The following is a 55710-nucleotide window of genomic DNA, read 5'->3' as shown; positions in this document are numbered from 1 at the left end:
GCGGCCCTTCCTGCTGAAGGGCGACAGCGGCACGTATACCTGCGATGCCCTGATCATCGCGACCGGCGCATCGGCCAAGTATCTGGGCATCCCGTCGGAGGAGGAATACAAGGGGCGCGGTGTGTCCGCCTGCGCCACCTGCGACGGCTTTTTCTACCGCAACAAGCCCGTCGCCGTCATCGGCGGCGGCAACACCGCCGTCGAGGAGGCGCTCTATCTGTCCAATATCGCCTCCCGGGTCGATGTCATCCATCGGCGCGACAGATTCCGTGCCGAGAAGATCATGTCGAACAAGCTGCAGGGCAAGGCGGATCAGGGCAACGTCGTCATCCACTGGAACTCGGTGCTGGATGAGGTGCTGGGGGACGACGGTGGCGTGACGGGCGTGCGCGTCAAGGGCGTGGAAGACGGCAAGACGCGCGATCTCGACGTGCACGGCGTCTTCATCGCCATCGGGCATCAGCCGAATACCGGCCTGTTCGAGGGCCAGCTGGAAATGCGCAACGGCTACATCATCGTCAACAGCGGTGTCACCGGCAACGCCACCGCGACCAGCGTTCCGGGCGTGTTCGCCGCCGGCGACGTGGCGGATTCGGTCTATCGCCAGGCGGTCACGTCGGCCGGCACCGGCTGCATGGCCGCGCTGGACGCCGAACGCTATCTGGACCATCTGGAGGCGCACTAGTCCGCCCGCGGCGCGGGGAGGAGGCGGTTCGTGATTTCACCCCAGGAACGGAGACGCTTTCCGCGCATGACGACCGCGTGCGGCGCGAATTACCGTCGCGCCGACGGGCAGGACGTCCGCCCCGCCGTGATCCGGAACATCAGCGCGGGCGGCATGCTGCTGATCACGGACAACGCACTGGAAGTCGGTATCACGCTGGAACTGCGGGTCGAGCCGGGCCAGCTTTCGATCCCCGTCATGAACGCCAGGGTCGAGGTGGTGCGCAGCGTTCCTGTCCCCGGGCGGGAGCCTCCGGTCGGCGATGCCCCGATCCACGGCCACGAGTCCGGCGTGCGCGTGTTGTCAGTGAATTAAGCGGCGCGGCCGTAAGAGACCTTCCGCGCACGCGGTCTGTCGCCGATGTCCCTGCGCATACTGCCATCGATAACCCGGGTCGACGCCGCGCAATGGAACGCACTGGCCGGCCCCGACATGCCGTTTCTGCGCCATGAATTTCTTGCCGCCCTCGAACGCCATGGCGCGGTCGGCGGCGAAAGCGGCTGGCATCCCCGGTATCTCGTCCGGGAAGAATCCGGCGCATTGACCGGGGCCCTGCCGATGTTTCTGAAGGACCACTCCTTCGGTGAATTCGTCTTCGATTGGGCCTGGGCCGCCGCCTATGAACGCATGGGCCGGCCGTATTATCCCAAGCTGGTGATCGCCGTCCCCTACACCCCGGTGACCGGGCCGCGAATCCTGAGCCGGGACGCGGCGGGGGCGGACATCCTCACCGAGGCGGCGTTGAGGCACGCCGCTGATACCGGCGTTTCCTCGCTGCACTTCCTGTTTTCCGTCACGGAGGAGCGAGCGACACTCGAGCACCACGGGTTGCTCGCGCGCACCGGCTGTCAGTTCCATTGGTACAACCGGGGCTACTCGGATTTCGAGGACTTCCTCGCGCGCTTTTCCGCCCACCACCGGAAGAACGTGCGCGCCGAGCGCAGGCAGGTCCGGGAGCAGGGGTTGGAGGTCGAGTTCGTGCGAGGGGATGCAGCCGATCCGGCATTGTGGGATCGCTTTCACCGTTTTTATCTCGATACCTTCGAGAAAAAGGGGAATTACGCCCCCCTGAGCCGGGGATTCTTTCGCGAGATCGGCGCGGAACTGGGCGACAGTACCCTGCTGATCCTGGCGCGCGATGCCGGTGAGGTCGTTGCGGGGGCGCTGTTCTTTCAAGGCGGCGATACCCTGTATGGACGCCACTGGGGCAGCGTCGGAGGCTATCGCCACCTGCACTTCGAGCTGTGCTACTACGCGGCGATCGAGTATTGCATCGCGCACGGCCTGCGCCGGTTCGAGGCCGGTGCGCAGGGCGAATACAAGATCAGGCGCGGCTTCGAGCCGACGCCGACCCATTCCCTGCACTGGATCGCCGAACCCGAATTCCGGGCGGCGATCGCCGACTTTCTTGCGCGCGAGGGACTGGCGATGGAGAATTACCTGCACGAGATGCGGGGGCAGCTCCCGTTCAAGTACCCCGGATGACGACGATGCGGTTTCCCGTACTGCTGGACCCCTACGCCAGAACGAACCGTTTCCCGCCGGTGACGCGCGCGCTGACGGAGCCGAACGGACTGCTCGCGATCGGCGGCTGTCTCGATCCCGACTGGCTGATCGAGGCCTACCGGAACGGGATCTTTCCCTGGTTCAGCCCCGGACAGCCGATCCTGTGGTGGTCGCCGGACCCGCGCATGGTGCTGTTCCCCGAGCGACTGAAGGTTTCCCGCAGCCTGGAAAAACTGATCCGGCAAGGCGTCTACACGGTAACCCTCGACCAGGACTTCGGCGGCGTGATCCGCGCCTGCTCGGAACCGCGCGGCCCGGACGGCGGGACCTGGATCACGGAGGATATGATCGAGGCCTACACGCGCCTGCACGAACTCGGTCACGCGCATTCAATCGAGGCCTGGTTCGACGGTATACTCGTGGGCGGTCTTTACGGCGTGGCGCTCGGGCGGGTGTTCTTCGGCGAATCGATGTTTTACCGGCGCCGGGATGCGTCCAAGGTTGCGTTCGTTCAATTGGTGCGTCAGTTGCGGCGCTGGGGTTTCGGCCTGATCGATTGCCAGATGAGCACCGAGCACTTGAGACGCTTCGGTGCGGCCGAGATCCCGCGCGCGGCGTTCATGGGCCTGCTGGGCGAAGGGACGCGGGCGGCCCCGTGGATTTCCTGGTGCTTCGATCCGGACGGGTCACCGTCCTCCGTTCCCGCCTGACCATGGCCGCACCGGAGGGCATGGGCAAGACCGTCGCGTTTTTCCTGACCGCAGCACATGAATGTGGATACCTGCCGGACCGGGATACGGTCAACGTGGTGGTCGATCCCGGGCTTGCGGTCGGGACCGCACTGTACAGCCGGCTTGCGCCGCTGGGTTTCAGGCGCAGCGGGGGCCGGGTCTATCGCCCCGCCTGTCCCTCCTGTCAGGCATGCGTCCCCCTCCGCCTTCCGGTCGCCGAATTCCGACCCCAGCGTGCCCAGCGCAGGACCTGGGAACGCAATCGCGACCTGCTGGTGAGAGAGCGGCCACCCGGATTCGACGCGGAACATTACGCGCTCTATTGCCGCTATATTGCGGGCAGACATCCCGGCGGCGGGATGGAGGGAACGTCGCCCGATGCGTATCTGGAGTTCATCGCGGGGCAGGGGATCGAGACCCGGCTGGTCGAGTTCCTGGAGGCCGGACGCTGCGTCGCGGTGGCCGTGACGGATGTACTGACGGACGCCCTGTCCGCGGTCTACACCTTCTTCGATACCGCGCAGGATCGCCGCAGCCTCGGGGTGTACGCAGTGCTGTGGCAGATCGAGGCGGCGCGTAGCCTGGGAAAAAAATGGCTGTACCTGGGCTACTGGATCGAAGAATGTCGCAAAATGAGTTATAAAATCGCCTACCGTCCCCATGAGCGGCTGCTCGACGGCCATTGGCGGCGCTTCGATGGCCAGGGGCAGTGAAATCGGCATTGTCCCGCGTCGGGCACTTGACAGGGGCTGAATAAAGGTTACCTTATCCGCCGTTCCGATCCGCTTTGTTGCGGCGGAAAAACCACAACCCTGTTAGGAGTGTATGGCAAAAGAAGAGCACATCGAAATGGAAGGCACGGTGGTCGAGACCCTGCCGAATACCATGTTCCGGGTCCAGTTGGACAACGGTCATGTGGTGACCGCCCATATCTCGGGCAAGATGCGCAAGCACTATATCCGCATACTGACCGGCGACAAGGTCACGGTACAGCTGACGCCCTACGATCTGACCAAGGGGCGGATCTCGTTCCGCGCCAAGTAAATCTCAGCCTTCCACCGTTTCTTCGACGCTTTCGATCTCGAACGCCAGCTTGTCCTGGGTCACGCTGATGTGCACGCGGCCGCCTTTTGACAGGCGTCCGAACAGCAGTTCCTCCGCCAGCGGACGCTTGATCGATTCCTGAATCGTGCGCGCCATCGGGCGCGCGCCCATCTTCGGATCGAAGCCGTGGACCGCGAGCCATTCGCGCACGCTGTCGTCGATGTGGAGCGTGACCTTCTTCTCTTCCAGCTGGTGCTCGAGTTCGATCAGGAACTTGTCCACCACGTGGCTGATGGTCTGCGGCGACAGCGGCTTGAACTGGATGATGCCGTCGAGGCGGTTGCGGAACTCCGGCGTGAAGCCGCGCTTGATGATCTCCATCGCATCGGTCGAGTGATCCTGCTGGGTGAACCCGATCGAGGCGCGGCTGGTCTGCTCCGCGCCGGCGTTGGTGGTCATGACGACGATCACATTGCGGAAGTCCGCTTTCCTGCCGTTGTTGTCGGTCAGCGTGCCGTGGTCCATCACCTGCAGCAGCAGGTTGAACACGTCCGGATGGGCCTTTTCGATCTCGTCGAGCAGCAGGACCGCGTGCGGATGCTTGTTGACGCCCTCGGTGAGCAGACCACCCTGGTCGAAGCCAACGTAGCCGGGCGGGGCGCCGATCAGGCGCGACACCGTATGGCGCTCCATGTATTCCGACATGTCGAAGCGGATCAGCTCGATGCCGAGGATCTTGGCCAGCTGGCGCGTCACCTCGGTCTTGCCGACGCCGGTCGGGCCGGCGAACAGGAATGAGCCGATCGGTTTCTCGGCGTTGCCGAGACCCGAGCGCGCCATTTTGATGGCGTTGGCAAGGGACTCGATCGCCTCGTCCTGGCCGAAGACGACCATCTTGAGGTCGCGGTCGAGCGTGCGCAGCTTGTCCTTGTCCGAGTTCGACACCGTCTTGGCCGGAATGCGCGCGATCTTGGCCACGATGGCCTCGATTTCCCGCGTGCCGATCGTCTTCTTGCGCTTGGAGGGCGGCAGCAGGCGCTGGTAGGCGCCGGCCTCGTCGATGACATCGATGGCCTTGTCCGGCAGGTGGCGGTCGTTGATGTAGCGGGCGGAGAGCTCGCAGGCGATGCGCAGCGCTTCGCGCGAGTACTTGACCTTATGATGCTGCTCGAAGCGCGCCTTCAGTCCCTGCAGGATCCGGAAGGTCTCGTCCACGGTCGGTTCGGTGACGTCGATCTTCTGGAAGCGGCGCGCCAGCGCGCGATCCTTTTCGAAGATGGTGCGGTATTCCTGATAGGTGGTCGAGCCGATGCAGCGCAGCTCGCCCGAGGACAGCATCGGTTTGATCAGGTTGGAGGCGTCCATTACGCCGCCCGAGGTCGAGCCCGCGCCGATGATGGTGTGGATCTCGTCGATGAACAGGATGGCGCCGGGTTCCTTGCGCAGCTGGGTGAGGATGCCCTTCAGGCGCTTTTCGAAATCGCCGCGGTATTTGGTGCCGGCGAGCAGGGCGCCCATGTCGAGCGAATACACCGTGCTCTGTGCCAGGACGTCCGGCACGTCACCGTCGATGATCTTCTTGGCCAGCCCTTCCGCGATGGCGGTCTTGCCGACACCGGCCTCGCCGACCAGCAGCGGATTGTTCTTGCGGCGGCGGCACAGCACCTGGATCATGCGCTGCAGTTCCTGATCGCGCCCGATCAGAGGGTCGATCATGCCCATGCGGGCGCGCTGGTTGAGGTTGGTCGCGTAGTTTTCGAGCGGGCTGCGCGCGGGCGCTTCCGCCTCCGTCTCGCCTTCGCTCGAAAGCATGCCCTCGCTTTCTTCCTCGCCCTCCACCTTGGTGATGCCGTGGGAGATGTAATTGACGATGTCGAGGCGCGTGATGTTCTGCGTGTTCAGGCAATACACCGCCTGCGAATCCTGTTCGCCGAAGATCGCCACCAGCAGATTCGCCGCGCCGACCTCGCGCTTGCCGGATGACTGTACGTGGAAGACCGCGCGCTGCAGCACGCGCTGGAAGCCCAGCGTCGGTTGCGTGTCGCGGCCGTCATCCTGGAGAATCGGGGTGGTTTCCTCGAGAAAGACGGTGAGATCGTGCTTCAGGCTGTCGAGATCGGCCCCGCAGGAGCGCAGGATGGCCGCCGCCGCAGTATTGTCCAGCAGGGCGAGCAGCAGGTGCTCGACAGTGATGAATTCGTGATTCTTGTCGCGGGCCTCTTGAAAGGCGACGTTCAGCGTATATTCGACGTCCTTGCTCAGCATCGTCACCACCTAATCGTATTTGGTTGGCTCGGGTTAGATCTTTTCCATCGTGCACTTGAGCGGGTGTTGATGTTCCCGCGAAAACTGGTTGACCATCGCCACCTTGGTCTCCGCGATGTCGCGATTGAAGATCCCGCACACACCCATGCCGCGGGTATGAACATGCAGCATGATCTGCGTCGCCTTCTCGTGATCCATGGCGAAGAATTTCTGCAGCACATGGATGACGAAATCCATCGGGGTGTAGTCGTCATTCAGCAAAATGACCTTGTACAAGGGCGGGCGCTTCAGCCTGGGTTTGGCTTCCTGAATGGCCAGGCCGTCGTTGGTGGTATGGCGCTGTTTGGTCTGTTTCATGACACCCGATTATATCCCAGTCAGTGATAAAATTCTTTGTTCGCCAAAGGGTAACATGCCGCCGTGGCTCGAATTCAAACTGCCTCGCCGGTTCCCGCCGGGTCATTCCGCCTCTACCGCAGTATAGCGTCAACATTTGGAGAAATGTTTAGTCGCCGCCAGTGAATCTGCAAAACGCTTGCCAGGTTTGTGTGTCCGGCGATTCTCTCGCGTCCCTGTAGGTAAGAAGATTGGGGCTGCACGCTGCGGTTAAAGAGCGGCGCGAGGAAATATCATGGCGTGAATCGGCCGGATTTCCGGCACGCACCCTGGGCGCACTTTCCGTCGGGCAGCCCAATGACGGATCAGCCAGGCAGGGCGGCGAACGCCAGGCTGCCGGCGGGGCTTGACTCGCCGTGCAAACTTGCGCAAAGTGGGCTGCGATAGAGGGAGTATTGTCTATCATCCAAACGATAACATGGCATCGAGAGGGATGAGTATGTTCGGGGGTGATGGCGCAGTTCCCCGCGTTCCTTCCTTGAGCAAAACATTCATTGTCCCTATGCGGTGTGGATAGTGGGGATCCTGCCGTGTCAGAGCGTTTCCATATCCTGCAGTCCCGATTTCTTCTGGTGCCGTTCAACACGACATAGCAGTCGGTGTTTTACTGCTTATAACTTGAAGAGGTGGCGGGTAAATGACCACAGGTATCGTGAAATGGTTCAATAACGCAAAGGGGTTTGGATTTGTTTCGCCCGATGGTGGCGGCGATGATGTATTCGCCCATTTCTCGGCCATCGAGATGGACGGTTATAAGAGCCTCAAGCAGGGCCAGAAGGTCGAGTTCGATATCTCGCAGGGACCGAAGGGGCTGTTCGCCGAGAGGATCCGCCCGAGCGCGGAGGCTTGAGCCGGGCGGATAGGTACCCGGCCGGCGAGGGCCGGATACCCGATGCGCGCCTTACATGCGTTCGATGACCGCGCGGCCGAAACCGGAGCAGCTGACCAGGGTCGCCCCCGTCATCAGACGCTCGAGATCATACGTCACCCGTTGGGCCGAGATCGCCCCCATGATGCCCTGGATGACCAGGTCGGCGGCCTCGGTCCATCCCAGATGGCGCAGGAGCATTTCCCCGGACAGGATCAGCGATCCGGGATTGACCTTGTCCTGGCCCGCATACTTCGGCGCCGTGCCGTGGGTGGCCTCGAACAGGGCGACGGAATCCGACAGGTTCGCGCCCGGCGCCATTCCTATCCCGCCCACCTGGGCGGCGAGCGCGTCCGAGATGTAGTCGCCGTTGAGGTTCAGCGTCGCGATGACGCTGTAGTCCTCGGGGCGCAGCAGGATCTGTTGCAGGAAGGCGTCGGCGATGACGTCTTTGATCACGATCGGCTTTCCGGTGACGGGGTTGTTGAAGCGGCACCAGGGGCCGCCATCGATTACCGTCGCGCCGAATTCCCGCCGGGCGAGTTCATAGCCCCAGTTCTTGAACGCCCCCTCGGTGTATTTCATGATGTTGCCCTTGTGCACCAGGGTCACCGAATCCCGATCATTGTCGATCGCGTAACGGATCGCCTTGCGCACGAGACGGTCGGTGCCTTCCTTGGAGACGGGTTTGATCCCGATGCCGGAACTGTCCGGGAAACGGATCTTTTTCACGCCCATCTCCTGCTGGAGAAACCGGATCACCTTGCGCACCTCCGGCGTGCCGGCTTCCCACTCGATGCCGGCGTAGATGTCCTCGGCGTTTTCGCGGAAGATCACCATGTCGGTCTTTTCCGGATGTTTGAGCGGACTCGGGGTGCCGGTGAAGTAGCGCACCGGGCGCAGGCAGACGTAGAGGTCGAGTTCCTGGCGCAGGGCGACGTTGAGCGAACGGATGCCGCCGCCCACGGGCGTGGTCAGGGGACCCTTGATCGCGACGAGAAACTCGCGGATGGCTTCCAGGGTTTCGCCGGCCAGCCAGGTATCGTTGCCATAGAGGCGGGCGCATTTCTCGCCGGCGTAGATCTCCATCCACGATATCGCGCGCCGGCCGCCATAGGCCTTGTCCACCGCGGCATCGACCACCACGCGCATCACGGGAGTGATATCCACTCCGATCCCGTCGCCTTCGATGTACGGAATGATGGGACGGTCCGGGACGTTGAGCGAAAGATCCTGGTTGAGGGTGATTCTGCTGCCGGTGGCGGGAATTCGGACGTGCTGATAGGCCATTTATATCTCACTCATACGGTTGGCGAAGAAATGCTATCCTAAATACTACCAGCAACGGACGCGAAAACTGAAGCGGCAACGGTCGCGGCATGTCGATGGGACAGGACACGAGATGGAAACCCCGCGTCACCGTCGCGGCCGTCGTCGAGCGCGAAGGTCGCTTCCTGATGGTCGAGGAAGAGGCGAGAGGCGGCAGTGTTTACAACCAGCCGGCCGGGCATCTGGAGCAGGGCGAGAGCCTGATCGATGCCGTTGTGCGGGAGACGCGGGAAGAGACCGGATGGACCATCCGGCCCAGCGCCGTGGTGGGTCTCCATCAGTGGGCCTCGCCTGGCGGGGCCGAGTTTCTCCGGGTCGCCTTTGCCGGCGAGGTGGTGGTGCATGACCCGGATCTGACGCCGGATGTTGGTATCCGTGCGGTGTTGTGGCTGACCCGGGACGAAATCGCCGCGCAGGGCGCTAAGCTGCGCAGTCCGATGGTGCTGCGCTGCGTCGACGACTATCTCGCCGGCAAGCGTTACCCGCTGGACCTGCTGGTCTATCTCGGCCGTGCCTGAAACCCCGTGCGGGCGGATTGTCGAATCTGTGTGAGCTTGTTCGTTCAACTGTTTGGAAATCTGAGAAGTCTTACATGAAGAATCTGGCGAGTTCCAGGATCGTGGTCGGGATGTCCGGAGGGGTCGATTCCTCCGTGGCGGCCCTGCTGTTGCAGCAGCAGCTTGGCCATGGGGCGGTCAGCGGCCTGTTTATGAAGAACTGGGAGGAGAACGAGCCGAACGGGGAGTGCCCGGCGGAGCGTGATGTACGCGATGCCTTGGCGGTGTGCGACCGGCTCGGCATCGAGCTGGACGCCGTCAATTTCGCCGCCGCCTACCGGGAACGCGTATTCGGGTATTTTCTGGCGGAATACCGCGCGGGGCGCACGCCGAATCCGGATATCCTGTGCAACAGTGAGATCAAGTTTCGGGTCTTCCTGGACCATGCCCTGGCCTCAGGGGCGGATCGGATCGCTACCGGTCACTATGCCCGTGTCGAAGAACGGGATGGCGTTTATCGTCTCCTCAAAGGGTGTGATCCGGGCAAGGATCAGAGTTATTTCCTGCATGCGCTGACCCAGCAGCAGCTCTCCCGGGCGCTGTTTCCGCTCGGCGGATTGCGCAAGAGCGAGGTGCGTCGCCTTGCGCGGGAGGCGGGGTTTGCCAATCACGCGAAGAAGGACAGTACCGGCATCTGCTTCATTGGCGAGCGCAAATTCAGCGAGTTCCTCGGGCAATATCTGCCTGCGCGGCCGGGAGAGATCCACAGCCTGGAGGGCGAGTTGCTGGGTTCGCATGAGGGACTGATGTTTTATACCCTCGGTCAGCGCAAGGGCCTTGGTATCGGCGGCCGTCTCGAGGGGAGCGGCGAGGCCTGGTACGTGGTGTCCAAGGACGTGTCGAACAACATCCTGGTGGTGACGCAGGGGCATGATCACCCCGCGCTGTTCAGCGGCGCCCTGAGCACGGACGGATTTCACTGGATCGCGGGTCATCCGCCGGCGCGGTTGCCATACCGCTGCAGGGCCAAGACCCGCTATCGCCAGGAGGATCAGCCCTGTGTCGTCGAGCAGCGGGAGGGAGGCTGCCGCGTGATATTCGATCGGCCGCAACGGGCGGTAACACCGGGGCAGTTCGTGGTGCTCTATGACGGAGATGTCTGCCTGGGAGGTGGAGTGATCGCCGCGACCGAAGACGGACGACTGGCGCAGCCGGGCATGGCCCGGGCGAGCGGGTTTGCCTGAGCTGCTGTAACTGGCCGCCTGGACCGGATTTCATATATGGCACATTCCCTGAAAGATGCAACACTGGCCCTGGCGGGTGTGTTCCAGGCCGCCTATCTGGTGCGGGAGATCGCGCACAACGGGATGGTGGAACCGACGGCGTTCGAAATCTCTCTCCGGAGCATATTCGAGCTGGATCCCCCGGATACCGAATCCGTCTACGGCGGGAGGGGTGGCCTGCATACCGGGCTGCGGCTGGTGGCCGCGCATCTGGGCGGTCCGAGCGACAAGCGCGATTTCGAAATCACGAAGTACGTCGTATCGGTGCTCCATCTCGAACGCAAGCTCGCGCGCAATACCGCAATGCTGCAGCGACTGCGTGACGGTATTGAGCGCGTACGGATCCAGGTCGGATATTTTTCCTCCTATACCCATGATAATGTCATCGCCGGCATCGCCGATCTGTATGTGAACACCATCAGCACGCTGACCCCGCGCGTCATCGTCAGCGGAAATCACGGACACCTGAACAGCCCCGGCAATGCCAATAAAGTGCGCGCCCTGTTGCTGGCGGCCATCCGCTCCGCGGTATTGTGGCGCCAGAGCGGCGGCAGCCGCGTGCAGCTCCTGTTCCGGCGCCGCCAACTGGCGCACGAGGCGAGCCAGCTCATCGTATAGACCGCGCCGATTCACTCTCATAGCCAAGAAGCGAGCATCCATGGAACTCAACCCGCTAACCGCAATCTCCCCGATCGACGGCCGTTATGGCGAGAAGGTCAACGATCTGCGCCAGGTTTTCAGCGAATACGGTCTGATCCGCTACCGCGTGTTGGTGGAGATCCGCTGGCTGCAGGCGCTGGCCAAGCGGTCCGACATCAGCGAGATCACGTCCTTCAGTGACAAGGCCAACCGGCTGCTGGAAGAGTGCATCGGCCGCTTTACCCTGGACGATGCGCAACGCGTGAAGAACATCGAACGCACCACCAACCACGATGTCAAGGCGGTGGAGTATTTCCTCAAGGAGAAGGTGGCCGGAAATCCGGAGCTGGGCAAGGTGCGCGAGTTCTTTCACTTCGCCTGCACATCGGAGGACATCAACAACCTGGCCTACGCCCTGATGCTGCGCGAGGCGCGTACCACGGTGGTCCTGCCGCTCATGGACGAGGTCGTCGATAATGTGGTGGCGCTCGCCCATCGCTATGCGGGGTGCGCGATGCTGTCGCGCACCCACGGCCAGCCGGCGACGCCGACCACGCTGGGCAAGGAGATGGCGAATTTCGCGGCACGGCTGAAGCGCCAGCGCGAGCACCTGATCAGCGTGCCCCTGCTCGGCAAGATGAACGGCGCGACCGGCAACTACAACACGCACCTGGTGGCCTATCCCGAAGTGGACTGGCCTAAGGTCGCGCGCGACTTCATCGTCCAGGAACTCGAACTGGACTGGAACCCCTACACCACCCAGATCGAGCCGCACGATTACATGGCCGAGTATTTCGACGCCATCGCCCGCTTCAACACCGTGCTGATCGGATTTTGCCGCGACGTCTGGGGCTATATCTCCCTCGGATATTTCAAGCAGAAGGCTGTCGCCGGCGAGGTGGGCTCCTCCACCATGCCGCACAAGGTGAATCCGATCGATTTCGAGAACGCGGAGGGAAATCTGGGCGTCGCCAATGCGATCTTCGGCCACCTGACGGAGAAACTTCCGGTGTCGCGCTGGCAGCGCGACCTGACCGATTCAACGGTGCTGCGCAATCTCGGGGTCGGCGTCGCGCACACGGTGATCGCGTTCCAGTCCTGCCTGAAGGGCATGGGCAAGCTCTCCGTCGATGAGGCGCGCATTTCGGAGGATCTGGCCGATGCCTGGGAACTGCTTGCCGAACCGATTCAGACCGTGATGCGCCGGTACGGCATCCAGGATTCCTATGAAAAACTCAAGGAGCTGACCCGCGGTCGGCAGGTCGATCGCGCCACCATGCGGACCTTCATCCAATCCCTGGAGATCCCCGCGGACGCGAAAACCCGCCTGCTCGAGCTGACCCCCGAGCGCTACATCGGCTTCGCCGAAAAACAGGCGAAGAGTATCTGATCGACCTGGCGTGTGCTTGCGAGGGAATAATCTGTGAAGCCGTTCACGGTCGCACAGCCGCCGGTGTGGATAATGGGCAGTGCTGGGTCGAGAGGTTGGCGATGCGGCTTTCTTTTCTCCTCCTCCGATGTCATGCCACCGGATGACCCAAGCACCCGGGCCCGCGTCCTCCCTCCCCATGCGGCCCGGGTTTTTTTTTGGCGTTTGACCGCACCGGAGTCGCGGGGTAAATCCTCTGCCGCGCGCGCATGGCGGTTCACGGCATACGCCGCCCGGTGCTTCGGGACCGTGGCATGAAGTCGCAGCGGCTGAGATTCAGGAATTCCCACGGGATTGACCTGGCGGCGCGGCTTGATCTGCCCGTGGCCGGCGCGCCCGCGGCCTACGCCCTGTTCAGCCACTGCTTCACCTGCAACAAGGATTACAAATTGATCCGCCAGGTCTCGCGCGCCATGACGGAGCGCGGGATCGCGGTGCTGTGTCTGGATTTCACCGGACTGGGGGAGAGTGGCGGCAGATTCGAGGACAGCAATTTCAGCACCGGTATCGCCGATGTGATCGCCGCCTCCGGGTTTCTCGCTGAGTCCCGGCAGCCGCCCGCCCTGCTGGTCGGGCATTCACTGGGTGGCACGGTGATGCTGGCGGCGGCCGCGGAACTGCCGGCCGTGCGCGCGGTGGCGACCATCAATGCCCCATTCGAGCCGGTCCACATATTCCACCATTTCCGGGCGATCGAGGAGCGAATCGAGAGGGAAGGCGCGGCCGAGGCCGTGATCGGTGGCAAGGCCTATTGGATCACCCGTCAACTGCTGCACGATCTGCGCGGGCGTCGGATGGAGGCCACGATCCATGACCTCGACGCCGCGCTGCTCGTTTTGCACGCGCCGCTCGACGAGACGGTGGGTATCGAAAACGCCGGGCGAATCTTCGCGGCGGCGCGTCACTCCAAGAGCTTTGTGGCCCTGGATCGCGCCGATCATCTGCTCTCGCGGGAGGGAGATGCGCGCTACGCCGGCCAGGTGATCGTAACATGGGCGTCGCGCTATCTCGAGCCCAGCATCGAGCCGGAGGGCATATGAAGGTTTTTCAGGGTCGCATCGTGGACGTCGAGGTCGGTAGCGCCGAACTGCCGGACGGTGGCAGGCTGGAGCTGGAGATCGTGCGCCACCCCGGCGGCGCGGCGGTGGTGGCCTTGGACGAGCGGATGCGGGTATGTCTGCTGCGCCAGTACCGTCCGGTGGCGGAAGCGTGGCTGTGGGAACTGCCGGCGGGCAAGATCGATGCCGGTGAGCCCCCGTTCGAGACCGCGCGACGCGAACTGGCGGAGGAAGCCGGGCTGGCCGCAACGCAGTGGTTGGAACTCGGCAGCATCATCAGCTCGCCGGGGGTGTTCACCGAACGCGTGTATCTGTATCTGGCGCGCGGGCTCTCGCCGGTGCCGGCGGCGCCGGAACCCGGTGAGCTGCTGGAACCGCACTGGGTTCCGATGCCCGACGCGCTGGCGCGGGCCCGCACGGGGGATATCGAGGACGCCAAGACACTTATCGGGCTGTTCCGCGCGGCCGCATTGCTCGACATTCGTTGAATCAGCGCGCCGCCGGGTCCCCGTGTCCCGCGGTGCGCTGATCTATCCGCAATGTTCTCCGGATCGACGCGTGGGCGGCCTCGCGCAAGGCCTGCGCGGTCTGGCGCTTGTCCGGGGTTTCCCCGCTGAATTCGCCGGGATGCAACGCAGGTTCGACGGTGATGAAGACCTCGCCCGGGCGCGGCCAGCGCTCCCCGTCCTTCAATATGGCGCGGCTGCCGTCGATCGCAATCGGTACGACAGGGATATCCTGATCCGCGGCGGTATTGAACGCCCCCATGCGGAACGGCAGCAGTCCGGGTTCGCGTCGAATGGTTCCCTCTGGAAAGAAGAACAGCGAGCGACCCCGGCGCGAGAGTTCCGTGAGCGCGCGCAGGTCGCGGGCCGCGTTGCGGGCGTTCCGGCGCTCGATGAACTCGGTTCCGATGCGGCGCAGGAACAGATGGACGGCTGGGTTGGTGCGCAGCTCGGCCTTGGCAACGAAGCTGAATCGATACGGCAGGGCGAGTATCAGCAGGGGCGTATCGAGATAGCTGGCATGGTTGGCGATCAGGATACAGCGCTGGTCCGGCGGCAGGAGATGCTGCAGCCCGCGCACGCGCACGCGTATGCCGGTGATCCTTGCCATGACGCCGATCGCGCGCCGTATCAGACGCCAGCGCAGATCGACGGTGGGTAATATCAGGGCTGCGATCCAGACGAGCAGGGCGGTGCCCCAGAACACCGCGTGGGCGTAGATCCCATAGAGCCGGTTTTCCGGCGGGCGTCGGTCTTCACCGGGTTCCTGTCTGGAGCTGGGCTCCGGTATTGTCATGTGCCGGTTACCTGCGCGTCTCTGATCCGCCGGCAGCCCCGGCGCGGGTATTATAGAGGCCGGATCATCAGTCGACGAGGTATCGGGATGGGAAAACCGAGAGTGGTGGTGGAATACTGCTGCCGTTGCGGCTTCATGCTGCGGGCCGCCTGGGTCGCGCAGGAACTGTTGAAGACCTTCGAGGACGAGATCGTCGAGGTGGCCCTGAGGCCCGACAGCGGCGGGATATTCGCCATCCGGCTCGACGAAACCTTGCTGTTCTCCAACAAGGTGGAAGGCCGTTTCCCGGAGATGCGGGAGCTGCGGGAGCGGCTCGCGGCGGCGCTCGGCAGCGACAAGCGCTTCGGCCACCGGACGCCCGAGGACGAGGCCTAGCCGTCCTTCCCGGCACAGGGGCGGGTGTGAACTACTCACGGGCGCGCGATCTGGGCTATGATGGGCGCCTGATGTGGCTGGCGCGGGATGGGCGGGATGGCAAACGGTTTTGAAGCGGCCGCGGCCGAGTTGGTGCGGGTCGGGCGAATGGCCGCGGAGCGGGGCTGGGTGCCCGCCACGAGCGGAAATTTTTCCCTGCGCCTGGGCAATGACGAGGCGGCGATCACCGTGTCCGGCGCGCACAAGGGTGAGTTGAGCGCGGACCGCATCATGCGTGTCGACCTGCAGGGGCGGCCGCGGGAAGACAAGCGCCCGTCGGCGGAGACACTGCTCCATGTGCAGCTTTATCGGCGCGATCCGGACGTGCGCGCCGTGTTTCATACCCATTCGGTGGGTGGCACCGTGCTGTCGCGGCTGGCGGGTGAGGAACTGGTTCTCGCCGGCTTCGAAGTGATGAAGGCCTTTGCCGGCGTCGACACCCACGAGACGACGCTGCGGATTCCGGTCTTCGCCAACGATCAGGACATGACGCGCCTGGCAACGCGGGTCGCGGCCTTTCTGGACGGCGACAATCCGGTGCCGGGATATCTTATTGCCGGGCACGGGCTGTACACCTGGGGACGCTCGACGGCCGAGGCCTTGCGTCACCTCGAGGCCTTTGAATTCCTGTTTCAATGCGATCTGGAGATGAGGAGGATACCCCCCCGATGAGCATGCTGAGGATCTACGACGAACAGGCGCGCGAGCTCGAGCGGCATTGCCGCCATGAGGACATCGCATCCCGCCTGCAGGAGATCGGCGTGGCGTTCGAGCGCTGGGAAGCCAGCCGACCCCTGGCCGCGTCGGCGACACAGGAGGAGGTGCTCGCCGCCTACCGGACGCAGGTCGACCGGCTCAACACCGAGTACGGCTTCACCACGGTGGACGTGGTCAGCCTGCGCCCCGACCACCCGGATCGCGCGGCGATGCGCGGCAAGTTCCTCAATGAGCACACCCATGACGACTTCGAGGTGCGCTTCTTCGTCGAGGGCAAGGGGATCTTCTACCTGCATGCCTCTGACAAAGTGCATGCGATCCTGTGCGAGCGGGGCGATCTGATCAGCGTGCCCGATGGCACGCGCCACTGGTTCGACATGGGCACGGCGCCGGATTTCAAGTGCATCCGCTTCTTCACGAGGCCGGAGGGCTGGGTGGGAAATTTCACCGGCAGTGACATCGCGCAGCGTTTCCCGACCTTCGACAATCTGGTGCGCGCCGCCGCATGATCCGTGCGGTGCTGACAGACATCGAGGGCACGACCACGTCGCTCTCCTTCGTCAAGGATGTGCTGTTCCCTTACGCGCGGCGCCATATCGACCGTTATGTGCGCGAGCACGCGGGCGAGCCACAGGTCGCGGCCTTGCTCGACGAGGCGCGGCGCGAGATGGGCGTGCCCGATGCCGCCCTCGATGCGGTGATCGCGCAGCTCATCGACTGGATCGACCGCGACCGCAAGGTCACGCCGCTGAAGGCCCTGCAGGGCCTGATCTGGGAGGCGGGATATGCGGCCGGGGATTTCACCGGTCATGTCTACAAGGACGCCGCCGCTGCGCTGCGTGACTGGCAGCGCAGCGGCGTGAGGCTCTATGTCTATTCCTCCGGCTCGGTGCATGCGCAGAAACTGCTGTTCGCGCATACCGAATATGGAGACCTGACACCGCTGTTCAGCGGGTATTTCGACACCCGTGTCGGGCACAAGGCCGAGAGCGCATCCTATCGCCACATCGCCGCTCAGGTCGGCGCGGCGCCGGAGACTATCCTGTTCCTGTCCGACATCGTCGCCGAGCTCGATGCCGCCCGGGAGGCGGGCATGCGGACCTGCCAGCTGGTGCGGGCGGGGGAGATCGATCCGGCGCCGGCGCACCGGCAGGTGCGGGATTTCGCACAAATATCGCTTTAAGCACGGGATCGGGACAAAAGCGGGGAGCTTGGCAGATGGTTTCATTAGCGCTGATTGTGCATATGCTGGCGGCGGTGGTCTGGGTCGGGGGGATGTTTTTCGCCTGGATGATCCTGCGGCCGATCGCGGCAGACCAACTGGAGCCGCCGCAGCGGCTCAAATTGTGGAGCGGAGTCTTCGCGCGCTTCTTTCCCTGGGTCTGGGTCGCCATCATCGCGCTGCCGGTGACTGGGCTGTTTCTGGCTTACCGGCTTTTCGGCGGCCTCGGCGGCAGCCCGCTGTTCGTGCATCTGATGCTGGCGCTGGGGACGGCGATGGTGCTGATCTATCTTCATGTCTTTTTCGCGCCGTATCGGCGCCTGCGCGCGGCGGTCACGGCGCAGGACTGGGCCGCCGGTGGCAAGGCCCTGGGTGCCATCCGGAAGCTTGTCGGCTTCAATCTGCTGCTCGGTATCCTGCTGCTGGCGGGTGTGGCCGGCGGACGTTTCCTGGCCTGATGTCGGGGAAAGGCGTAATAGGTCATGGGTAATGGGTGATTAAAAACCGTTTCTTGTCCCATCGCCCATTACGTATTTCCCGTCACCGATCGACCCAGCGAGGTAATGCCTCATGTCCGCCACGGCCACCGTCCATGTCGTCCTGCTGACCTTCGATCTGATGATCCCGTTCTCGCACTCGCTCAAGGACAAGCGACGGGTGATCAAGAGCCTGAAGGATCGTGTGCGCGCCCGTTTCAACGCGGCCGTCGCCGAGATCGGTTATCTGGAGGAGTGGCAGCGTTCGCGGATCGGCGTGGCACTGCTCGGCAACGATGCCAAGCATCTCGAGCAGGGGGTCAGCGCGATCGGCCGTCTGATCGAGCACATTACGGATATCGAACTGCTGAACGTGAGCCAGGAATGGTTGTGACGCAGGGTCGGAAAATAAGCTACCGCCGACCGACTGGGTCGAAGCGGGGCCGGATCGAGGATACATGAGCAGAAAAAGACTCCCACGGGGGGCGCCCGGGACGGAGACGGAGCCGCGGCTGGCACGGATTGATACGCTGAATGACGACGGCCGCGGCGTGGCGCGCGTCGACGGCAAGGTCACCTTCATCGACGGCGCCCTGCCGGGTGAGCTGGTCACATACCGGGTGCTCAAAGGCAAGCGCAATTTCGACCAGGGCGAACTCGCGGAGATCGTCGAGCCCTCACCGCACCGTGTCACGCCCGCCTGCGAATATTTCGGTATCTGCGGCGGCTGCAGCCTGCAGCACCTCGATGCGGCGGCACAGATCGTGGAAAAGGAGCAGGTCCTGCGCGACAAGCTGCGTCAGTTCGGCGCTGTCGAGCCGGAGGGCTGGCTGCCACCGCTGACCGGGCCGGTCTGGGGGTATCGACGCAGCGCGCGCCTCGGCGTGCGCAATGTGCCGAAGAAGGGCGGCATCATCGTCGGGTTCCGCGAACGACGCAGCTCGTATCTGACGCCGCTGCGCGACTGCCAAACCCTCGACCCGCGCGTGGCACGCCTGTTGCCCGCGTTGATCGATCTGATCAGCGGCATCTCCCGCAATGACCGGCTGCCGCAGATTGAGGCGGCCTGTGGCGACGACGAGGTGGCGCTGGTGTTCCGCCATCTCGAGCCGCTCACGCCCGCCGATCTCGCCCGTATCGCCGCCTTCGGGCGCGACCACGGCGTTCGCGTTTATCTGCAGCCGCAGGGGCCGGAGAGCGTGATCGCCCTGGAACCCGCCGATCCGGCGCCGCTTGTCTACCACCTGCCGGAGTTCGAGGTCGCCATCCATTTCCGGCCAGCCGACTTCATCCAGGTCAATGCCGGGATCAACCGCGGGATGGTGGCGCAGGCCATCGCACTGCTCGACCCACGGCCGGACGAGCGCGTCCTCGACCTGTTCTGCGGTTTGGGCAATTTCACGCTCCCGCTCGCGCGTCGCGCCGCGCATGTGACCGGTGTTGAAGCCGAACGCAGGCTGGTGCTCGGCGCGCGCGACAATGCCGCGCGCAACGGTATCGACAACGTTGAATTCCGCCAGGTGGATCTCTATGACGAGGCCCAGGCGCGCGACTTCTGGGCCGGCGTGGCGTTCGACAAGCTGCTCATCGATCCGCCGCGCAGCGGGGCGATGGAGGTGCTCAAGCTGCTGCCGGAGTCCGGTCCGCGCCGGCTGGTCTACGTCTCCTGCAACCCGGCCACGCTGGCACGCGACGGTGAATATCTGGTCAACTCGCGCGGCTATCGCCTGACCCGGATCGGCGTGATGGACATGTTTCCCCACACCAATCACGTCGAATCCATCGCGGTATTCGAGCCTTAGAGGATAAGGACAGGCTTAAGCCTGTCCCCATATCTGCTGATCTGTCCCCAGGTCTTTTTTATTTCCGTTCAGCTCCCGTTCAGCATCCGTTCGTTAGGCTTCATGTCAAGGCCAGGGAGGAGAGGCCGCAATGAGGCAGGAAGCCGAGCGGATAACGAGGAGGCATACCATGAATGTACGACATCTGATCCTGAGCCTGGCCGCGGCGGCGGCGACCGTCGTCTCCGTCCAGGCCTCGGCGGCGATGGGCAAGGACGAGGGGCTGGCGCTGGCGCAACAGAGCGGCTGCCTCGCCTGCCACAGCATCGAGAAAAAGGTGGTTGGCCCGGCCTGGCAGGATGTCGCCGCGCGCTACAAGGGCAATGCGGGTGCCCGTGACGCGCTGATCGCCAAGGTCAAGGCCGGCGGCAAGGGCAACTGGACCGAGGTGACTGGCGGCGTGCCGATGCCTCCCTACAGCCCGCGCGTATCGGATGACAACATCGCCGCGCTGGTCGACTTCGTGTTGTCGCTGTAAGCGGTATGCAGGCCCGGCGCCGTGTCCCGGGACGCGGCGCCGGCCGCCTGTCAGGCGGCCGGACCTTTATGTTATCGTCACCGGGTACTGTTCGGATGGTGATCGATGGCATGAGGGTACTGCTCGTTGAGGACGAGGCGGATCTGCGCCGGCAGCTCAGTGATCGCCTGCACGAGGACGGCTGGGCGGTGGATGCCGCGGCGGACGGGGAGGAGGGACTCTATCTCGGGCGTGAATATCCCTTCGATGTGGCGGTGGTGGACCTCGGCCTGCCGAAGCTCACCGGCATGGAACTGATCCGCCGCCTGCGTTCGGAGCAGCGGCGGTTTCCGATCCTGATCCTGACCGCGCGCGGCCGCTGGCAGGACAAGGTCGAGGGCCTGGATGCCGGCGCCGACGATTATCTGGTCAAGCCGTTCCACGTCGAGGAGCTGCTGGCGCGGCTGAAGGCCCTGATTCGACGCAGCGCCGGCTGGACCCGGCCCGTGCTGGAGTGCGGCCCGATCCGGCTCGACACCGCGGCCAAGACGGTCGCGGTGGAGGGCGAGCCGGTCGAGCTTACGACCTTCGAATACCGCGTTCTGGAACAGCTCATGCTGCGCCCGGGCGAGGTGCTTTCCAAGACCGAGCTCAGCGAGCATCTCTATGACCAGGACTCCGACCGTGACAGCAACGTCATTGAGGTCTTCATCGGGCGCTTGCGTCGCAAGCTCGATCCGGCCGAGCGTTATCATCCGATCGACACCGTACGCGGCCAGGGTTACCGGTTCGCCCTGAAACCGGATTCCGCGTGACGCTGTCACTCAATCTCCGCCTGCTCCTGGCCGCAAGCATCGTGCTCGCCGCGTTCTTCGGCGTCACCGGCCTGGTGCTCGACGGACTGTATTTCCGGACGGCGCAGGAGACGCTGCAGGAGCGCCTGCAGTCCTATGCCTATTCGCTGATCGCCGCGGCGGAGCTCGACGAGAAGGGTGCGGTGCAATTGGCGCATCCGACCATCGCCGATGAACGTTTCTTCCGGCTGGATTCACGCATCTATGCGCGCATCGTGCGCAACGACGCGCGTTACCTGTGGCGTTCGCCCTCGAGTTTCTCCGTCGACCCGCCGTTCCCGTCCGGATTCGAACGTACCCAGCGCGCCTTTACCCCTATGACCCTGCCGGACGGCAACGATCTGCTGGGTTTCAGCACCGGCGTCGCCTGGAGCGGCGCGACGCCGCGCGAGCAGGTCTATACGGTCAACGTCGCCGAGGATCTCACCGATTTCAATGCGCAGATCCGCAGTTTCCGTCGCACCTTGTGGGGAGGACTCGGGGTCGTCGCCATCGTGCTGCTCGCGGTGCAGGGCGCGGTGCTGCGCTGGGGGCTGGCGCCGCTGCGGCGCGTGGCCCAGGATCTCGTCGCCATCGAGGACGGCAGGAAACAGCAGCTCGACGAGGATTATCCGCGCGAACTGTCGCCGTTGACGACCAATCTCAATTCGCTGGTGCGCGGGGAGCGGGAGCGGCGCGAGCGCTATCGCCATGCGCTCGACGACCTGGCCCACAGCCTGAAGACGCCGCTCGCCGTGCTGCGTGGGGCCGCCGAGGGCAATGCCATGCCGGAGACGCTGGACACCGCGGTGCAAACACAGGTCGATCGCATGGCGGAGATCGTGGATTATCAGTTGCGCCGCGCCTCGACCTCGGGCCGTCGCGTGATGGAGGCCGCCGTACCGGTCGCCCCCGTCGCGCGCAAGGTGGTGGACGCGCTCGACAAGGCCTATCGCGACAAGCAGGTGCGTTGCAGCGTCGTGCTCGGTCCCGAGCTCCGTTTCAGCGGGGACGAGGGCGATCTGATGGAGATCCTGGGCAACCTGCTCGACAATGCCTATAAATGGTGCCGGCGTGAGGTGAGGCTGAGCGTCAGCCCGGTGGCCGCGGATGAAAACGGCGCGCCCGCTATCGAGCTCCGCATCGAGGACGACGGTCCCGGGGTGCCCGAGGCCATGGGCGAGCGCCTGTTCGAACGCGGCGCACGGGCGGACATCGGCCGCGAGGGCCATGGCATCGGTCTGGCCGTCGTGCGTGACATCGTGCGCGTCTATGGTGGCACGGTAACGTTGGGGCGGGGCAGGGAACTGGGCGGAGCAGAGATCATTGCAACTCTGTAAAAGAAGCACCGGGGACTAAGGACTAAGGACTGAGTGAAAGATCAAGGCGTGATGGGTGATTAGTAATCGAAATTGTAGCCCGGATGAAGCGCAGCGGAATCCGGGAATGTTTTTACTCTCCCGGATTCCGGCGCTCCGCGCCTCCATCCGGGCTACATGTTTTATTCTTTCACTCAGTCCTTAGTCCTCGAACTCTTGTTTCCCAGCAGTACATCCTTCGCCTGATTGATGCGCGCGGCGAGGTAGTCCGAACCGCCGCGGTCGGGATGGAACTTCTGCATCAGGCGGCGGTGGGCGGTAATGATCTCCTGGTCGCTCGCGCCGGATTCCAGGCCGAGGATCTCGTAAGCCTCACCGCGCGTCATGGCGCCGCCGGGAGTCGGGCCGCCGCCGGAGGATTCCGTGCCGGCCTGCGCGCGCCAGTCTGCGCCATGCTCGCGGTCCAGATAAGCCTCAATCAGGCGGGCGGAGTCTTCGTCCTGGACCCGGCATTCCCGCCATAATCCGATCGCCTGCGCCAGCGAGAGTTCGCTCAGGCGCATGCCCGTGAACGTGCCCGCCAGGATCACGCCGTCGATTGCGCCGCTGGCGTGATCGAGCTCCATGCGCACGTAACGGCTTTCGACACGGGAGGCCCCGCCCGCGCGCGCGCCCGCCCCGGTGTTCTGTCCGGTCTGATAGCGCTGATAGAGGCGTCGCAGCAGCGGCACGTATTGCAGCAGCGGGACCAGTCGCGGCAGGAAGGCCAGCAAGGCGCCGATCGCGGCGAACAGCCAGTGGAGGTGACCCCGTACGGCGAGGAAGAGGAACAGGGCGGCACCCAGATAGAACGGAAGACGGCGCAGCAGGCGGCTGATATTCTGCGGCGGGGTGCGGGAGAACCAGCGGATTGCGAAGAGTATCAGGAACAGGAACGCCGCGGCGGCGAGCAGTTTCAACAGCATCGGGTTCAGTCCTTTCCGATCTGGCGGGCGAGGTGGTGCACGATCGCGCCGGCGCCGCGGCTGTAATCGGCCAGCGCGCGCTGGCCGCCCGCGGCATAGACCGCAACCGCGCTCAGCAGGTCACGCAGTTGCCGGGGACTGGAGGCGTCAAAGGGACAGTAGGCGCCGTGGCTCAGGCGCGCGATCTCGCGAAACACGCGGCCGGCGGCGGGATCGCCGCCCTCGTGGAACAGGAATACCGGCAATCCGCGCAGGCCAAGCTCGCCGGCGCGCCGCCACAGGGGTTCGGGATCTTCTTCCACGCAATCGCCGACATAGACGAGGGCATCGATCCGGCCGCCGCGGTTCTCGTCTTCGGCATGCCGCAAGACTTTTTCAATCTGGGTATGGCCGGCCTGGCAATATACCGATGTCATGCTTCCCAGCAGTTGCTCCGGGTCGCCTGTCCATGGGTGGCAACGGAATTCCTCGAAGCCGCGGAAATAGCACAACTGGATGTCCAGTCCTCCGAGGGCGGCGGTATCGCTGAACATCCGTGCCTGGATGTGGCAGGCCTGGTCCCAGGTGGGTTCGCGGCTGGCGGTGGCATCCATGGCGAAAAGCAGGCGGCCGCGGCGACCGGGTGTGGCCGCCCTGGGCGTAACAGCAAGCTCGCGCAGGAAGCCGTCGACCTCGCTGCGTCGGCTTTGTCTGCTCGGCGGTTTGTCGTCTTGGCTCATAAGCGGGACGCTGCGCGGGGCGTGGCTTGCATCAGTATCGGTGACAGGGATGGGGACGAGCCGGAGATGGAACCTCTGTCTTGATCTGCACGCGCCTGTGTCCGCTATTGTCAACGACCGGGATGGCCCCTATTCTAGCGCAAGACCGGCGCGGAAAGCTTGCGCGGTTCAGGGTACAATACCGGCTGCGCAGCGAGACAGGGAGCGACCAAGGAAATGCCATCCCCCGACGAATTCGATCTGGATTCCGGGCCTGACGATCGTATCGAAGTCCTTGAGGGCGACATCACGCGCCTGCGGGTGGACGCCATCGTCAACGCGGCCAATGAGACCCTGCTCGGCGGCGGCGGAGTGGACGGCGCCATTCATCGGGCCGCGGGCCCGGACCTGCTGCGCGAATGCGAGACGCTCGGCGGGTGCGAGACCGGGCAGGCGAAGATCACGCGCGGATACCGTCTGCCGGCCGGACATGTGATCCATACGGTCGGTCCGGTGTGGCGGGGTGGCGGTCATGGCGAGGCGGAACTGCTCGCCGCCTGTTACCGCAATTCCCTGGACCTCGCCGCGCGGCAAGGCATCAGGACCATCGCCTTTCCCGCCATCAGCTGTGGCATCTATGCCTATCCGATCGACCAGGCGGCACGCATCGCGGTGCGCGAGGTGCGCGAATTCCTCGCCAGCGACTCGGTCCTCGCCAAGGTTTATCTGGTCTGCTACGGCCAGGAGATTTATGATGCCTACCGGAAGGCGATCGCTTCCGGTTGACCCTGTCGACCGCGGCGGTGGAGAGGGCGCCCGCGATCAATCCCTCATCGAATCATTAATGCAGGAGCGCTCAGGATGAACGAGGACCCGACCCCAGAGACGGCAGACACCGAGGAGGCACCGGCGCGGCGGCGCGGGCGCGGCATCGTGCCGGGAATCGTCGCCCTGATCGTGATCCTGGCGGGGGGATATCTCTATCTGCAATCCCGGGACAGGCAGCCGTCCGCCCCTGAGCCGGTGGCGACGGTGGAGGAGGCGCCGCAGGAGGCGCCGGATACCCTGGTGCGCAATCCCCTGCCGGAGTCCGCGCCGGTGGATCCCCTGGCCGCGCTGCTGCCCGACCCGCTGCCCGCGCTGGACGCCAGTGACGCCGTGATGCTCAAGCTGGCCGAATTGCTGATCGCCCGCCCCGACCTGGTTGCGCTGGTGGTGCCCCAGGAGGTGATTCGCCGCATCGTGATCGCCGTGGAGAACATTCCGGCGCGCAACATCCCGCAGAATCGGTTGCCCTTGAAGCAGCCGGAGGGCAGGTTCGCGGTGACGAAGAGCGGTGAGGAGCTCTTCATCGATCCGGAAACCTATAAGCGTTACGACCGCTATGCCGCGCTGTTGGACGGTCTCGATGCGGGCCGCGTCGTCGATGCCTATGTGCACCTCTACCCGCTGTTCCAGAACGCTTATCGCGAACTGGGCTATCCCAAGGCCTATTTCAACGACCGTCTGATGCTCGCGATCGACAATCTGCTGGCCACGCCCGAGGTATCGGGGCCCATCGCGCTGGTCCAGCCGGGGATGTTGTACCGCTACGCGGATCCGGATCTCGAGGCCTTGTCCGCGGGGCAGAAGCTCCTGCTGCGGATGGGCCCCGGCAACGCAACCGTCGTGAAGGGCAAGCTCACGCAGCTGCGCAAGGAGCTGATGCGTTGACTCCCGGTTTCAGTGCAGCGCGCTTGCCAGTCCGCGCCGGAAACGGTTGACCAGCTCCGGCTGATCGGCAAAGAGATCGAAGGCGGCGAGCAGGGCCTTGCGCGCCCCGTCGTCGCGGAATTTCCGGTCGCGGCGCAGGATCTCGAGCAAATCCTCCATGCCCCGCTCCGGCGCATCCTCCAACAGCCGTCGCAGCGCGAGCAGGTAACGCGTCTCGAGGTCGTCCGCGTCCTGCGCGCGGCGTTGCTCGAGCGTATGCGCATCGGGCGCGCCGTCCAGTTCCCGTAACAGGCGCGCATGGGCGAGCAGCGGCTGCGTCTCCACCGCCTGTCGCGCGTCCAGCGGCAGTGCATCGAGCAGTGCCTGGGCGGATGCGCCGTCATTTTCCCGCAATGCGAGGCGGGCCAGATCCAGTGGGATACCCGCATTGTCCGGATCCGCGCGACGTGCGGTTTCCAGCAGTTCCCGCGCCCGGACAGTATCGCCGGAGGCCAGGCAGTCCCGTGCCTCCGCGCGCAGTCGATCCGAAGGGCGCTCGATATGACGTTCGATGAGCCGGCGGATCGTCCCTTCCGGCTGCGCGCCGACGAAGCTGTCGACGACCTCGCCGTGTCGGATCACCAACACCGTGGGCAGGCTGCGTACGCCATACCGCGCGGCGAGTTCCTGCTGTTCGTCGCTGTTGACCTTGGCGAGCAGGAACTTGCCCTGATATTCCCCGGCGAGCTGTTGCAGTACCGGCATCAGGCTCCGGCAGGGCGCGCACCAGGCGGCCCAGAAATCGACCAGCACCGGGACGGTGCGGGAAGCCGCCAGGACCTGCTCCGGGAAGTTCTGCAGGTTTACTTCAATGCTGTGGATCGCTTCGGTCATGGGAAGTAATGTTTCAGATAGTTAATATAACTTAATATTTTTAATATTGATTTTTTTGATCAACGGTGGCCGCGAGCGCGCGCAAGGCGGCTGAGACGGCGACCGGATATTCATACGCCGGATCCAGGCGGGCGAGCGGTGGGGGCAGCGAGGCAAGCTGATCCCGTGCCCGCCGCCGGATCCGATCGAGCGGTTCCGCCGCGGCGATCCGGCGCCCGTCTTTCATGTACTGCATGAGCAGGGGTTCGCCGTCCTGCGGGTCGCTCTCGAGGGTCAGGATATCCCCGGCCGGTCGGTCCTCGTCATCATGGCGACGATACACCTGCTTGCGTCCCGGCCAGGTGGCCTTGCCTTCCGAGCGCTTGCGGCGGGCGATGCCGCCATACTCCTGCAGCTTGTAGGCGCAGTCGAGATAGGGCGCATCGGAGGAGGTGTCCAGATGGGTGCCGATGCCGAAACCGTCGATCGGGGCGCCGGCGCCCAGCAACCGCTGCAGCTCCGTTTCATCAAGGCCGCCGCTGCAGAAGATGCCGGTGGTGTTCAGGCCGCCCGCGTCGAGGATCGCGCGCACGCGCCGGCTGTGGTCGAGCAGATCGCCGCTGTCGAGGCGCACCGATTTGATGACGATGCCCTGTTCGCGGAGGCGGGGCGCGATGCGTACCACCGTTTGCGCCGCCGCCTCGGTGTCATAGGTGTCAATCAGGAACACGGCGTTCTCGCGCTGGGACAGGGCGAAGTGTTCGAACGCGACGGCCTCGTCGTCATGGGCCTGGATATAGGAATGGGCCATGGTCCCGAAGTTCGGGATCCCGTAGACCGCATCCGCCAGGACCGTCGAGCTGCCGCTGAAACCGGCGATATAGGAGGCCCGGGCGGCGAACATCCCGGCCTCGGCCCCGTGGGCCCGGCGCATGCCGAAATCCACCAGCAGCTTGCCCGGGGCCGTCAGCACGCAGCGCGCGGCCTTGCTCGCGATCAGGGTCTGAAAGTGCAGGATGTTCATCAGGCGGCTCTCGATCAGCTGGGCCTCCGGCAGCGGTGCGGTGATGCGCAGGACGGGCTCATTGGCGAAGAACACCGTGCCTTCGGGCAGCGCATGCACCTCACCCGTGAAGCGCAGGGAGCCGAGGCGGTCGATGAGATTCGTATTGAAGCGGCCGCTTTGCTCCAGCCAATCCAGCTCGGCGGGGGTGAAATGCAGATGTTCGAGAAAATCCAGCGCCTGTTCGAGTCCGGCCGCGAGAAGAAACCCGCGCGCCGGGGGCAGGCGGCGCACGAACAGTTCGAACACGGCGGTGTCTTCCATGCCACGGTCGAAATACCCCTGCAGCATGGTGAGCTGGTACAGGTCGGTCAGCAACGGGCTGGAGGCGGGATTCATCGCGGACGGGTATCGTCAATGCGCGCTGACCACGGCGAATTCCGCCGGCAACGCGCCGAGCCGCTCCATTTCGCGCTCGGCGCGGACACCGTCCCGGGCCTGTACATTGACCGCGCGGCAGGCGTCGCGCAGCAGCACGACGCGCAGGCCGCCGGCGAGCGCATCCCTGACGGTATTCAGCACGCAGTAGTCCGTGGCGAGGCCCCCGACAAATACCCGGCTCACGCCCAGTTTCTCGAGTCTGCGATCGAGGTCGGTGCCTTCGAAGCCGGAGTAGGCATCCTTCCCCCGTTCGGTGCCTTTGGAGATCACCGGTGTGCCGGTGGGGATATCGAGGGTCGAGGCGAATTCCGCGCCGGCGGTGGCGGCGACGCAGTGAGACGGCCAGGGGCCTCCCCGGGACTGGAATGAGCAGTGTTCCGGCGGGTGCCAGTCGCGTGTCAGGAACACGGGCAGGCCGCGTCCCTGGAACAGGGAAATGTAACGGTTGAGCACGGGTATGACCTCGTCACCGTGCGGAACCGCGAGTCGGCCTCCGGGCAGGAAATCCTTCTGCACGTCGACGACGATCAGGGCGTCGCCCGTGGTTGGAGCGGGGTTCATTTTTCCTGTCGCCATCCTGCTCGTAGCAGTTCGCGCTGAGAATCGATGCAATCGGGGTCCCTGCAGGTGCGCAGGATACCACCGATGATAGCAAATCGTCGCCGTGCCTCAAGCCCGCGCTGAAATGGATGCGTCACGCGATGGTGGGCGCGCGGGCGAGTCGGGTATACTGCGGTTCTGCTGACCCTTGCGGCAAGCCTCCATCACCATGAGCGCACCTTACACACTTTCCGCCGGAGCCGTGATCGTGCGTATGGGGCCGCAGGGTCCGCGATATCTGCTCCTGCGGGCGTACGATTACTGGGATTTTCCCAAGGGGATCGTCGAGGAAGGTGAAGAGCCGCTCGAGGCCGCCATACGCGAGATCGAGGAGGAGACGACGCTGACGAGCCTGCTCTTTCCCTGGGGGAATGCCTACCGTGAAACGCCGCCCTACGGCCGGGGAAAGATCGCGCGCTATTATCTCGCCGAATCTCCGCGCGGCGATGTCCATCTTCCGGTCAGCCCGGAGCTCGGGCATCCGGAGCATGACGAGTTCCGCTGGCTGGCCTGCGGAGACATCATCCCGCTGATCAAGGATCGCTTGCATCCCGTGATGGAGTGGGCGCACGAAACGGTCATGCGCGGATATTCCGCCGGACGCGCGCGCTGACCGCTCAGGGGGACTTCTTCGGTTTCAGGACGGCGATGTTTTCGCCATTGCCGATCTTGTCCAGATACGCTGGCATCAGGAATTTGTTCTCGAATTCATCGGCCGACAGCGGTTTGCTCAGATAATAACCCTGCATGTAGTCGCACTGCTGCTGCTGCAGGAAGGCCTTTTGTTCGGCATTCTCGACGCCTTCCGCGACGACCTTGAGGTCGAGGCCCTTCGCCATGGCGATCACGCCGGTCACGATCGCCACGTCTTCCGCATTAATCGGAATGTCCTTGACGAATGAGCGGTCGATCTTGAGGATATCGATCGGGAAACGTTTCAGATAGGCCAGTGAAGAATAGCCGGTGCCGAAATCGTCGATCGCGAGTAACAGGTTCATCTCCTTCAGCCTGCGGAAGATCTGCATCATTTCCTCGGCGTGATTCATGATCACGCTTTCGGTTATTTCGAGTTCCAGGCACTCGGGCGGGATTCCCGTGGTTTCGAGGATATCGGCGATGACATCGATGATCTCGTTCTTCTCCAGCTGGCGCGCGGAGATGTTGATGGCGATCCGCAGCGGCCCATAGCCGCGGTCGATCCAGCTGCGCAGCTGACGGCAGGATTCGCGCAGGACCAGCTCTCCGATCGGGTTGATGAGACCGGTCTCCTCGGCGAGCGGGATGAACTCCAGTGGCGAGATCAGGCCGCGCTCGGGGTGTATCCAGCGTACCAGCGCCTCGGCGCCGACGATCCGGCCGGTTTTGAGGTCTTCCTGTGGCTGGAAATGCACCACCAGTTCATTGCGTTCCAGCGCGACGCGCAGTCCATGTTCCAGCTCGAGCCGTTCCGAGGCGCCGGCCTCCATGTTGGGCTCGAAGAATTTGTAATCGTTCCTGAGACGTTTGGCATGGAACATCGCGGTGTCGGCGTGCTTCATCAGCGTGGCGATATCGGTGGCGTCGCCGGGGAACATCGAGATTCCGATGCTGACCGAAACGAAAATCTCCTGGTTCAGGAAGGCAACCGGCTTGGAGAAGGAATGGCAGATCTTGCGTGCGATTGTTTCGAGAACGTCACGGTCGCCGACGTTGTCCAGCACGACGGTGAATTCGTCGCCGCCGAGACGCGCGACCAGGTCGTCATCACGCACGCAGTTATGAATGCGTTCCGCCACGATCTTGAGCAGCATATCGCCGGCGTCGTGCCCCAGGGTGTCGTTGATCAGCTTGAAGCGGTCGACATCGATGAACATGATCGCCAAGGGGGTGTTGTTATCGCGGCGCGCCTCGAGCAGATTGTTCAGATGATTGGTGAAGCGGGCCCGGTTCGGCAATCCGGTGAGGGTATCGCTGAAGGCCAGGTGGCGCATGTGGCGTTCCGCGCGGCTGGCATGCATCAGGTGGGCGATGCGGCGCCGCATCACGGAGAAATTCACGGGTTTTGAAATATAATCGGTCGCGCCGACGGAAAATGCCCTCTCAATGGAATCCTCGTCATCAAGGCCCGTGATGATCAGAATCGGTGTATGGGCGCTTTCCGGAATCTGGCGTATGTGCTGGCAGGCGGTGAAGCCGTCCATGACCGGCATTTTTGCGTCCATCAGGATCAGATCCGGAACCCGATACTTGCACAGCTCGATTGCCTTGGCGCCATCCTCCGCCTCGATGACGTTGTATCCTTCTTCCTCGAGGATGTTGCGGAAGGCAAAACGGGTCGAACGGTCGTCGTCCACCACCAGGATGAAGGAATTGTGCAGCTTTTTGCCCGAGTTGCCCGCCGGCTGTCCCGTCAGCTCGTTCTTCAACAGGGCCTTCAGCGCCTTCGCCTCCGCCGTTGCGGAGGCGAACAGCTCCCTCACGAGATTGAAGTCCCCCGTGTTGTTGGCGGCTTCGATGCGCCGGCACAGATCGGCTAATTTATTCGCGCCGATGTTGGATGAACTGCCCTTGACCGTATGGGCGATATTGCCGACCTGGTCGGTCCTGCCTTCGTTGATGGCGGAGCCCAGTTCATCCATATAAATCGGCATGTCTTCGAGGAAGACGTTGATCATGTTGATGAAGGCTCCCCCGATGGTTTCGCGCAATTCGGAGAAGAATTCCTGATCCAGTGACTCTTCCAGGTTCTTCGGCTCCCATGCGGTCGACGGTCTCGGTCTTGTAGCCGGAGCTGTAGCGGCATCACGTTGCTGGCCGGGCTTGAGCCATTTCGCGAGCATTTCCTTCAATACTCCGAGTTTAAGCGGTTTCGAGACATAATCGTCCATGCCGGCGGACAGGCATTTTTCTATGTCTCCTTCGAGGGTATTCGCTGTCATGGCGATGATCGGAGTGCGGTTTTTTCCGGATTCGTGCGCACGGACGCGAGTCGTCGTTTCGTAGCCATCCATGCCCGGCATGTTGCAATCCATCAGTATGATGTCGAAACTCTGGTTTCGCAGCCTTTGCATGGCTTCCATGCCGCCGTATACCAGCGTGGGTTTTATGTTCAGTCGCTCGAGCATTCCGGCGACGACGATTTGATTGGCGCGATTGTCTTCGACGACCAGGACTTTTGCCCCGTCGACACTAAGTCCGTTGTCCGCCTGCGCGATCCCTGATTTTGGCGCCAGATCCAGATTGCTCATCAAGAATTTGTAGAGGAGATCGAAGCGCAGTGGCTTGTCGATATAGTGGCTGTGCGACACATCGTCCAGATTTGGATGCGACGCCGTGCTATTCATCATCAGGACAAGACGGCTCTGCATGAAGACGGGAAACTTCGCCGGCAAGTCGGAATAGGAGGCGTCGGCGATTCCATGCAGGCCGTAATCCAGCAGTACGAAGTCGAGGGGCTTTCCGTGCGAGTGGCTGCTCGTAACGAGATTGATCGATTCCTGGACGGTTTCCGCGAACAGGCATTCGACCTTCCAGGTCTTGCACCACTGGCCGACCATCTGGCGGACGATTTCACTGTCATCCGCGATGAGGATGCGCAGTCCGGCCAGCCCGGAATCATCTTCCACCGTTGCGGCGCCTTCATTCAGGTTTTCGACCGGTACCGTGAACCAGAAGATGCTTCCCCCCGCGGGATTGTCACTGATCCCGATCTGCCCGCCCATGAGGTCTATGATCTGTTTGCAGATCGCCAGCCCGAGCCCGGTGCCGCCGTGCTTGCGCGTGGTTGAGGCGTCGGCCTGTCTGAACGGCTCGAAGATTTTCTTCCGGGCCTCTTCCGGAATCCCAATGCCGGTATCCCGCACCTCGAACCGCAGCATCCGGTCCCCGGAGGAAGCGGATCGTTCATGGTGGCTGACAAGTACCGATATCTCGCCCGTTTCGGTGAATTTGATCGCGTTGCCGATGAGATTTATCAATACCTGCTGAAGCCGGTTGATATCACCGGAAACGTTCGCGGGGAGCTCGCTTTGAATTGAAAATCCGATATCCAGGCCCTTGCGGCGCGCCTGACTTCCGACCAGACCGATGATTTCATCGAGCATCTTGCGCAAGGAAAACGTTTCCTTGTGAAAGAGCAGATTTCCGGAGTCATTGCGAGAGAAATCGAGAATATCGTTGATAAGCGTCAACAGGGTATCGCCGGAGTTCTTGGCAACCTCGACATAATCCGCCTGCTTTGGATTCAGGCCCATGCCCTGAAGGAGTTCAAGCATGCCGAGCACGCCATTGAGCGGAGTTCTCAGTTCATGACTCACGGTGGCCGCGAATTCGCCCTTGATGCGCGCCGATTCCAGTGCCGCATCACGCGCACTCTTGAGCTCAACTTCCCGAGCCTCGAGTACCTGCATCATCTTGTTGAAGGCGTCCTGCATCAGGACGACGTCCTTGGGACCCTCGAGCGTTGCGCGCACGTCCTTTTCACCCGAAGTCGCCTGGTACATGGAGTCCGCGAGTTTCTTGATCGGTTGCGTCACCCGGCGGGTCACGAAGAGCAGGACGATCAGCAGGGTAACGGCGAGCGCCAGGGAGACCAGGAAATTGGTCTTGAGGATGCCGCCTGCGAGCGTATGCAGGGTATTCTTTCCCAGTACGAGCTGGGCATAGCCCAGCAGCTCGGGGCTGGCGGGATTGACCGTAAACGGCGACTCATCCGCCTGCGAGGATACCGGCGAGGTGTAGACGGGGGAAAGAAAATACCAGGCCGAATCGGTTTCCCGTGCCAGTACCGTCTTTGCCGGGATGAGATCCTGCTCCTTCAATACCTGGGTCGCATCGCCGATCGCCAGCAGGGGGGAGTGATTCAAGTCGAATATCGCCACGCCGAGCACGTCAGGAGAGGTGAGGAGGGCCTCGGCATAATCACGGCCGTTTTCCTCGCTGTGGTAGAGCAGGGCGAGTGTGCTCTGCGAGGCCAGGGTTTCGACGGACTGATAGCCTTCCATGACCAGGCGGTCATAGACCGCGCGACTCGACAGCATCGATATCGCGATAGACGAAACGAGTGAGGTCAGCAGGATGCCGATGCCGAAGGTGATCGTCAGCTGCTGGCGGAATCCCAGGCGTTTTGCTGATTTTTCCGAAGTCATGCCCATACCGAGTCTTCAGCGTGAGGGAAACACGAGGTCAAAGTCGTTCAGATCATCGCGGGTGTATCTGATATCGAGATGCGCGGCGGTACGGACATTGAAGGCGATCAGCAGGTCGCGCAAAGGCTCGATATGCCGGGCGCTGGGCTCTCCCCGATGTTCCGCGGCCTGCAGCCTGCTCGCCATGGCGCCCAGACTGCGTCCCATGTTGTAGTTATCCGGGTAGAGGGCGAACAGAACGCCTCTCTTGACGAAGGCCGGGTTGCTGGAGAAGACAATCAAGCGCCTGTCCCAGGCTTCCTTCAGGATCATTGGCAATATCGCCTGTTCGTCCAGTACCGCGCTGTCCTGGGGAAGCCACAGCGCATCGGTATCGCTATGCTGATTATTCAGTATTTCCCGATACTTATTAGCGGCTTCCTGGAGGTTTTCTACAGCCACTGCCTGCAGCTCGATACCGAGTATCTGTGCCGCCTTCGTCGCCTGTTCGATCATCCAGCTGTCTTGCTGGCGCTGATATACGACAATGATGCGCGTTACCTTCGGGGCGAGCGCCTTGAGGCGCTGGAACAGGGAGGCGGAATCCGGATTCAGCGAGATTCCATAATAGGATTTTCCAAGTAGGTCGGATGACATGTTCACCGCGCCGATGACGACCGGCATCTCGCGGGACAGTTCTGAGCTCATGGAAAAGCCATGATTCCCGAGCGTGATGATGGATTTCAGGCCCCGTTCCCTGGCCCAGGCCAGGATATCCGCGGGGGTGTCAGAGTCCTTCAGCGCCCGGGTATCGACGTTATCGTCCAGTGCGTCGTCGATACCCTTGATGATATTCATGAACACGCTTCGGAAGGGTTCACGGATCTCGGGATAGAGGACTGCAACTTCCGCTTCGGCTGTCGCACGATTTGATGATATGAGCAGTAATACGAAACAGAAAAGGGCGGTAACAATAGAAAACCGCCCGATATTTTTGTCATTGCTTCTAATATCGGTCATGAGTATTGCTTGGGTATCTGGAGTATGGGGGGACATAAGGTCCCCCATAGACATTTTCTTGTATGCCCTGTCGTTTGAAGCCCTAAACCGTTAATTGTCAGGTGCGCCGTCAAGAAAATACGTCGCCTCCAGATAGACTGTGCGTCCCGCGAGAGGCAAATCATCGGGAATTGATCCAGGGGCCGGACTGGGTTCGCGAGCATCTGCGTCGAAGACATTATGGGCTGACAGCGCAAGCGCCCAGGGTTTGTGTCCGGATTGATAACGCAGCGTGAGGTCGACTGTGGTGTAATCATCGACTGGCTGACGAGAGTCAGTACTGTCTCGTTCACGATCCGCCACCCAGTTGATTTGTCCGCTTGCCTTCCAGTCTGAGGTTATATCCCAGTCGCTGCGGACGTAGACCTGATGCTGTGGCGCATTCGCGACAGCGCTGTCGGTGTCTTCCTCGGTTGAATGCTGGTAAGCATAATTACCAATGACATCCAGCGATGGGCTGACACTGTACGATGCTTCCAACTCCAGGCCATTACCCTGGCGCTCTCCGGTGTTCTGCGCAGTTACGGTTGTCGCCGGGGCAGGATCGGGAACGAAGCGTATGATGTCGGTCATTCGGTAGCGGAACAGATTCAGCTTGGTATGAAGCGAATCCGAATGCTGATAATCGAAGGCGATTTCATAGGTATCGATCTTTTCCGGTTGGAGGTCCGGATTTCCCAGTGCCACCGGGTTGTTGATGTTATAGAGTTCATTGAAGGCCGGGGCGCGGAATGCTCGACCATAGAGGAGCTTCGTGGTCAGGTTGTATCGTGTCTGCCATACAAGCGCCAGCCTGGGATTAGTGGTTCCACCAAAATCTGAGTAATGGTCATAACGCACGCCGCCAGTGAAGTTCCAGTCAGACGCAAGTTGCCACTCATCCTGGAGAAATGCGTATGAAATTCTGCGATCATGTGGCTCGATAAATACAAGACTCGGGTCATCACTGACGTCTACGACGCTTCCCAGCGGGGCTCCGTTAGGGGCAAAGTTTTTTGATTCCTCTGTTTTATACATGTCATTGTGAATTGCACCTGTGCCCAGGCGAATATTATGGTTCTTGATACCATGGTAGAAAGCAGAAATTCCTAGCCTTGTATGGCGCTCGTAAACATATGGGTTTCCGATCACACCGTCAGGAAACGCTCCTCCGAATGCGCCGGCTGGGTAAAGAATGAGATTCGATTCGGCGCTGGTATCAAAAAAACTTAGCTGACTTGTGATTTCCCAGTTATCTCCAATCTGGGCGTCATGAGTAAGGTCTGCATTGATGCGTCTGCTGTCATTAGTTCCTTCAGGATCCAGGGCCTGGGCAACACCGGCTCCAGTGCCAATATCGATTCTTCCTTGATAGCCGGCGCGGAATCGCCACGCTCCCCGCGAGATATCCATTCTTGTATCAATGGTTTTTCGTTGCAGATTTACTGGTCCTGGCGCCAGAGAGGCATTCGTGCTGAAGAGTCCGTCCAGTGCGGTTTGAGCGTCAACATCAATAATCTGATCTTGTCCGTCAGTTTTTGAGATTTCCAATGAGAAGGCAACATCAAAATCGTTCCATCGCCCTCCATGCAACATCCAGCCTTCCTGTGAATTAAAAGAACCGGTTCTTCCTCCAAATTCCGTTCCATTAATATCCGAGGCAGTCTTGGTAATGATATTGATTGTGCCTGCAAAGGCGTCGGCGCCGTATATTGCGGAGCCAGGACCTCGTATTATTTCGATACGCGCGATGTTGTTGACAGGCATGCCCCCCCAGATCTGGCTGCGGTCACCTACATAGACGTTAGTGATCGGTATATCGTTGATCAGAACAAGTACCTGCGGATTGCTCTCGGAATATATACCGCGAATTGTGTACAACGGACTGTATGCCCGAGGTGCATTCGAGACGTGTAGTCCAGGTACGCTTTCGAGTACTTGGTCGAGGTCGGTTGCGCCAATCGCTTTTATATCCTCAGCGGTGATGACAGATGCAACGGCCGGAGCTAAGGAGATCAACTGTCGTGAGCCGGTTGCAATGCTGATGAAGTCTTCATCACCAAAAGCGCGTGAGAGCGCTTCTTCTTCCGATGGTTGGGAAGCGATAACGCTCTGATTAATAAATAAAATAATAAGTAAAAGCGCTGCTTTCCTTGCCATGATCTGCCACCTCGTCGTGACACCAACTATAGGGTTGGTAGTATTAACGACAGGTTTTATTAATACTTAAGTACAACGTCAGGATCTGGCTCGAAGCTCTACGGGGATGGAATTCAGGAAGGTCAGCAGAGGTAATTACCACTTTCGGCTTGGTTTTCCTTTATATGAAATCCTTTCGCATGTCACGGGAAGAAATGTGCCCGCAGGCTGATGGCTGGTATCCATAAAGCAAGGCAGCATTCCTCCAATGAAGCAAGGTGTTAGATACAGATAGTATTCATTTAGGGATAACTCTTGATCTGCGCAGAGAGCGGCGGCCAAGGCTGCCACGTTCATTTTTAGCCTGTAGCGATTCGTCTGCAGTATGTCTTCTATCATGAAGGCAACTCGAGTATGTTCGCCGTCAGCCAAGCAGAGTTTTTTGGCAAGAGTGTATAAAGGAATAATTCTCTCGTCAGAGTTGATGATTGGTCGTGCATAACCGGGTAGTGTGCGATATTTTTTTATCTCGGCTATTACGAATTCCTCAAGAGAATTGTTAATCGTCATTAGACTTCTGGCGCGAGATATAAAATCATATGCGCCAATGATGGGTTTGAAGCCATAAATTGTTGCTTCTGACGCAGACATCGCGCCGCTAATTGAAAGCACGGCTGTGCTTCTGGACGTCCCGCCAAGTGCTGAAATTCGGTTATTCCATATTCGAGGGTCCGGGTAACTGGTGCTTAATACCCAGATTCCTTCAAAGAGGCGCATTTGTTCGCTAGTAAATTTTCGTCCGGTAATCCCTAATAGCAATAACTCCATCCAACGAATATCTTTAAGATCATTGAACAGATCATGACCGCGGAAAACCACTCGCTCACCGGGGAACACCAGTCCCATCCGGGTATGCCAGTTATTCTCGTGTGCAATTAGATTCCCAGGGCCTTTCACGGTAGTGTCATTTCCGCGCCAACGCTGTTATGGGGACCTGGATCATCATCCAGATGAATAGAGTGACGATAGAAAGGGAAATTACGAAAACCAAATTCCTTCTGTTCAAGGGCATGTGCAGCGGCGCCAGGCAGTCGAAGCAGAAGAAACAGCATCTCGCCCTGTTCGGAGGTGAGACCGAGATCGTGAAATGCTGCGGCGGCAACGCCGGTGATGCTAAGAGGGCAATCGGCTGCCGTTTCCAAGGCCTCACGGTTCGCCTCGATCCAGCGCAATGAATCCGCTGGGGGCTGTTCAGCCAGGTGCTTAATCACTTGTCGTATCGGAGTGGGACAACTTGCGCCATGGGGATCGAATCCGGGGGCATGCTCCATTTCCGGCCATACATTCGCACGTTCATCTTTGGGTGGGTTCGTCAGCCGAAGTATCCAGGCGTTCAGGTCGTCGCCACAGGTATCCCATACCTCCATCGCCAGTGCGACTTCACGCGCACCGCCAAGTTGACCGGCGCCGACTGCGAGTGCGGCCATCAGGCAGGCGGCGTTGTGAGATCCGCCGACGCTGCCGTTCATCGCTGCCTGGACACTGTTGTCCCGTGGGCCCGGGTTCGCGAGAGCAACGGCCAGATCCTCCAGTAATTTCGCATGCTCCCGGGACGGGCGTTCGCCCATGAAAAGCAGGTATAGATATTCAATCCAGCCGGCTTTCCCGAGTACATCGCCGAACACATCGTAACCATGGCAGTAACAAGCCGATGCGGCGAAGGGATTATCAGCTTCAGGTTCTTCGCGCCAGATACGGCTGTGTATGGATTCTTTGGGTGGCTCGGCCATCAGGGCTTCCTCCCGCTGATCAGCGAGTAGTAAGCATGCGAGGGTACGCTGGAGATGTCGGTGAAGCCAGCTGCGGAGAGCATTGCTTCAAGTTCACCGGCGGTGAATTGCTGGCCTTTGGTAACCAGCAGCATCGCCAGGGAGTAGGCGTTTGCTGTCAATGGGCCGATCTTGTCATCTTCCAGTAATACTTCATGCAGAAAGATTTGTCCTCCACTGGGAAGGCTGTCAAAACTGTTCCTGATCAGCCAGAGACAGCGCGAACGCTCCCAGTCGTGCAGGATATCACTGAACAGGATAGCATCCTGGGTATGAGGCCAGGGGTCATTGAACATGTCCAGTGCCAGTGTTCGGACGCGCTCAGAAAGCCTGAAAGAGTCGATATATTGCTGCGTTATCGGGCACACCACAGGCAGATCGGCAACCGTGCAATGTAAGTCCGGATTGATCGCGGCAAGCGCAATTGAATAACAGCCCGACCCGCCGCCGATATCGAGGAGCCGGCGAAACCCTCGCAGCCGTCCGCTTTGCGCCAGTGCCACGGCGGCCGAGAACCCGTGACTGTGCATTTTGGCAGTGAAACTCCTGGCTTTTTCCTCGGCCAGGGAATTATTTTCCCAATCTTCGGTGAAGGGTTTTGTAAGTCGGGTATTCCCGTCCGTGTCGCGTCGGAGGGCCTCCAGGATCATGCCATGGCTGACCGGCATGTGTTTGACTGTGTTCAGGACACCGCCCCAGTAGTAGGGGCTGTTCGGCAAGAGGTAGTTGCGCGAAAGTTCAGAGAGATAAAACAGATCGTTGCGCTTGGCAACAAAGCCGAGGGCGCAAAGCAGATGTATCAGCGCCTCGCAGGCGCGTTCACTAAACCCGAGCCGTGCGGCGATCGCGGAAAGTGGGGACGGCTGATCATCAAGAAACGCGAATAAACCGATTTCATCGGCTACTGTCAGCGCCGGAAGCCGGAAGCCGGAGAGCCAAATATCCCACAGCGGGCGATTGTCGCAACTCGGGTTTTCCGGGATGTTAGATGGATGTTCATGCATGATTTTCGCCATTGTTCTTGCCGCAGGCCATGGCAGGGGAATCACCAATGCATGGCGAGCATGTTCATCCGTTCCGCCAGTGGAGGGGTTTCTTCGCCGTCGACGTAAACGTCGATCAGCACCGGGGCGCGGCGCCGGCACAGGCGCCTGATGTCCAGGGTCTGCAGGTCCTCGGGGGAACGTACCCGGTAGGCTTCGACGCCGAGCGCGTTCGCGAGAGCCGCGTAGTCCACGGGCGGCAGCTCATAGCCGATGCGCTCGGCCTTGGCGAGGCGTTGTCCGTGTTTTACCGTGCCGAGCGCGCTGTCGTTCAGGATGATGAATATGATGCACAGTTCGTGCTGTATCGCTGTAGTGATCTCCTGGCCGCTCATCAGATAGCTGCCGTCGCCGACCAGGCAGACCACCGGGCGCTCGGGGTTGCCCAGGGCGGTGCCCACGGCGGCGCCGATGGCCCAGCCCATGGAAGCGAAGCCCATGCAGGTGCGGAAATAACTGTCTGTCCTGCCCTCGCGGCCGGTCAACGGCAAATGCGGATGCAGGTAATGAATGCCCCAGAGGAAACTGTTACCGATGTCGGCCAGATAGCAGGTGTCCGCCGGCAACAGGCGCGCGAGATCATACATCAGGCGCTGCGGCCTGATCGGGGTCGTGCTGCCGAGGTATTTTGCCTCATCGGTCAGTCCAAAGTGGCGTCTGGGCGGGGACAGCCCGGTATCGTGACGACGATCGGTTCCACGGCGCTCGATTCCGTTATTGGAGGCATCGTTGTTCCGGCGCCGGTTTGCCAGGCGACGCTCGAAGTCGATGACATTCGGGGAATAGGGTGTGCCGAGATCCCGGGTATCCCATGCGGCGGGTGCAGCCCCGTCGCCGAACTGCGTGAGCAGGCTGGTGAATACCGCCTCGATGCTGCCCAGGATATGCCATTCGGCCTCCAGGGAGCGGGTGAAATGGCGCGGCAGTTCGTCGATATGGGCAATCTTGCCCCTCAGGTTTTCATTCTCCAGCCAGCCCTGCGCCGCCTGTTCGTCGAGCGCGCTGCCGATGATGAGGACGAGATCAATCGCCGGGTTCCTGAGCAGTCTCCGGGCACCTTCGTGGCCGGCCAGTCCACACACGCCACGGTAATTCGGATGGTAGGGGTCGACCAGACCCTTGCCCTGGGGCGTTGTGACCAGCAGCGCGCCGATGCGCTCGGCCAGCTTAAGGATCGGACCCATGGCCGCGGTACAGCCTTCGCCAACGATCAGTATCGGGTGGTGCGCCTTGCGCACACGACGGGCGAGGGCGGAGATCTCGGCAGGATCGGCAAGTTTCCGCGTTTGCATCAGTGACGCCAGACCGGCGACTCCGCCGGTGAAGGAAGTCGGCGTGCGGAGGATATCGAGCGGGATGCTCAGATGGGCCGGCCCGCGCGCCTGGAAGGCGGTGGTGATGGCGCTGACCAGCTTGCGCTCAAGTTGCCTGACATCGGAAACCAGGGAGTTGTAATGGGTGCAGTGGCCCATCATGGCCACGGTGTCGATGCCGGTACAGCTCGATTCCTGCACGGCGCCGCGACCGAAGGTGTCCAGCGGGGTCTGGGCGGTGATCACCAGCAGGGGGATATCGTCCTGATACGCGCTCGCAACGCCGGTGATGATATTGGTTGCTCCGGGGCCGGTGGTTGTGCAGCACACGCCGAGGAGACCGGTCTCGCGGGCGTAACCGTCGGCCATGAACGCGGCGCCCGACTCATGGCGCGCCACCACCGATGCGACGCCGCCACGGCGCTCGCTGCGCGCAAGTGCATTGTACAGAGGCTCGATCGCGCCGCCCGGCACGCCGAAGACAAAACGGCTTCCGGTTTGCTCGATGTAATGTACGATCAGATCGGCGGCTTCTGGGAAGGTGCTCGGTGCAAGGTCGGGGTAATTCTTTTGTATATCGAAGAACTTCGTCATAAAAGTTCATCCATATTTTTATCAGGCGGATAGCCTTCTTCCCAGAGAATGAGCATCAGACATTAATTGTTCATTCCTGAAATTGCAAGAAAATTACAGAGTTGAACCCTCGCAGCCGGGGTGCGCGCGCCAATATTTTGTCTTTATGCCTTCCCGTGCAGGGGAGCGGGATGCCCGTGCAGATCATGCGGGTCCGAGTCCGTGATCGTGACGCCGACCAGGTCCCCGGGCTGGAGCGATCCGGCCCGGGCGATATGCACGATACCGTCGATCTCGGGGGCGTCCGCGTAGCTGCGCGCCCGCGCCTGATCGGATTCGACCTCATCGACCAGGACGGTGAGCGTCTGTCCGACGCGTTGCCGGAGCTTGTCCGCGCTGATCTCCGCCTGCGTCTGCATGAATCGCTCGAGGCGCTCCTGCTTGATCTCCTCCGGCACGGGGCCGGCGAGTCCGTTCGCCACGGCGCCCTCCACCGGCGAATAGGTGAAACAGCCCACGCGGTCGAGGCGCGCCTCCCGCAGGAAATCGAGCAGGCGCTGGAAATCCTCCTCGGTCTCGCCGGGGAAGCCGACGATGAAGGTGCTGCGCACGGCGATATCGGGGCAGACCGATCTCCAGTGGCGCAGGCGCTGCAATACATCCTCGCCACCCGCCGGCCGCTTCATCGCCTTCAGGATGCGCGGACTCGCGTGCTGGAAGGGGATGTCGAGATAGGGCAGGATACTGCCCTCGGCCATCAGCGGGATGACCTCGTCCACATGCGGGTAAGGGTAGACGTAATGCAGGCGCACCCATACGCCGAGTTCGCCCAGGCTGCGCGCAAGCTCGGTGAAGCGTGTCCTGACCGGGCGGCCACCCCAGAATCCGGTCCGGTAGCGGAGATCGACGCCGTAGGCGCTGGTGTCCTGCGCGATCACCAGCAGTTCCTTCACCCCGGCGCGGACCAGGTTTTCCGCCTCCTGCATGACCTCGCCGATCGGCCGGCTGACGAGGTCGCCACGCATCGAGGGGATGATGCAGAAGGTGCAGCGATGATTGCACCCTTCGGAGATCTTGAGGTAGGCGTAATGTCGCGGCGTCAGGCGCAGGCCCTGGGGCGGGACCAGATCCGTACGGGGATCATGCCGCGGCGGCAGATGCGCGTGCACCGCCTGCATCACGTCGTCGAGCGCATGCGGTCCGGTGACCGCGAGTACCCGGGGATGCACGTCGCGGATCTCCGCCTCGCGCGCGCCGAGACAGCCGGTCACGATGACCTTGCCGTTTTCGGCCAGCGCCTCGCCGATGGCATCGAGCGATTCCTCGACGGCGCTGTCGATGAATCCGCAGGTGTTGACCACGACGAGATCGGCCGCCTCGTAGCTGGGCGCGACCGCATAGCCCTCCGCACGGAGCTGGGTCAGGATGCGTTCGGAATCGACCAGGGCCTTGGGACAGCCCAGGCTGACGAAACCGACGCGGGGAATGGTGTGTTTCATGGCTGGCGTGGTATCGGTATGGGGCGCCGCATCCGTGGCTCAGAGGCGGTCCGCTCGCGGCGGCGAGTATAGCATGGGGAACCGCCGGAGCCGTTGGCTGCTGGGTTCGGCCGCTCGCGGCGCGCCTGCTAATATAGCCTGCATCCGCCCATGATCCCCCTGCGAGACGATAATCCGACCTCGACCCGCCCCCTGGTCACCCTGGGGCTGATCGTCGCCTGCTGCCTGGTCTTTTTGTGGCAGATATCGCTGGGTCCAAGCGGATTCGAGCGCGCCGTGTTCAGCCTGGGATTGATCCCCGCCGTCCTGTTCGGCTCCGCGCACCTCGAGCCCGGACTGGAGGTCGTGCCGGCGGGGCTGACCGTGTTTTCCTCCATGTTTCTCCATGGCGGCTGGATGCACCTGATCGGCAACATGCTGTACCTGTGGATCTTCGGGAACAACATCGAGGATGCCATGGGGCACGCGCGCTTCATCGTGTTCTACCTGCTGTGCGGCGTGTCCGCCGCCCTGGCCCAGGCCGTTTTCGAGGCGACCGCACAGATCCCGATGGTGGGGGCGAGCGGGGCGATCTCGGGTGTGCTCGGCGCCTACCTGCTGTTGTATCCGCACGCGCGCGTGCAGGTACTGGTCCCGTTCGGCTTCATAATGCACATGATGTCGCTGCCGGCGCTGCTGGTGCTGGGGTTCTGGTTCCTGCTGCAGCTCATCAGTTCCGCGGCGGCAACGGCCGGGGAGGGCGGGACGGCATGGTTCGCCCATCTGGGCGGATTCGTCGCCGGGATGGCGCTGATTCCGCTGTTCAAGCATCGCGGCGTGCGGTTCTTCAACCCGCCGCGTCGGCGTTGACACCGGACAGGTTCGCGCCTGTTCTTCTATACCCGCTCGACCTTCGTGATGATCTGCGACGCGTCCTCGTCGCGGCGGTAATAGGGCGGACGATCCAGCATCTGTTCATAGGCGCGGTCGCGGTCGGCCTCGCTGTCGTACCAGCGGTAGGATTCCCAATTGCTGCCGAGCAGATGGGACGCGGTCAGGGTGTCGCCCGGGGGAAGCGTGATCTTGATGCCATAGTGTTTCATGGAGGTCCAGTCGTTGTTGGCCAAGATAGAGAGCAGATTATAGTGATTGCCGCGCGTCAGGCAATCGCCACGGTGGCTTAAGGTGCTTCTTCCGGCGGCTTGCGCAGCACGAGGCGCAACACCCAGTAACCGGCGATGGCGGAGAGCAGCGAGCCGCTGAGAATGCCCAGGCGGTCGTCCGCCACCTTGGACAGATCCGCGGCATCGAAGGCCAGTGAACTGATGAACAGACTCATCGTGAAGCCGATTCCGCACAGCAGCGAGACGCCGTAGAGGGCCGACCAGCCGCAGTTCTCGGGCAGGCGCGCGACCCCCAGCTTGATGGTCAGCCAGGAGAACCCGAACACGCCGATCTGCTTGCCCACAAAAAGGCCTAGCGCGATGCCCAGCGGGACACCTTGTGTGAAGGAGTCTAGTGAGAGGCCTTCGAGTGACACCCCGGTATTCATGAAGGCGAACAGAGGCAGGATCCCGTAGGCGACGGTGGGGTGGAGGTCATGTTCGAGCTGCTCGAGTGGCGAGGGACTAGGTTGACCTGTCCTGAGCGGGATGAACAGGGCCAGCACCACACCGGCCAATGTGGCATGCACGCCGGACTTCAGCACCGCCACCCACAGGATCAGACCCACCGCGATATACGGGAAAATACTGATCACGCCGCGCTTGTTCATCAGGAACAGGACGCTGAAAGCAGCGAGCGCCACGAGCAGGGAGGTGGTGGAGAGTCCTTCGGTATAGAAGAGGGCGATGATGATGATCGCACCGATGTCATCGATGATGGCCAGTGTCATCAGGAACAGCTTCAGCGCGGTGGGGACGCGGTCGCCCAGCAGCGACAGCACGCCGAGGGCGAAGGCGATGTCGGTGGCCGTGGGAATCGCCCAGCCGTTGAGGGCCGTCGCGTTGTCATGATTCAGTCCAATGTAGATCAGCGCGGGTACCGCCATCCCGCCGATAGCCGCGACCAGTGGCAGCGTGATCTGTGAGCGGTCGGACAGTTCACCCTGCAGTATCTCGCGTTTCAGTTCAAGCCCGACGAGAAAGAAGAAGACTGCCATAAGGCCGTCATTGACCCACAGCAGCAAGGGTTTGGCGATCTGGAAAGCGCCGATGCGGATCTCCACGGGCGTACCTAGCAGGGCCCCGTAGAGCGAATGGGCGGCGGAATTTTCAGCGATCATGGCCAGCACGGCGGCGACCAGCAGCAGGATGCCGCTGGCCGATTCCAGGCGCAGAAATTCACGGATGGAGCTCAATACCATTACTATTCCCTCGTTCTGCAATAAGGGAACGGAATTGAGCCCTTCCCTGTGGTTTTGGGAGTTACCATGGCAAAATCGGGAGACGGTTGCAACGAAAATATTCCTGCTGGCCTTGCGTGGGATATGGGGTTGGTCAGACATCGGGGGGCGATGAGATGAAGGCAGTGGTAATGACGGCAGTGGGTGAACCCGATGTACTGGAGTACCGGGAGATTCCGGAACCGGAGATTGCCGTGCCGACGCAGATCAAGGTGCGGTTGCGCGCGGCGGGAGTGAATCCCGTCGATACCAAGATGCGCCATCGCGGCTTGTACTTCCCCGGCGCGCTGCCCGCGGTGCTCGGCTGTGACGGCGCCGGCTATGTCGTCGAGACTGGCGCGGCGGTGACGCGCTTCAAGGCGGGCGACGAGGTCTGGTTCTGCGACGGCGGTGCCGGCGGTGACCCGGGGTGCTATGCCGAGTACAAGGTCATCGATCAGGATGTGGCGCGACCGAAACCGGCGGCACTGAATTTCACCGAGGCCGCCGCGGCTCCGCTGGTGCTGATCACGGCATGGGAGGCTTTGTTCGATCGCGCGCATCTGCGCGCGGGGCAATCTGTGCTAATCCACGGCGGCACCGGTGGGGTTGGCCACGTCGCGATCCAGCTCGCGCGGCGCGCTGGGGCCCGCGTCTGCGTCACCGTGGGCAATCCGGACAAGGCTGCTTACGCGCGCAGCCTGGGCGCGGACGAGGCAATCGTCTATTCAGAGCGCGACTTCGTGTCGGCGGTCAATGAATGGACCGGCGGGCGGGGCGTGGATGTGGCGCTCGATACCGTGGGTGGCGAGGTATTCCGCCGCACCATCGAGGCCGTTGCGCACTATGGCGATCTGATCACCCTGCTCGATCCCGGCACGGATGTGGCGTGGCGCGAGGCGCGCAACCGTAACCTGCGCGTCGGTTTCGAGTTCATGCTGATCCCGATGTTGCGCGGACTGATGGACGCGCGACGGCGTCAGGGGGGAGATGCTGGATCGTTGCCGGGAGTGGTGCGAGGAGGGTTCGTTAAAAATCGACGTCGCGCGCGTCCTGCCGCTGGAGTGGGCCGCCGAGGCGCACCGGCTCATCGAGCAGGGGCACACCCGTGGCAAGATCGTGCTCGAGATTGCGGACTGATGCGCAAGCATGTCGAGCGGCCGGGGGGCAGCCGCGCATCCGCGCCGAACGTTTCCGGAGCAGCGATCACACCTGTCGGTAGTGATCAGCGGCGGTAACGCGGCCGTTCGCTGCGAATGCGCAGCGGCTGGAGGTCTCCGGTATCATCCGCGTCGTGTTGCTCGCCCCAGGCCTTGCTGGATTTGAGGCTCAGTGCGATCACCGCGCCGACGATACCGCCGACGACGAACGCCATGAACACCGCCTCGATCAACATATCCGTCATTGGTGTTACCTCCGAAGTCTATGCCCGTCGATGTGAAATTTTTGATTCCTCCTTGTCTGATATCGACATCCGCGCGGGCGGATTTAATGCGCCGCGTGCCAGCGCGGTGGCGGGCCGCACGCCGTGTGCCGGACAAAGGCGCGCACGGGCCCCTTCACAGAGCTGGAAGAATTCTATTTTATTTTTTATAAATAATATGATGTGAGTTAAACATTATGTGAAGTCTGATTGGTTGCCGGGTGCCCGGGGCGCGCGTATCTTGTCCGGATGAAGACCGGTCACCCTGAACGCAGGCAATCCGGGCGCGGCGCCACGCTGAGCCCCGACAACCGTTACGGTATGACTGCGCGCGCGGAGGTCGATGACGGCTGGGGCAGCCTCGACGCCCCGCTGGAACCGCTGGCCACCACGCTGACAGTGGACGCCAGCCGCAGCGTGATCAGCTACAACAGCTCGCCCGATGTCGGCTTTGACCGTTCGATCAATCCCTATCGCGGCTGCGAGCACGGCTGTGTCTATTGCTTCGCGCGACCGACCCACGCCTACCTCGACCTGTCACCCGGGCTCGACTTCGAGAGCCGGCTGTTCTATAAGCCCGACGCGCCCGACCTGCTGCGCAAGGAACTCGCCGCGCCGCGCTATGAATGTGCGCCGATCGCGGTCGGCATCATCACCGACGCCTACCAGCCGGTGGAGCGGCGCCTGGGCCTGACGCGGCGCATCCTCGAGGTGCTGCTGGAAGCCCGCCACCCGTTCAGCATCGTGACCAAGTCCGCCCTGATCGAGCGCGATCTCGACCTGCTGGGCGAGGCGGCCCGGCGGAACCTGGTCGGTGTCGCCGTGTCGGTGACCACGCTGCGGCGCGACCTCGCGCGACGGCTGGAGCCGCGCGCCGCAGCGCCGCAGCGCCGGCTGGAGGTTATTCGCACGCTCAGCGCCGCCGGCGTACCGGTCACCGTGCTGGTGGCGCCGCTGATCCCGGTGCTCACCGATACCGAGCTGGAGGACATTCTCGGCCAGGCGCGTGAGGCAGGCGCGCGCGCCGCCGGCTATGTGCTGCTGCGCCTTCCATGGGAATTGAAGGAGATCTTTCGCGACTGGCTCGTCACGCACGAACCGCTCAAGGCCGCGCATGTCATGAGCCGCCTGCAGGAGACGCGCGGCGGCAAGGACTATCAGTCGGAATTCGGCACGCGCATGCGTGGCTCGGGCGAATACGCCGACATGATCGGACAGCGCTTCCGGCTGGCCGCGAAGAAGTTCGGCTATGGCGCACTGACGGAGCTCGACTGTTCCCTGTTCAGGAAACCGGCCGGTCCGCAAATGAGCCTGTTTTAGTGGGCGAAAAATGGGGACAGATTTCAAATCTGTCCCCATTCTCATCGAAGAATAAGTCCGTCCCGGCGATTACAGGAACGATGTATGGCCTTCGCCTACTACAAGCGCCTGACCCGCCGCCAGCAGGGTATCTATCGCAAGAGCAACGAGGTGCCAGTCGTACCGTTGCCAAACTGGCGTGCCGTGCAGCCAATCGTACGCCGGCTCGGAGAGGCGCTGCCGGGCGGCGACCGGCACGTTGTACAAGAGATTTGCACTGAACTGCTCAATACGATGGCGGACGGACTGAAGATCCGCCGCGTGCGCATCCTCGTGCTGGAGCGCCGTCCCTCCGACGAGACCGAGGAGCTGCATGGCTGCTATCAACCGCAGGAAGAGGGCGGACACGCCGTCATCAAGGTCTGGATGCGCACCGCCAAGCGCAACCAGGTGGTGGCGTTCAAGTCCTTCCTGCGCACCGTGCTGCACGAGTTCTGTCATCATCTGGACTACGTGCTGCTCGGGCTGGCGGATTCGTTCCATACGGAAGGTTTCTATCAGCGGGAGTCAAGCCTGTTTCATCAGCTGATGCCCAAGACCGGGGTATAATCCGCATCCCGGGCGGTTCGTGCGTACTGTGAGTTGCCAGGATATGTTAATTCTGCGTCCCGGATTCCGTTGTGCTTTATCCGGGCGACATCGAATTGGAGATTTCCATGCAAGTAACTCTTGTCCAGATCCAGGTCAAACCCGAACACGTCAGCGATTTCATCGAGGCGACGCGGCGCAATCACGAGGACTCAATCCGGGAGGCGGGTAACCGGCGTTTCGATGTGTTGCAGTCGAACGAGGACCCGGCGCGCTTCGTGCTCTATGAGGCCTATGCCTCGGCGGAGGACGCGGCGGCCCACAAGCGAACCGCGCATTATCTGGCCTGGCGCGATGCGGTGGCGGAGTGGATGGCGGCGCCGCGGCAGAGTGTGCCGTATCGCGGCCTGTTTCCCTTCGGATGAAATCAATGTAGCCCGGATAGAGGCCCGGCAGGCCGGAATCCGGGAGATATCGAATGTGTTTCCGAATTCCGCTGCACTGCATCCGGGTGACCACACAGTTTGCGTAACGCGAGAAAATCATGATGGCTAACATTCGCTCCGCTCCTGCCCCATTTTCCATCGCCCGCCTGCCGCGCATCGAGTTCGGCGCGGGCGTCGCTTCCAGATTGCCCGCGATCGTCCGCGGCTTCGGCCAACGGGTGTTGCTGGTGACGGGGGCGCGTTCATTCCAGGAGAGTCCGCATTGGGAGCACCTGACACAAGGGTTGACGGAGCAGGGCGTCAACTGGTGGCACTGCCGGGTGGAGGGCGAGCCGACACCGACGCTGGTCGATACGGTGGTGGCGCAATATGCCGGAGAGGATATCGAGTGCGTGCTCGGCATCGGCGGCGGCAGCGCGCTGGACGCGGCCAAGGCCACCGCCGGCCTGCTGCGCGTGGGGCGCTCGGTGATGGATTACCTCGAAGGCGTCGGTCCGGAACTGAAATACGCGGGTCCGGCGGTGCCGTTCATCGCGGTGCCGACCACCGCTGGCACCGGCAGCGAGGCGACCAAGAACGCGGTGCTGAGCCGGTCCGGGCTTGATGGCTTCAAGAAGTCCTTTCGCGACGACAAGCTGGTGCCCGAATACGCGGTCATCGATCCGGATCTGCTCGCCGGCTGTCCGCCCGCCGTCATCGCCGCCAACGGCATGGATGCGCTGACGCAGCTGCTCGAGTCTTATGTCTCCTTGCGCGCCAACCCGCTGACCGATGCGCTGGCGTTGAGTGGTCTGGCCGCGGTGCGCGACGGCCTGCTCGAATGGTACGAGACCGGTGCAGCGGCCGCGGACGCGCAAGCGCGCATGGCTTACGCCGCGCTGCTGTCCGGCATCACTCTGGCGCAGACCGGGCTCGGCTCGGTACACGGCCTGGCGTCGCCGCTCGGAGCCTATTATCCGATCCCGCACGGCGTGGTGTGCGGCACGCTGGTCGGCGCGGCGACGGAGGTCAATCTCGCGGTGATGCGCGCCCGCGAGCCGGACAACCGCGCGTTGCCGCGTTATGCGGAGGCGGCCGAGGTCCTGACGGGCCAAGGGTTCGCGCGCCGTGAGGAGGCGTGGGATGCATTGCTGACCTTGCTGAGCGACTGGACCGCGCGCCTGCATCTGCCGCGACTGCGCGAGTATGGGCTGGAGCGCGCCGGATTCGACCATGTCGTCGCCAACGCCCGCGGCAGCAGCATGAAGACCAATCCGATCGTGCTGACCGACGCCGAGATCCGGCGCGTGCTGGAACTGCGGACATAGGAATGTATAAGAACGGGGACAGATTTAAATCTGTCCCCAAGGCCTCACGTGTCTCCAAGGCCCGATGGCAAAATACACCCGTCCCGGTGTACGATGTAATTGCGCCACTTGCCATTTTCCCGTATCGTAGCCTGCCATCTAGAATCTATCTGCGTTTGATTTCGTAACTTTTTGCTTATGAGATCTATTTTGGTTCTGAATGCCAAGGGCGGCTGTGGCAAGACCACGCTCGCGACGAACATCGCCAGCATCTATGCCGTGCAGGGACTCAAGGTCACGCTGGCGGACTTCGATCCGCAGCATTCCAGCCTGGACTGGCTGGCGGCGCGGTCCGAGGAGCGGCCTCGCATCGCCGGTGTCGCCGCCGATGCGGGCGCCTTCCGCGTCGATCCGGACTGCGACTGTCTGGTCATGGACGCCCCGGCGGCGGTGCACGGGCGGGCGATCACCGATCTGGTGCGCCGTGCCCAGAGCATCGTCATGCCGGTGCTGCCGTCGCCGCTGGACATGCGCGCCGCGGCGCATTTCATTGAGGAGCTGCTTGTCGTCGGCAAGGTGTCGCGCCAGGAGACCAAGGTCGCGGTGGTGGCGAACCGGGTACGCGAGAATACGCTGATCTATCATTCCCTCGAGCGCTTTCTGAAGCGCCTCGACATCCCGCTCGTCGCCACCTTGCGCGACACCCAGAACTATATCCGCGCCGCGGAGCGCGGCCTCGGTATCTTCGAACTCGCCCCCTCGCTGGCCGAACCGGACCGGCACCAGTGGAAGTCGTTGACGCGGTGGCTGAACAGCAAGCGCAGTCTGCCTGAGTGATGTCGAAGGATCCTCAGCGTGGCGGTCTGGCAGACGTCCCCTGTCCGCGGAGTAAAGCGGCGGTGCGCCGGATCGCGCGGGCGGCCGGCATGGGGCTGTCCCTGGCGGTCGCAGCGCCGGCGGCGCCCGCCGCCGGCGGGCCGCATCCCTTCCTGACCGCCGACCAGAATCCATTCATCCAGATTTTCAGCCTGCCGCTGCCGCAGAACCCACAGCTGGTCGAGGCCGGCGCCTGGGGTCTCGATTTCGCGCTCGATCTGACCAGCAACTCGATCGGCGAAGGCGCTGCCGCGGAGAACATCATCCTTGATGGCGAGACCTATCGCAGCACGCTGATGGTTACCCGCGGCCTGTCCGGCGGGCTGGAGGCCGGAATTGCGATTCCTTATGTGATGCACCGGCGTGGCGTCTTCGACAGCTTTATCGAGAACTGGCACGATACCTTCGGGCTCTCGAACCGGAAACGAACCGCCTTCGAACGCAATCAGCTTGTTTTTTCCTATGAGGATCCGGAGGGTTCCCTGGTGCTGGATGAACCCACTGAAGGGCTGGGAGATGTCCGGCTCTTCCTGGGCCTGCCGCTGGGAGAAGATCGGGTGGCGGGTCGCGACTATGCCCTGCACGTCAGCCTCAAGTTGCCGAGCGGCGATGCCGCAAAACTGCTGGGCAGTGGCGGCACCGACCTTGCATTGCAGTTGAGCGCGATGGATACCGCCCTGCTCGAACGCTGGCGCACGGCGCTGTTCTGGTCGTTCGGTGCGCTGCGGCTCGGGAGCGGCGAGGTGCTGGAGGCGATCCGGCGCGACTATGTCGCGATCGGCACGGTGGGTACGGAAACGGCGCTGACGGACGACCTCTCGCTCAAGGCTCAGCTCGACGCCCATACATCCTTCTACGACAGCGAGCTCGCGGCGCTTGGAGCCAGCTCCGTGCAACTGACCGTGGGCGGGACGATCGGCCTCTGGGGGCGGAACATGCTGGATCTGGGGCTGGTGGAAAATCTGTTCACCGATACAACGCCGGATCTCGTCTTTCACCTGGCGTGGAGAACGGTATTATAATGCCGGCCATTTACGTGGATGGGTTCATGCGGACAGTTCGACCGGGCGCCATGGGGGTTGCCTTCGCCTTTGCCATGCTGGCCAGCGGCCAGGCGCCGGCCGCCACGCTCGCGAGCATCGGCCACTACAGTTACAGCGCCGCTCACATCGATCAGGCTGCCGCGCTATCCCTCGATCCGGCCGGAGGCATTGCTCTGGCGGGACGCGATCGCACCAGGCTCTCGCTTTCCGCGGGCACGGATGCGGAGGAGGGGCGTGATTGGGAAGGATTGAAGCAGGATACGCTCTACTTCGGCTTCGCCCAACTGGCCGTCATCGGTGTCCTTTACGTCAGCCCGCAGAGCGTATCCAGGTGGTCCGCGGAGGACAAGGATCAGTACGATTTCCAGAAGTGGAAAGACAATGTCAGCAACCCGGTCTGGGATACCGACCAATGGTGGATCAATTACATCATGCATCCCTACTGGGGCGGGTCGTATTACGTGCGGGCTTCGGAACGTGGTTATGAACCCGCCCAGTCGTTCTGGTATTCCTTCGCGCTTTCCACCATGTATGAATTCGGCGCCGAGGCCCTGTTCGAGCCCGTGTCGGTGCAGGACCTGATTTTCACGCCGGGTCTGGGCTTTTTCGTCGGCCGTTACTTCATGTCGGTACGCGAGGGCATCCAATTCCGCGAGATGAACGGCGAAGCCCTCAGCGGGACCGACCGGGCCACGCTCATCATGACGGATCCGCTGGGCGCGGTTAACCGTCAGATCAACAGCGCGCTCGGGCGCCAGGCCTCCTTCACGTTGACTCCGGCCGTGATGCTTGCCGATGCCGCAGGGCGTGTGGGCCCGGCGGACGCCTACGCGGGTGTACAGTCCAGGGAGCTGTTTACGGGACTGCGCCTGCGATTGATCTGGTGATTTCTGCGGCGTGACCTCGCCGGGTGCTTGGTGTATCGTGGTCGAGACGGCATCGGCGAGGCGACGCAGATGAGCAGGTACAAGCGGATTACCCTGGCGATCGTCACATGCTGGTTCATGGGCGTGGCCAGCGCGGGCGAGCTTGCGCCGGGCCAGGCAGCCCCGGGATTCCGGCTGCCCGATCAGTCCGGGGCGATGCACAACCTGTCCGACTACCGGGGGCGCTGGGTGGTGCTGTATTTCTACCCCAAGGACGATACCCCGGGCTGCACCGAGGAGGCGTGCCGCTTCCGCGACGACATCCTGCGACTGGAGGAAATGGGGGCGCAGGTGCTGGGCGCCAGCCTCGATGACCGCGACAGTCATGCCAGATTCGCCGACAAGCACGATCTGCAGTTTCCCCTGCTCAGCGACGCCGGCGGAACGGTCGCGGCGTCCTACGGCTCCCTGCGCAATCTCGGCATCCTGAAAGTCGCCCGTCGCCATACCTTCATCATCGATCCGGACGGCCGGATCGCGAAGGTCTACCGCAAGGTTTCCCCCAAGGACCACAGTAATCAGATCATCGGCGACCTGAAGGAACTGCAACGCGCCTATGCGGCGGCGTCCGGCTGAACGGTCGGGCCATGAGCGCTGAGGTCGCGGTTTACGCCGGCGAAGCGCTTGGGCGCTATGCCTTTCCCGGCGGCCACCCCTTTGGCCCCTATCGTCAGGAGGCGTTTCTCGCCGAATTCGGCCGGCGCGGTTTCGCGCAGCGCGCCGACCTGCGCGCGCCGGTCCGGTCCGATCCGGCCGACATCGAGCTGTTTCATACCCGTGAATACGTGGACTGGGTCCGGGACAGGTCCGCCACGGGTCATGGCTATTTCGACTGGGGGGATACCCCGGTGTTCCCCGGGGTATACGAGGCCGCGGCCACCGTGGCGGGCACCACGCTGGCCGCGATCGAACACATCCTGTCCGGGCGGTGCCGGCGTGCCTTCGTGCCCATCGCCGGGCTGCATCATGCCCGGCGCGACGAGGCGGCGGGGTGCTGTGTGTTCAACGACTGCGGCATCGCGATCGAGGCCCTGCGCCGGCGCCATGGGGTGCGGCGGATCGCCTATGTGGACATCGACGCGCATCACGGCGACGGGGTGTTTTACGCCTATGAAAATGACCCCGATCTGATCTTCGCCGACATCCACGAGGACGGCCGCCATCTCTACCCCGGGACCGGCGGGGCGGAGGAGCGCGGTGCCGGACCCGCCCTCGGGACCAAGCTCAATGTCCCGCTGCCGGCCGGCGCCGGAGACCGCGAATTCATGGCGGCCTGGGAGGCCGTGGAGGCATTCATCGACGCTGCGCGGCCGGAGTTCATCCTGTTCCAGTGCGGCGCCGACAGTCTGGCGGGCGACCCCATCACGCATCTCGCCTACAGCGCCGCCGCGCATGCCCATGCCGCGCGCCGGCTCTGCATGCTCGCCGAGCGGCACAGTGGCGGCCGGCTGCTGGCACTGGGTGGCGGAGGATACGATGCCGGGAACATCGCGGAGGGCTGGAATGCCGTCGTCGAACAACTTCTTTCGGCGCCCGCGCCGTGATCAGTCAAATCCCCGGCGCTTCGGAAGAGTGACAATAAGCACATGGAAACATTCAGGATCCCGGGCCATGGTCGATAACCCGGGGGACGACATCGAAGCATTGGAGTTATCGGGTCAACAATGAAAATACGTTATTTTCCTACCCAGGGTGAGGAACCCATCGTGATCAACGTGTCGACGGAGTTCGAAGAAGAGATCCCCCGCTGGGACGTGGCGATCGAGGCACTGGTCCGCGAGGAATTCCAGAAGCAGCGGCGTGCGCTGCAGATCGAGGATTTTTACCGGCTGGCGCAACAGTACGCGATCAGGTTCGACGACATGATGGCGACGGTTTTCGAGCTGGTCATTAACGGGAAGTGGATCTATATGGAGGACGAGGGCTCTGTCCGGCATCTGAGGCGTGACGAGGTGAGCATCCTGAGCGCGCAGGGCCGTTTGCAGAGGGAAGACGTGAAGAAGTTCACCGGCTTCTGGCGCCCACTGCATTGAGGCAGTGACCGCCTGTGCCAGACCTTCCGATATTCGGTTCCTGATGGAGACCCCGGGATACGATATCGTCTTTTCCGGCGCCGTGGCGCCCGGTCGCGAGCTTGCCCAGGTCAAGCGCGAGCTGGCGCGGCTGTTCAAGACCGACACTGCCGCGGTTGAGCGCCTGTTCTGCGGCCGGCCGGTGATCATCAAGAAAGGGCTCGATCGCCAGACCGCGGACAAGTACAAGGCCGTGATGGAAAAGGCGGGCGCCATATGCGAGCTTCG

The 55710-nt window shown here is 62.5% G+C and carries 58 protein-coding genes and 1 pseudogene (2 of these 59 cut by a window edge); 39 read left to right on the top strand and 20 right to left on the bottom strand.

Going from position 1 to position 55710, the window contains the following annotated elements; genetic code table 11:
- The 6 genes from trxB to infA all read left to right on the top strand — a co-directional run.
- Window positions 1-685, top strand: partial view of a thioredoxin-disulfide reductase gene (gene trxB / locus IPM20_04325; GenBank protein MBK9130857.1) — the 3' portion only. Its footprint begins 275 nt before the window's first position; the window shows 685 of its 960 coding nt (coding positions 276-960); the start codon falls outside the window, past its left edge; its stop codon occupies window positions 683-685.
- A gap of 66 nt (window positions 686-751) precedes the next feature.
- Complete coding sequence (locus IPM20_04320; protein ID MBK9130856.1) at window positions 752-1039, top strand: PilZ domain-containing protein; 288 nt, start codon at window positions 752-754, stop codon at window positions 1037-1039.
- Window positions 1040-1084: 45 nt separating this feature from the next.
- Window positions 1085-2209 carry an N-acetyltransferase gene (locus IPM20_04315; protein MBK9130855.1) on the top strand — a complete coding sequence of 375 codons (1125 nt, stop codon included), beginning with the start codon at window positions 1085-1087 and terminating at the stop codon, window positions 2207-2209.
- Window positions 2210-2214: 5 nt separating this feature from the next.
- A complete protein-coding gene (locus IPM20_04310; GenBank protein ID MBK9130854.1) occupies window positions 2215-2940 on the top strand; it encodes a leucyl/phenylalanyl-tRNA--protein transferase in 726 nt (241 codons plus the stop codon).
- Between the two features lie 2 nt (window positions 2941-2942).
- Window positions 2943-3674 carry an arginyltransferase gene (locus tag IPM20_04305; GenBank protein MBK9130853.1) on the top strand — a complete coding sequence of 244 codons (732 nt, stop codon included), beginning with the start codon at window positions 2943-2945 and terminating at the stop codon, window positions 3672-3674.
- Window positions 3675-3786: 112 nt separating this feature from the next.
- Entirely contained in the window at window positions 3787-4005 is a 219-nt protein-coding gene (infA, locus tag IPM20_04300; GenBank protein MBK9130852.1) for a translation initiation factor IF-1, read from the top strand.
- A 3-nt stretch (window positions 4006-4008) separates the two neighbouring features.
- Here infA and clpA read toward each other — a convergent pair whose 3' ends face one another.
- Window positions 4009-6270, bottom strand: coding sequence for an ATP-dependent Clp protease ATP-binding subunit ClpA (gene clpA / locus IPM20_04295; GenBank protein ID MBK9130851.1), 2262 nt, complete (start codon window positions 6268-6270; stop codon window positions 4009-4011).
- 33 nt (window positions 6271-6303) lie between these two features.
- Window positions 6304-6627, bottom strand: coding sequence for an ATP-dependent Clp protease adapter ClpS (gene clpS, locus IPM20_04290; GenBank protein MBK9130850.1), 324 nt, complete (start codon window positions 6625-6627; stop codon window positions 6304-6306).
- 676 nt (window positions 6628-7303) lie between these two features.
- Between clpS and cspD the strand changes: the two genes are divergently transcribed.
- Window positions 7304-7516 carry a cold shock domain-containing protein CspD gene (gene cspD, locus IPM20_04285; protein ID MBK9130849.1) on the top strand — a complete coding sequence of 71 codons (213 nt, stop codon included), beginning with the start codon at window positions 7304-7306 and terminating at the stop codon, window positions 7514-7516.
- Between the two features lie 51 nt (window positions 7517-7567).
- Here the strand turns inward: cspD and icd are convergent, their stop codons facing one another.
- Complete coding sequence (gene icd / locus IPM20_04280) at window positions 7568-8824, bottom strand: NADP-dependent isocitrate dehydrogenase (GenBank protein ID MBK9130848.1); 1257 nt, start codon at window positions 8822-8824, stop codon at window positions 7568-7570.
- Between the two features lie 89 nt (window positions 8825-8913).
- Between icd and IPM20_04275 the strand changes: the two genes are divergently transcribed.
- The 6 genes from IPM20_04275 (at window position 8914) to IPM20_04250 (ending at window position 14257) form a co-directional block, all read left to right on the top strand.
- A complete protein-coding gene (locus tag IPM20_04275) occupies window positions 8914-9381 on the top strand; it encodes an NUDIX hydrolase (GenBank protein MBK9130847.1) in 468 nt (155 codons plus the stop codon).
- 74 nt (window positions 9382-9455) lie between these two features.
- Window positions 9456-10604 carry a tRNA 2-thiouridine(34) synthase MnmA gene (mnmA, locus tag IPM20_04270; protein ID MBK9130846.1) on the top strand — a complete coding sequence of 383 codons (1149 nt, stop codon included), beginning with the start codon at window positions 9456-9458 and terminating at the stop codon, window positions 10602-10604.
- 36 nt (window positions 10605-10640) lie between these two features.
- Window positions 10641-11261, top strand: a complete 621-nt coding sequence (gene hflD, locus IPM20_04265; GenBank protein ID MBK9130845.1) for a high frequency lysogenization protein HflD — start codon at window positions 10641-10643, stop codon at window positions 11259-11261.
- Between the two features lie 40 nt (window positions 11262-11301).
- Window positions 11302-12672, top strand: coding sequence for an adenylosuccinate lyase (purB, locus tag IPM20_04260; protein ID MBK9130844.1), 1371 nt, complete (start codon window positions 11302-11304; stop codon window positions 12670-12672).
- Window positions 12673-12965: 293 nt separating this feature from the next.
- Complete coding sequence (locus tag IPM20_04255) at window positions 12966-13751, top strand: alpha/beta fold hydrolase (protein ID MBK9130843.1); 786 nt, start codon at window positions 12966-12968, stop codon at window positions 13749-13751.
- Window positions 13748-14257: an NUDIX hydrolase gene (locus IPM20_04250; protein ID MBK9130842.1), complete on the top strand. Its 510-nt coding sequence runs from the start codon at window positions 13748-13750 to the stop codon at window positions 14255-14257. Before IPM20_04255 ends, IPM20_04250 begins: the two co-directional genes overlap by 4 nt.
- A gap of 1 nt (window position 14258) precedes the next feature.
- Here IPM20_04250 and IPM20_04245 read toward each other — a convergent pair whose 3' ends face one another.
- Window positions 14259-15071, bottom strand: coding sequence for a 1-acyl-sn-glycerol-3-phosphate acyltransferase (locus IPM20_04245; GenBank protein MBK9130841.1), 813 nt, complete (start codon window positions 15069-15071; stop codon window positions 14259-14261).
- Window positions 15072-15158: 87 nt separating this feature from the next.
- On the opposite strand from IPM20_04245, the gene IPM20_04240 reads away from it, so the two are divergent.
- From IPM20_04240 to IPM20_04195, 10 genes are all read left to right on the top strand, one after another.
- Window positions 15159-15446 (top strand): Rdx family protein, encoded by a 288-nt coding sequence (locus IPM20_04240; GenBank protein ID MBK9130840.1) that lies wholly within the window; start codon window positions 15159-15161, stop codon window positions 15444-15446.
- Window positions 15447-15542: 96 nt separating this feature from the next.
- On the top strand, window positions 15543-16157 hold the full coding sequence (locus IPM20_04235; protein ID MBK9130839.1) for a methylthioribulose 1-phosphate dehydratase: 615 nt from the start codon (window positions 15543-15545) through the stop codon (window positions 16155-16157).
- The gene (locus IPM20_04230) at window positions 16154-16711 is read left to right on the top strand and encodes a cupin (protein MBK9130838.1); all 558 of its coding nucleotides are present in this window, start codon (window positions 16154-16156) and stop codon (window positions 16709-16711) included. The genes IPM20_04235 and IPM20_04230 overlap by 4 nt, the downstream gene beginning before the upstream one ends.
- Window positions 16708-17385, top strand: coding sequence for an acireductone synthase (gene mtnC / locus IPM20_04225; protein MBK9130837.1), 678 nt, complete (start codon window positions 16708-16710; stop codon window positions 17383-17385). Before IPM20_04230 ends, mtnC begins: the two co-directional genes overlap by 4 nt.
- A 35-nt stretch (window positions 17386-17420) precedes the next feature.
- Window positions 17421-17882: a CopD family protein gene (locus IPM20_04220; protein ID MBK9130836.1), complete on the top strand. Its 462-nt coding sequence runs from the start codon at window positions 17421-17423 to the stop codon at window positions 17880-17882.
- Window positions 17883-17994: 112 nt separating this feature from the next.
- The gene (locus tag IPM20_04215; GenBank protein ID MBK9130835.1) at window positions 17995-18294 is read left to right on the top strand and encodes a DUF503 domain-containing protein; all 300 of its coding nucleotides are present in this window, start codon (window positions 17995-17997) and stop codon (window positions 18292-18294) included.
- A 64-nt stretch (window positions 18295-18358) separates the two neighbouring features.
- Complete coding sequence (gene rlmD, locus IPM20_04210; GenBank protein MBK9130834.1) at window positions 18359-19702, top strand: 23S rRNA (uracil(1939)-C(5))-methyltransferase RlmD; 1344 nt, start codon at window positions 18359-18361, stop codon at window positions 19700-19702.
- A gap of 169 nt (window positions 19703-19871) precedes the next feature.
- The gene (locus tag IPM20_04205) at window positions 19872-20219 is read left to right on the top strand and encodes a c-type cytochrome (protein ID MBK9130833.1); all 348 of its coding nucleotides are present in this window, start codon (window positions 19872-19874) and stop codon (window positions 20217-20219) included.
- A gap of 110 nt (window positions 20220-20329) precedes the next feature.
- Window positions 20330-21013 (top strand): response regulator transcription factor, encoded by a 684-nt coding sequence (locus IPM20_04200; GenBank protein MBK9130832.1) that lies wholly within the window; start codon window positions 20330-20332, stop codon window positions 21011-21013.
- Window positions 21010-22371 carry a GHKL domain-containing protein gene (locus IPM20_04195; protein MBK9130831.1) on the top strand — a complete coding sequence of 454 codons (1362 nt, stop codon included), beginning with the start codon at window positions 21010-21012 and terminating at the stop codon, window positions 22369-22371. The genes IPM20_04200 and IPM20_04195 overlap by 4 nt, the downstream gene beginning before the upstream one ends.
- Window positions 22372-22544: 173 nt before the next feature.
- Here IPM20_04195 and IPM20_04190 read toward each other — a convergent pair whose 3' ends face one another.
- Window positions 22545-23315, bottom strand: a complete 771-nt coding sequence (locus IPM20_04190) for a DnaJ domain-containing protein (GenBank protein MBK9130830.1) — start codon at window positions 23313-23315, stop codon at window positions 22545-22547.
- A 5-nt stretch (window positions 23316-23320) separates the two neighbouring features.
- On the bottom strand, window positions 23321-24034 hold the full coding sequence (locus IPM20_04185; GenBank protein ID MBK9130829.1) for a VWA domain-containing protein: 714 nt from the start codon (window positions 24032-24034) through the stop codon (window positions 23321-23323).
- A gap of 216 nt (window positions 24035-24250) precedes the next feature.
- Between IPM20_04185 and IPM20_04180 the strand changes: the two genes are divergently transcribed.
- Window positions 24251-24799: an O-acetyl-ADP-ribose deacetylase gene (locus IPM20_04180; protein MBK9130828.1), complete on the top strand. Its 549-nt coding sequence runs from the start codon at window positions 24251-24253 to the stop codon at window positions 24797-24799.
- A gap of 375 nt (window positions 24800-25174) precedes the next feature.
- Window positions 25175-25726 (top strand): DUF3014 domain-containing protein, encoded by a 552-nt coding sequence (locus IPM20_04175; protein ID MBK9130827.1) that lies wholly within the window; start codon window positions 25175-25177, stop codon window positions 25724-25726.
- Between the two features lie 9 nt (window positions 25727-25735).
- On the opposite strand, the gene trxA is transcribed toward IPM20_04175, so the two are convergent.
- Genes trxA through IPM20_04160 form a run of 3 tightly spaced genes read right to left on the bottom strand, consistent with a single transcriptional unit; the run spans window position 25736 to window position 28583 of the window.
- Window positions 25736-26599: a thioredoxin gene (gene trxA / locus IPM20_04170; GenBank protein MBK9130826.1), complete on the bottom strand. Its 864-nt coding sequence runs from the start codon at window positions 26597-26599 to the stop codon at window positions 25736-25738.
- A gap of 40 nt (window positions 26600-26639) precedes the next feature.
- Window positions 26640-27980 carry a nicotinate phosphoribosyltransferase gene (locus tag IPM20_04165; protein MBK9130825.1) on the bottom strand — a complete coding sequence of 447 codons (1341 nt, stop codon included), beginning with the start codon at window positions 27978-27980 and terminating at the stop codon, window positions 26640-26642.
- 15 nt (window positions 27981-27995) lie between these two features.
- Complete coding sequence (locus IPM20_04160) at window positions 27996-28583, bottom strand: isochorismatase family protein (protein ID MBK9130824.1); 588 nt, start codon at window positions 28581-28583, stop codon at window positions 27996-27998.
- 208 nt (window positions 28584-28791) lie between these two features.
- Here IPM20_04160 and IPM20_04155 point away from each other — a divergent pair, with 208 nt between their 5' ends.
- Window positions 28792-29235: an NUDIX domain-containing protein gene (locus IPM20_04155; GenBank protein MBK9130823.1), complete on the top strand. Its 444-nt coding sequence runs from the start codon at window positions 28792-28794 to the stop codon at window positions 29233-29235.
- 4 nt (window positions 29236-29239) lie between these two features.
- Here the strand turns inward: IPM20_04155 and IPM20_04150 are convergent, their stop codons facing one another.
- The 8 genes from IPM20_04150 to rimO form a co-directional block, all read right to left on the bottom strand.
- Window positions 29240-33748 carry an EAL domain-containing protein gene (locus IPM20_04150; protein ID MBK9130822.1) on the bottom strand — a complete coding sequence of 1503 codons (4509 nt, stop codon included), beginning with the start codon at window positions 33746-33748 and terminating at the stop codon, window positions 29240-29242.
- A 15-nt stretch (window positions 33749-33763) separates the two neighbouring features.
- A complete protein-coding gene (locus tag IPM20_04145; GenBank protein MBK9130821.1) occupies window positions 33764-34747 on the bottom strand; it encodes an ABC transporter substrate-binding protein in 984 nt (327 codons plus the stop codon).
- 90 nt (window positions 34748-34837) lie between these two features.
- The gene (locus IPM20_04140) at window positions 34838-36925 is read right to left on the bottom strand and encodes a TonB-dependent receptor (GenBank protein ID MBK9130820.1); all 2088 of its coding nucleotides are present in this window, start codon (window positions 36923-36925) and stop codon (window positions 34838-34840) included.
- A 135-nt stretch (window positions 36926-37060) separates the two neighbouring features.
- Window positions 37061-37861, bottom strand: a complete 801-nt coding sequence (locus tag IPM20_04135) for a hypothetical protein (GenBank protein ID MBK9130819.1) — start codon at window positions 37859-37861, stop codon at window positions 37061-37063.
- Window positions 37858-38694: a citryl-CoA lyase gene (locus IPM20_04130; GenBank protein MBK9130818.1), complete on the bottom strand. Its 837-nt coding sequence runs from the start codon at window positions 38692-38694 to the stop codon at window positions 37858-37860. The genes IPM20_04135 and IPM20_04130 overlap by 4 nt, the downstream gene beginning before the upstream one ends.
- Window positions 38694-39749, bottom strand: coding sequence for a ubiquinone/menaquinone biosynthesis protein (locus IPM20_04125; protein ID MBK9130817.1), 1056 nt, complete (start codon window positions 39747-39749; stop codon window positions 38694-38696). Before IPM20_04125 ends, IPM20_04130 begins: the two co-directional genes overlap by 1 nt.
- Before the next feature lie 29 nt (window positions 39750-39778).
- A complete protein-coding gene (locus IPM20_04120) occupies window positions 39779-41683 on the bottom strand; it encodes a thiamine pyrophosphate-binding protein (protein MBK9130816.1) in 1905 nt (634 codons plus the stop codon).
- A 143-nt stretch (window positions 41684-41826) separates the two neighbouring features.
- Complete coding sequence (rimO, locus tag IPM20_04115; protein MBK9130815.1) at window positions 41827-43161, bottom strand: 30S ribosomal protein S12 methylthiotransferase RimO; 1335 nt, start codon at window positions 43159-43161, stop codon at window positions 41827-41829.
- A gap of 150 nt (window positions 43162-43311) precedes the next feature.
- Here rimO and IPM20_04110 point away from each other — a divergent pair, with 150 nt between their 5' ends.
- Entirely contained in the window at window positions 43312-44010 is a 699-nt protein-coding gene (locus IPM20_04110) for a rhomboid family intramembrane serine protease (protein MBK9130814.1), read from the top strand.
- A 26-nt stretch (window positions 44011-44036) separates the two neighbouring features.
- Here the strand turns inward: IPM20_04110 and IPM20_04105 are convergent, their stop codons facing one another.
- Together IPM20_04105 and nhaA are read right to left on the bottom strand one after the other, a co-directional pair.
- Window positions 44037-44243, bottom strand: a complete 207-nt coding sequence (locus IPM20_04105) for a hypothetical protein (protein MBK9130813.1) — start codon at window positions 44241-44243, stop codon at window positions 44037-44039.
- A 77-nt stretch (window positions 44244-44320) separates the two neighbouring features.
- Window positions 44321-45505: a Na+/H+ antiporter NhaA gene (gene nhaA, locus IPM20_04100; GenBank protein MBK9130812.1), complete on the bottom strand. Its 1185-nt coding sequence runs from the start codon at window positions 45503-45505 to the stop codon at window positions 44321-44323.
- Between the two features lie 155 nt (window positions 45506-45660).
- Between nhaA and IPM20_04095 the strand changes: the two are divergent.
- A pseudogene (locus tag IPM20_04095) lies at window positions 45661-46663 on the top strand (zinc-dependent alcohol dehydrogenase family protein).
- Between the two features lie 85 nt (window positions 46664-46748).
- On the opposite strand, the gene IPM20_04090 reads toward IPM20_04095, so the two are convergent.
- Window positions 46749-46928 (bottom strand): hypothetical protein, encoded by a 180-nt coding sequence (locus IPM20_04090; protein ID MBK9130811.1) that lies wholly within the window; start codon window positions 46926-46928, stop codon window positions 46749-46751.
- A gap of 267 nt (window positions 46929-47195) precedes the next feature.
- On the opposite strand from IPM20_04090, the gene IPM20_04085 reads away from it, so the two are divergent.
- The 11 genes from IPM20_04085 to IPM20_04035 all read left to right on the top strand — a co-directional run.
- Complete coding sequence (locus IPM20_04085; GenBank protein ID MBK9130810.1) at window positions 47196-48266, top strand: PA0069 family radical SAM protein; 1071 nt, start codon at window positions 47196-47198, stop codon at window positions 48264-48266.
- Window positions 48267-48350: 84 nt separating this feature from the next.
- Window positions 48351-48854 carry a hypothetical protein gene (locus IPM20_04080; GenBank protein MBK9130809.1) on the top strand — a complete coding sequence of 168 codons (504 nt, stop codon included), beginning with the start codon at window positions 48351-48353 and terminating at the stop codon, window positions 48852-48854.
- Window positions 48855-48961: 107 nt separating this feature from the next.
- Window positions 48962-49258: an antibiotic biosynthesis monooxygenase gene (locus tag IPM20_04075; protein MBK9130808.1), complete on the top strand. Its 297-nt coding sequence runs from the start codon at window positions 48962-48964 to the stop codon at window positions 49256-49258.
- Between the two features lie 122 nt (window positions 49259-49380).
- Window positions 49381-50586: an iron-containing alcohol dehydrogenase gene (locus IPM20_04070; GenBank protein ID MBK9130807.1), complete on the top strand. Its 1206-nt coding sequence runs from the start codon at window positions 49381-49383 to the stop codon at window positions 50584-50586.
- Between the two features lie 177 nt (window positions 50587-50763).
- Window positions 50764-51402 (top strand): ParA family protein, encoded by a 639-nt coding sequence (locus tag IPM20_04065; GenBank protein MBK9130806.1) that lies wholly within the window; start codon window positions 50764-50766, stop codon window positions 51400-51402.
- A gap of 62 nt (window positions 51403-51464) precedes the next feature.
- The gene (locus IPM20_04060) at window positions 51465-52463 is read left to right on the top strand and encodes a DUF3187 family protein (GenBank protein ID MBK9130805.1); all 999 of its coding nucleotides are present in this window, start codon (window positions 51465-51467) and stop codon (window positions 52461-52463) included.
- A gap of 26 nt (window positions 52464-52489) precedes the next feature.
- Window positions 52490-53371, top strand: a complete 882-nt coding sequence (locus IPM20_04055; GenBank protein ID MBK9130804.1) for a DUF3943 domain-containing protein — start codon at window positions 52490-52492, stop codon at window positions 53369-53371.
- Between the two features lie 69 nt (window positions 53372-53440).
- Complete coding sequence (locus IPM20_04050) at window positions 53441-53986, top strand: peroxiredoxin (GenBank protein MBK9130803.1); 546 nt, start codon at window positions 53441-53443, stop codon at window positions 53984-53986.
- A gap of 11 nt (window positions 53987-53997) precedes the next feature.
- Complete coding sequence (locus IPM20_04045; GenBank protein ID MBK9130802.1) at window positions 53998-54954, top strand: acetoin utilization protein AcuC; 957 nt, start codon at window positions 53998-54000, stop codon at window positions 54952-54954.
- 120 nt (window positions 54955-55074) lie between these two features.
- Window positions 55075-55443 (top strand): hypothetical protein, encoded by a 369-nt coding sequence (locus IPM20_04040; GenBank protein MBK9130801.1) that lies wholly within the window; start codon window positions 55075-55077, stop codon window positions 55441-55443.
- 43 nt (window positions 55444-55486) lie between these two features.
- Window positions 55487-55710, top strand: partial view of a hypothetical protein gene (locus IPM20_04035; GenBank protein MBK9130800.1) — the 5' end (the start) only. It continues 490 nt past the right edge of the window; only the first 224 of its 714 coding nucleotides appear in the window; it begins with the start codon at window positions 55487-55489; the stop codon falls past the right edge of the window.

Source organism: Gammaproteobacteria bacterium, assembly GCA_016716465.1.
In the GTDB taxonomy this organism is placed as follows: Bacteria; Pseudomonadota; Gammaproteobacteria; order SZUA-140; family SZUA-140; genus JADJWH01.
Note: the sequence above shows the minus strand (reverse complement) of the source record. Positions and strands in the feature narration are given on the sequence as shown.

Bases quoted from the DNA above. Each gene is read 5' to 3' on its own strand.
- IPM20_04320 (MBK9130856.1), top strand. From the start codon at position 752: ATGACGACCGCGTGCGGCGCGAATTACCGTCGCGCCGACGGGCAGGAC.
- IPM20_04315 (MBK9130855.1), top strand. From the start codon at position 1,085: ATGTCCCTGCGCATACTGCCATCGATAACCCGGGTCGACGCCGCGCAA.
- IPM20_04310 (MBK9130854.1), top strand. From the start codon at position 2,215: ATGCGGTTTCCCGTACTGCTGGACCCCTACGCCAGAACGAACCGTTTC.
- IPM20_04305 (MBK9130853.1), top strand. From the start codon at position 2,943: ATGGCCGCACCGGAGGGCATGGGCAAGACCGTCGCGTTTTTCCTGACC.
- infA (MBK9130852.1), top strand. From the start codon at position 3,787: ATGGCAAAAGAAGAGCACATCGAAATGGAAGGCACGGTGGTCGAGACC.
- clpA (MBK9130851.1), bottom strand. From the start codon at position 6,270: ATGCTGAGCAAGGACGTCGAATATACGCTGAACGTCGCCTTTCAAGAG.
- clpS (MBK9130850.1), bottom strand. From the start codon at position 6,627: ATGAAACAGACCAAACAGCGCCATACCACCAACGACGGCCTGGCCATT.
- cspD (MBK9130849.1), top strand. From the start codon at position 7,304: ATGACCACAGGTATCGTGAAATGGTTCAATAACGCAAAGGGGTTTGGA.
- icd (MBK9130848.1), bottom strand. From the start codon at position 8,824: ATGGCCTATCAGCACGTCCGAATTCCCGCCACCGGCAGCAGAATCACC.
- IPM20_04275 (MBK9130847.1), top strand. From the start codon at position 8,914: ATGTCGATGGGACAGGACACGAGATGGAAACCCCGCGTCACCGTCGCG.
- mnmA (MBK9130846.1), top strand. From the start codon at position 9,456: ATGAAGAATCTGGCGAGTTCCAGGATCGTGGTCGGGATGTCCGGAGGG.
- hflD (MBK9130845.1), top strand. From the start codon at position 10,641: ATGGCACATTCCCTGAAAGATGCAACACTGGCCCTGGCGGGTGTGTTC.
- purB (MBK9130844.1), top strand. From the start codon at position 11,302: ATGGAACTCAACCCGCTAACCGCAATCTCCCCGATCGACGGCCGTTAT.
- IPM20_04255 (MBK9130843.1), top strand. From the start codon at position 12,966: ATGAAGTCGCAGCGGCTGAGATTCAGGAATTCCCACGGGATTGACCTG.
- IPM20_04250 (MBK9130842.1), top strand. From the start codon at position 13,748: ATGAAGGTTTTTCAGGGTCGCATCGTGGACGTCGAGGTCGGTAGCGCC.
- IPM20_04245 (MBK9130841.1), bottom strand. From the start codon at position 15,071: ATGACAATACCGGAGCCCAGCTCCAGACAGGAACCCGGTGAAGACCGA.
- IPM20_04240 (MBK9130840.1), top strand. From the start codon at position 15,159: ATGGGAAAACCGAGAGTGGTGGTGGAATACTGCTGCCGTTGCGGCTTC.
- IPM20_04235 (MBK9130839.1), top strand. From the start codon at position 15,543: ATGGCAAACGGTTTTGAAGCGGCCGCGGCCGAGTTGGTGCGGGTCGGG.
- IPM20_04230 (MBK9130838.1), top strand. From the start codon at position 16,154: ATGAGCATGCTGAGGATCTACGACGAACAGGCGCGCGAGCTCGAGCGG.
- mtnC (MBK9130837.1), top strand. From the start codon at position 16,708: ATGATCCGTGCGGTGCTGACAGACATCGAGGGCACGACCACGTCGCTC.
- IPM20_04220 (MBK9130836.1), top strand. From the start codon at position 17,421: ATGGTTTCATTAGCGCTGATTGTGCATATGCTGGCGGCGGTGGTCTGG.
- IPM20_04215 (MBK9130835.1), top strand. From the start codon at position 17,995: ATGTCCGCCACGGCCACCGTCCATGTCGTCCTGCTGACCTTCGATCTG.
- rlmD (MBK9130834.1), top strand. From the start codon at position 18,359: ATGAGCAGAAAAAGACTCCCACGGGGGGCGCCCGGGACGGAGACGGAG.
- IPM20_04205 (MBK9130833.1), top strand. From the start codon at position 19,872: ATGAATGTACGACATCTGATCCTGAGCCTGGCCGCGGCGGCGGCGACC.
- IPM20_04200 (MBK9130832.1), top strand. From the start codon at position 20,330: ATGAGGGTACTGCTCGTTGAGGACGAGGCGGATCTGCGCCGGCAGCTC.
- IPM20_04190 (MBK9130830.1), bottom strand. From the start codon at position 23,315: ATGCTGTTGAAACTGCTCGCCGCCGCGGCGTTCCTGTTCCTGATACTC.
- IPM20_04185 (MBK9130829.1), bottom strand. From the start codon at position 24,034: ATGAGCCAAGACGACAAACCGCCGAGCAGACAAAGCCGACGCAGCGAG.
- IPM20_04180 (MBK9130828.1), top strand. From the start codon at position 24,251: ATGCCATCCCCCGACGAATTCGATCTGGATTCCGGGCCTGACGATCGT.
- IPM20_04175 (MBK9130827.1), top strand. From the start codon at position 25,175: ATGCTCAAGCTGGCCGAATTGCTGATCGCCCGCCCCGACCTGGTTGCG.
- trxA (MBK9130826.1), bottom strand. From the start codon at position 26,599: ATGACCGAAGCGATCCACAGCATTGAAGTAAACCTGCAGAACTTCCCG.
- IPM20_04165 (MBK9130825.1), bottom strand. From the start codon at position 27,980: ATGAATCCCGCCTCCAGCCCGTTGCTGACCGACCTGTACCAGCTCACC.
- IPM20_04160 (MBK9130824.1), bottom strand. From the start codon at position 28,583: ATGAACCCCGCTCCAACCACGGGCGACGCCCTGATCGTCGTCGACGTG.
- IPM20_04155 (MBK9130823.1), top strand. From the start codon at position 28,792: ATGAGCGCACCTTACACACTTTCCGCCGGAGCCGTGATCGTGCGTATG.
- IPM20_04150 (MBK9130822.1), bottom strand. From the start codon at position 33,748: ATGACTTCGGAAAAATCAGCAAAACGCCTGGGATTCCGCCAGCAGCTG.
- IPM20_04145 (MBK9130821.1), bottom strand. From the start codon at position 34,747: ATGACCGATATTAGAAGCAATGACAAAAATATCGGGCGGTTTTCTATT.
- IPM20_04140 (MBK9130820.1), bottom strand. From the start codon at position 36,925: ATGGCAAGGAAAGCAGCGCTTTTACTTATTATTTTATTTATTAATCAG.
- IPM20_04130 (MBK9130818.1), bottom strand. From the start codon at position 38,694: ATGGCCGAGCCACCCAAAGAATCCATACACAGCCGTATCTGGCGCGAA.
- IPM20_04125 (MBK9130817.1), bottom strand. From the start codon at position 39,749: ATGGCGAAAATCATGCATGAACATCCATCTAACATCCCGGAAAACCCG.
- IPM20_04120 (MBK9130816.1), bottom strand. From the start codon at position 41,683: ATGACGAAGTTCTTCGATATACAAAAGAATTACCCCGACCTTGCACCG.
- rimO (MBK9130815.1), bottom strand. From the start codon at position 43,161: ATGAAACACACCATTCCCCGCGTCGGTTTCGTCAGCCTGGGCTGTCCC.
- IPM20_04110 (MBK9130814.1), top strand. From the start codon at position 43,312: ATGATCCCCCTGCGAGACGATAATCCGACCTCGACCCGCCCCCTGGTC.
- IPM20_04105 (MBK9130813.1), bottom strand. From the start codon at position 44,243: ATGAAACACTATGGCATCAAGATCACGCTTCCCCCGGGCGACACCCTG.
- nhaA (MBK9130812.1), bottom strand. From the start codon at position 45,505: ATGGTATTGAGCTCCATCCGTGAATTTCTGCGCCTGGAATCGGCCAGC.
- IPM20_04090 (MBK9130811.1), bottom strand. From the start codon at position 46,928: ATGACGGATATGTTGATCGAGGCGGTGTTCATGGCGTTCGTCGTCGGC.
- IPM20_04085 (MBK9130810.1), top strand. From the start codon at position 47,196: ATGAAGACCGGTCACCCTGAACGCAGGCAATCCGGGCGCGGCGCCACG.
- IPM20_04080 (MBK9130809.1), top strand. From the start codon at position 48,351: ATGGCCTTCGCCTACTACAAGCGCCTGACCCGCCGCCAGCAGGGTATC.
- IPM20_04075 (MBK9130808.1), top strand. From the start codon at position 48,962: ATGCAAGTAACTCTTGTCCAGATCCAGGTCAAACCCGAACACGTCAGC.
- IPM20_04070 (MBK9130807.1), top strand. From the start codon at position 49,381: ATGGCTAACATTCGCTCCGCTCCTGCCCCATTTTCCATCGCCCGCCTG.
- IPM20_04065 (MBK9130806.1), top strand. From the start codon at position 50,764: ATGAGATCTATTTTGGTTCTGAATGCCAAGGGCGGCTGTGGCAAGACC.
- IPM20_04055 (MBK9130804.1), top strand. From the start codon at position 52,490: ATGCGGACAGTTCGACCGGGCGCCATGGGGGTTGCCTTCGCCTTTGCC.
- IPM20_04050 (MBK9130803.1), top strand. From the start codon at position 53,441: ATGAGCAGGTACAAGCGGATTACCCTGGCGATCGTCACATGCTGGTTC.
- IPM20_04045 (MBK9130802.1), top strand. From the start codon at position 53,998: ATGAGCGCTGAGGTCGCGGTTTACGCCGGCGAAGCGCTTGGGCGCTAT.
- IPM20_04040 (MBK9130801.1), top strand. From the start codon at position 55,075: ATGAAAATACGTTATTTTCCTACCCAGGGTGAGGAACCCATCGTGATC.